This is a genomic window from Jeotgalibacillus proteolyticus, from assembly GCF_050107735.1.
Lineage (GTDB): Bacteria > Bacillota > Bacilli > Bacillales > Jeotgalibacillaceae > Jeotgalibacillus > Jeotgalibacillus proteolyticus_A.
Genome location: NZ_JBNILO010000001.1, coordinates 228287 through 285957, shown reverse-complemented (window position 1 = coordinate 285957; position 57671 = coordinate 228287). Strand labels below are relative to the sequence as shown.

The window sequence follows — 57671 nt, the reverse complement described above, 5'->3', positions numbered from 1 at the left end:
TTTAATCTGAGGTTCTCATTTTCAAACAACGATTGCGCATGGCGGACCGGCAAATTCTTGAGGGTTTTTTTCGTGTCAGAATAATAATGATCGAGAAAATCCACAACATTTTGTTTATACGTTAAGAAGTTCATGCAGATACACCCGCTTCCTGTGGTTTTTGAGTCAGATGAAGATAAAGCGCCTGGATTTCCTGTTCGCTTTTTTCCAGTCTTTCTATTTTTCCGATCATCTGCTGAATGTTTGTATTGATCTCTGTTTCATTTGAATGATATTGACTTTCCAATAAGGAGATCTGTTCTTCCCGCCATGTCTTGTAATCTGAAAGCTTTTGAGTTAAGAACTTTTCTTTAATAATAGATGAAGCAGCATCAGGCACAGCCTGATTCAATTGTTTACTCATTTCCCTCACGTCATCTTCAAGGTCCAGCCCAACCGTTTCAATAAAAGCTTCCACCAGCTGGTCGACTTTGTACTCGAATTCTGATTCATTAAATTCATTTTCGTATTCTGCTTTTCCAAAAAACGATTTAATAGTGTTGAAAAATCCTCTTTTTCTCGTTCTTGTCGTAGCCTGACCTTCGGCTTGTTTCACTTTGTCGCTTAAGTTGCTTCGCAGCATATGAACGGAGTTGCCGACAAATGATTTGTTTAGTTCTTCAATCACGTCTCTTAATAACTCATCAAAGTTTATAAAGGAAACGGTTTCTGATTCCTGAAGATCAAACACATCATTAAAGCTTGAATGAAAATCGGCTTCCAATACCCCAAATCTTTCTTCTCCATCCTTGATAAGATACTTAAGTTTTTTACCAGCTATCTCATATACCTGCTGGGAGATGGTTTGCTTTACATTTTCAGAAGAGAGATCAAGAAAATCGCTGAAGCCGTTTATTTTGTCCTGGGCATCATATTTAGTAATGGAAAATTTCTCTACCCTCCACGATTTACGGGCCTTTCTCTCCCAGTCGCTTGTCATGAGCGGTGCTTTTTGCATCGTATATTTTGTTACGTTATGCAGCAATGAATCACTTGTCGTACTGCTGCCGCCAAAAACCTGATCATTCAATTCCTTTTCGATTTGCTTAGAAGTTTTTCTGATTTTTTTATCAAAATCTCCTTTTAACAGATCGATTTTTTCCAAAATATCTTCTTTTTTACTGGTGTGCGACTGCTGCAGAATTAAGGATGTTTTTTCCGCTTCTTCTTTTTCAATTCGATACGTTCTGACCAGCGTGGAGATGACATCCTCTAATAGATAGGCATGTTTTTGTTCAAAATATTCTCCCATACTGTTTTTCACTGCATCAATATTGCTTTTCTTCCGAATAAGTGTCAGATCTTCAGGCATAATCCCACGGCCTGAAACAGTGTACCCTTCGTCATCCTTAAATTTGATGGTTTCATCTTTTCTAATGTCGTCAATCGTGATTTCTCCTCTGTTAAAGAGCGCGGAAATGACCCCAAAATAAGACGACACCTTGAAAATTTGCGGATTAGTAATGACTTCGCTTAGTACTTTTTCAAGCTCTGCTACAGCTCGGTCTACTTCTGCTTCAGGATGCTGGTCAATTTTATTCACGGCAAAAAAAATATGTTTGCCCTCGCCATCCATCGTGCTGTTTTTCGCTCTTTCCGCATACTCACGAATAATTCTCATGAAATTCTGCTCACCCACAGTAGTAGGGTCAATCAAAAAAATGATGGCATTCAAATCCAAAAGAAGTCTCTGCGTAATATTCTGATGTTCTGCATATTGGGCAAACAGACCAGGTGTATCCACAATTTCTACTCCATCCTTGCATAAATCAATCGGCCAGAAAAGTTCAACCTCTTTAATCGTTTTTTCCACTGAATGGTCTTCAGAGGTCCGGTTTACAGCCGTATACCTTTTCATCTCCCGCTTCAGGTCTTCCAGACTGTATACTTCGTCTTCTCTTTCAGGCAGCTCCTGTACCCCGCCTTCACGGTAATGAATAATAATTTTTGGTCTTTCTCCGTATTTAACAGTCGTAATCGTCGCTGTTTCAACCAGGATGCTGGTTGAAAGCAGATCATATTCCAATAAACTATTCATAAAGGTGGATTTCCCAACTGAAAAGGGTGCTACCACTCCGATTTTAAATGTTCCATGATCCAGTTTTTCAGACAATGTATGAAGTTTCATTGATTTTTTCGTATGAGTACTAATCAAGTCATCCTCAGTTACTCTCTGAATAACTTCATTTAACTCACTAATTTTTTTCTGCATTTGTTCAATCATGAAATCTCCTCCTCCACAGCAGTCAGAAATGCCCTATAACCGCTCATTTTTATCACTTCTTCTTTAAAATTTACAACACTGGTCTTCGGCACCGGGAAACCTTCGCGATCTGTGACTACAACATCAGGATCAGTCAGCAGAAGATGATGAGGGTGGTTTCTTTTTCGGTACAAGGAGGTGGAAAGAACAAAATGATGTGGTTTTTTAATCATGGGTTCTTCCTCCCCTTCCCTTATCACCCATTTTGCATGGAGCGCCGTGCCACCCATTCCACCTTCTTCTGGTATATAGGCCACCGAAAGTACATGACGGTCTTTTACAGCGGCAGCAAAGATTTCAGGGTCTTCTATTTTTAATAGTTCAATGCCTTTCAAGGAATTAAGCGCCTCGATTAACTCAGCAGGCAATTCGTTATAAATAAAAGGGGTAAGATCAGAAGAACTCCATAGGAAAGCAGGCTGAGCATCCCGCCAAAAACGCTGGTAAAAATCTATAAGTTCTTTAAAGCCGGTGTAGCGCTCGATCACATCCGTCTGATGAAGATGTTTCAGTTTTTTAAATGATTGGTATTCTGCTGTTTTGTGGTTCCATATTTCGAAGGGTTCATCATTCACATAGGCTTTTTGTCCGTTGATCGAAGCAGTCAGGATCACAGGGTCCACCAGATACGTCTGCAGGGATGTTTTCAGGTCATCAACCACAAGTTCTAGATTTTGTGAACTAATGCTTTCTTTATTTTTGATAACAAAAAGAAAATGGCGGTCATGCGCCCCTCTTTTTCTTAATTCATTCATTCGTTCATGCAGATACTCTGAATTGGCAAAACCGGCATCCAGTAAAAATAAATGATAGTCAGGTTCCCACTCACTCTCAATCGAACGATTCAGCGGTCTGAAGTTCAAGCTTAAACCTGAATCAAAATGGCTGATAAGCTCTCTAAAAATCTCATTTTCTGATTCATTCATCGTAAAAACATTCATCTCTGCGGTCCCATCCTTTCCCTACAATGTCAGATGTAAATAATCTTCTATTTCCCGTATGCCGCTTAATTTTTCAATGGATGGCAAATGCTTTTCTTTCAGGGCTCTTCCGCTAATGATTTCATCCTGCTCTTTGGCAAAAATGTACGGACTTTTTTTCAGCTCATCCAGTTCAATCAGTCCCTGTTTATAAAAACGGACTTTGCTGGCGAAATAAGAAGACATCATAAAGACAGGGGCTTCAATGCCTTCTTCAGCAAGATTTTTTATGATTTCATTTTTCACTAGATCCTGATCCGTTTTTTTAGGGATCAAGTCAATCTTATTAATAACAAATAAGCATTTTTTTTTGTATTTCTGCTGGAACTCCCTGATTTTTTTGGTATAAGGTTCGTACCCGGCTTTCGTTGCATCAATCAGATAGATAATAAAATCCAGATTTACCAGATAACGTTCGGTCATTTGGTCATGTTCCGGGTGAGGCCCAAAAAGACCCGGGGTGTCAATATAGACGATATTTTTTTTCTTCGTTTGAAAAGGCACTTCTACACTCGTTGGATAATCAGCGCCAGGTGTAAGCTCAGTGGTTAAGCGGTGCAGCTGGTACCGAAATTTAGCAAATTCTTTAAATTGCTCAAAAACAGGTGAGGCAGGATCGCTTTTTTTTATGTAATAGTTTTTGCCATAATGGATTTTTGTGATAGAGGCTGTTTTCACCAGAATATCTTCTGCCAGCAGCGGCTGTTGAATCATACTATTAATAAAAGTAGATTTCCCGTATGTGAAAGGGCTGATGACACCAACTTTTACTATTTGGCTGCTTGCTTCAAGAAAATCATCCATCACCTGCTGAACATGTACCTCCAGGTTTTCCCCCTTAAAAATAGAACCCAGCAGTCCATTTAGTTGAAGCAGCCTTTCCTGATTAAGCGTTCGTTTAATAGAAGAGAGCCGTTTCATCATCGCTTTTTGCCATGGCTTTTTGGCCATTCCTTTGAATGTTTGGAATTCATCCTCAGCTGAATAAGTAAACACGGTCACAGGAGAGACGGACACCTCTAAGGGATCCCTATCCATCGCAGGAAGAATAGCAGAGACATTAAGGCGCTTAACAGTAAGCCTTTCCCCCTGCTTTGTTTGTACACTGCCTTTGAGAGCTGACAGTGCTGGATCCTGCTTCACAAATTGTGACGTCATATAAAAGGTTTTATTCTCTTGATCGTTTAGCGATATGTAATAAAAACCGTCATTATTTATCTTGAGCTCAACCAGGTCAGCGTTTGAGAAATGACTTGGTTTGCTGGTTATATGTTGCGTAAGTACTTCTCCGATTCCTCTGAGTTTTTGAGGAAAATCCAACTCTTGAAACAGCGCAACTATATCATCCGGAAAATAGATTTCTTTTTTTTTGTTAAAATGAAGTACAGTATACTCATCCATCGATTGAAGAACTTTATGAAGACGCTCCGTATCCTTTTCTTCCCCAAGCTTGCGCAGCCAGTCATTCAGGGACTTTGTTTGCAAAAACGGAAAAATTCTTTTCAGCTGTTTTCCTTTTTTCCCAAGCATGAGCTCACCATCAATATTTTCTGTGAACTGCACCGGAATCGCCTGTTTCTTGGAAATCAAATGACCCTCTATCGATAATAGCCCCATTTTTACACCTGCTCTTTAGAAAAATAGTATGACGAAGAGTGCTGCACCGCTAAGCCCCACACTCCATTTTATTTTTTTGTTTTGTTTAACCAGTTCAACCCTTGCCCACGAGGATTCCTTATCTACTTTGTTTTCAAATGAGGAGACCTTATTTACTAGTTGATCTTGTGCTGCTAGGATAGCGGACAGCTTTGTTTGGATCATCTTGTGATCTTGATCTTGAGACTCTTTGATCGCTAAAGTGGAGCGATCAATTTTCCCATTCAGGTCTATTATTTTTTTCATCAACTTTTTCAAATCTTCAGAATTTCCCTTATTCAACTTCTCCATTTCTGTATTCGATGTAGTGAACTCGTTGAACAGATGGACAATCGAACGATTGAGTTGAGCAGCATCTTCACGGCGATTCTGATCCAACTGTTCCAGCTCTTTCAGCAATATGTTCAACTTGTCAGAGAGGTTCACCGAGTAATCCTTTATATGTTGATTAAACTCGCTTTCTGAGGCGCTTAAATCCAGAATCTCCTTAAAGAGAGAATCTATCGTTTGCTGAATTGATTCTGTTTCCACTAGAATTTCAGCACTCGCTTTGCCAAGACCGGCAAGATATTGTTGAGTACCAGGCTCTACCACTGCCATATTGCAGTCCCCTCTTTCTAAACAGTTAACTTTTCAAACAAATACCATGACTTTATTCACTCATTTATATAGTAATATATAACCATTATACTATTATAAACACGATTTGTATCCACTATATTTACAAAAAAGGGATATAAATTCGATTAGAAGTAAGGAGATAATTAAAATTCAGCAATCCTTATTTTAGAAAAAATTTTATAATTTATATCATTGTGATTTAAACTACTAGAAGATTTTTCATTGACTTAATTGGGAATTATTTATAAAGTTAAATAGATTAGTAGGTCTTAATGCTTATTTTTACTAATCCATCTAATTCGATATGAGGAGAGTGTTTGTATGAAGTGTGAGAAATGTGGCAATGAGCAAGATGGCGGGAAGTTTTGCGGGAAGTGCGGAACCAGTCTGATGGCTGATCAAAGTATAGCCAATCCTGCACAGGAAACGGTAATGCATCCTGCAGCTGAAGGACCTGTAAGCAGCACGCAGGTTCAGCAAAATGAGTACATAGAAAAAGCGAAAAAGACTGGAAAAGGATATTGGGCTTATCTGAAAACCTACATAAAATCTCCTTCTGCCATTTTTTCAAAAGGAGAAAATGAATTTGTAAACGGACTTATTTCCTTACTATTATTCAGCTTTATGCTTGCACTGGTGGCGTATGTCTTTATTCAAAGCATCTCCCGTTCGATGTTTGGCGGGTATGGAGATGCCTTTATGAATGAGTATGCAGGACCAACCTTTATTTCTGTGTTTGGCGGCTCGATGATTTACGCTGTGCTGAGCTTACTATTAGCAGCTGTTTCTTTATTTGTTGTAACGAAGTTATTTGGGGAAGGTCATTCGTTTAAGTCGATTATTTCGTATTATGGCAGTCATATGCTGCCGGGTCTTTTCTTAATGGCAGCAGCATTTATTTTTATTTTAATTCAGGCCTATGCATTTGGCACGATCATTCTTACGATTGCGATTTCCTTTACCGTCTTTATTCTTCCTTTATATTTGATTAGTTCTCTTTTAACGAAACAGTCCAAATCAGCAGATCCTCTATACGGATTCATCAGCTATGTTATTCTGTTCAGCATCGCTTTTAGCCTCTTCAGTTTCCTATTGGCTGATTCAGCGGTTGGCAGCTTTATCGATGATTTTGGGTCTTATCTTTAATGGAGAGGAGCTTTTAAGATGACACGATTTTGTAAGGAATGCGGATCTCCAGTCTCTGAAAATCACAGTATATGCACCGAATGCGGCCATCCACTTCCAAAGGTTGAAAAGATGGAGATCATCGAACCGAAACCGAAGCCTCCGAAATCAAAAAAACAAAAAGCATTTGTGGCAGCTGGAATGACCGCTGCGATTCTGCTTATAGGAGGAAGCTTTCTTGCAAGCCAGCAGGTTTCTGCTGAAACTACCATGAAAAAATTTGCCGAAGCCATCAATCAAAAGGATGCTAAAGCCCTCACTTCACTTGTCGTGCATGAAGACGGTTCGGCAATCGAGAAATTTGAAGCGGAGGCCATGCTGAATTTTTCTGAAGATGAACTTCAAGCGATCAAGGAATCCGTCAAAAATTCAAGCGCAAACCCCCATTTTGCCGATACGCTCTTTTATATTGAGCAAAACGGCAAATGGCTCGGCCTTTTCAACCGCTACTCGGTAAAAGCGGCCGATCAATACTCAGAGCTGTTTATTCCGGAGGATGAGGGAGAGATTGAACTTCTGTTAAATGGTACATCCGTTTCAAGTGATGAAGTAGAAACAGGGCCGTATGCACCAGGGATCTACACTCTGGCTTCAGCTTTTGAAAATGAGTACGGCACCATGACCTCTGAACAGGATTTGATGTTTGCAGGGACGAGCGGAAGCCTGCATTCAAATTCCGTTGAGTTTGACTTTGATTATGTAAGCTTTTATCTGAACCATAATCCTGAATACAATACATTCGTTAAACTTAATGATACAAAAATTCCGTTTGATTCCTGGGGAGAGACAGAAAACATCGGTCCTCTTCCTACAGACGGATCAATTACGGTTTCCATTGAAGCCGAATACCCGTGGGAAACGGTGACGGTTGAAGACATTGCCGTGGAAAGCTCACATCAGGAAGTGACAATCCCGCTGTTTACGAAGGAAACTGAAGAGAAATTCACAAAGGTAATAGCAGCCTACGGGGAAGAGTGGGTAAAAGCAAGAGCGAATCAGGACCTCTCCATTTTAACCTCTGCAACGGAGGAATGGAGAAACGATTCTCAGTATCTGATGGAGGACATGCAGGTGATGGAATTTGTTTATTCCGGACAGCTGGATGAAGTTCAAATTCAGCCATCCCAAGCGTTTATCACCAGTGTTGACGATTCCTCCAACCATCTTGCAGTACCTGTAAGCTTCACTACAACAGATTCCTACCGCTATACTGCAGATAAAGAAGATCTTGCGACACAAAATGCAGGGTGTGACCTCATCCTTGCTTACTTAGAAAAAGAGGACGAGTTTAAGGTAAAGGAATGCCATACAACTAATTACTACCCTTCTTTTTCAAGTGAAGTCATCATAGAAGGCTCACAGGAATATCATCAAGGCAAAAGTAATGGCAAGAAAGATACTAGTGAAGCCGACTTTGAATTTATAGAAGATGATACTGAATCACATGAAGCGCTTGAAGCATTTATGATCGAATACAATGACGCCAGTATTGCAGCGATAAACAATGTGGATTTCTCCATCGTTTCGTCTATGCTTGTCGATGGCAGCCCCCGCGTTCAGGAACAAAGTGATTTTATTGACCACCTTGGTTCCATTGGCGTTACAGAAGAACATGTCAGTACGACGCTTGAAGAGATGGAAGTCATATCTTCAACTGAGGCGCTAGCCCACACAACCGAAACATTTGTGATCTATAACGACCTTGGCACGCACACGAAGTCTTACAGCACCATTACTGAAGTGCATGCAGACGATGGGGAAATCAAGGTGTATGAATTGATTTCAACCGATGAGGTTGACTAAACCTGTACAAGTAGAGCCTGAGACAAAAAATCTGTCTCAGGCTCTTTGATCGACTCACTGCGCTTAAGTCAAACACACACCGCTCACCTACTGTTTCCATTTTCTAATCTTTCGCGGTAACCTCGGGAGCCTTTTTCGAGATATATTCGTCCTAAATACCCGACTGCCTTTCATAATTCCTTACTAGCATACTGTTTGATTTCAGCAACCCAAATTTCTCATAATAAGAAATTAAGTCATCATCGCAGCTTAAATCCACCATATACAGATCATCAAGCTCTTCTAACATGAGCTTTACTAGCTCTTTGCCTATCCCTTTATTTTTATACTCGGGCAACACTTCAAGGAACGGAATATAGGCGGATAGAACTCCATCGCTGATTGCTGTTATAAATCCAACTACTTGATTCGTATTTTCATCTACTGCAATGACTACCTTACTGCTATTTTTCAACAGTTTTAAGTGGGTTTGTGGGCTTGGAGGATTTGGCCAATCCACAAAAAAACCTGCCAACATTTCAGATGAAATCTCATTAAGACCATTTTTATAGATCATACTCGATCAACTCCTAATTTATTTTTTTATAATTAGGCAGTTGATCTCAATAATAAAGTAACAAAGAAGTGACCTCCAAACTATCTAATGGCATACGATAAGATCTTCGACTTAAAAACAAAAATCCCTTTTAATTAGTCCTTCTTTTTAATCATTCCAGAAATGTAAAATGTATAATAGTTTAGAAAATTCTTATATTAAAAGTATAACACTGGTATGATGAGAAATAGAAAAATCAGTTTAAGACTTGAATGTAAAGGTGGAACATTTATGCTGGATCTGAACAATCACCCTGCTTTTCAAACAATGAAACCGATTCATAAAGGATGGTCGAGCGACAAGAAATACTATGTGGAAACCCGAACGAATGAGAAATTGCTGCTTCGTATAGCCGATCGGAAAGAATACGACCAGAAGCAAATTGAATTCAACACGATGAAGGAATTAATCAATGAGGGTCTGCCTATTTCGCAGCCAGTTGATTTTGGTCTTTGTGACGAGGGCAGGAGTGTGTACTCGCTTTTCACGTGGTGTGAGGGAGAGGATGCAGAGACTGAGTTGCCTAAGCTGCCTCAAGCAAAACAATATGAACTTGGCGTAATGGCTGGGAGGATCCTGAAAAAGATTCACTCAATTCCTGCACCCCATGACCAGGAAAATTGGAGCACCCATTTTAACCGGAAGATTGATAAAAAAATGAAAAGCTATCTTGAATGCGGGATCCCATTTGAAGAGGACGACAAGGTGATGAGTTTTATTGAGGACCACCGTCATCTCCTTGAAGGAAGGCCGCAATCGTTTCAGCATGGTGATTATCACACAGGGAATATGATTATTTCTCCTGAAGAAAGCTTGAGCATTATTGATTTTAACCGGTGTGATTACGGCGATCCGTGGGAAGAGTTTAATCGTATTGTATTTAGCGCTGCAGTCAGTCCCCATTTTGCGACAGGACAGGTGAACGGCTATTTTGACGGTAAACCGCCTAAAGAATTTTTCTCCCTGCTGACTTTGTACATATACAGCAATATGATTTCCTCCATCCCCTGGGCGATTCCTTTTGGAGAAAAGCAGGTCGCGTTTATGAAAAGCCAGGCAAAAGAGGTACTGGGCTGGTTTGACGATCCGAGTCATCCTGTGCCGGCGTGGTATCAGGAGAGGAATTCACCTTCAAATTAAGTAAAAACAGAACCTCCTACTAATAGGAAGTTCTGTTTTTGGGGTAAACGATTTAATACGAAGTAACAAAATACCAATCTTCATCCATCTTTTCGATTTCTTTTATATCCCCGCCAAAAGCGTCGGTTTCCGGTTTCTCGTTGCTGTAAACAAATCCTGAAAAACCGTCCAATATCCCTCGAAAGGTGAAAAACAAAACAGAGTAGTCATCCCTATCTTTTTCGACTTTAATCTCTCCCCCGCCATTGGACAATGAGCTGTACTCTTCAGGCAGACGAATTAGTGAAGAATTATGTACGACATTCGGCTGAAAAGAACCGTCTTGAACTTGTGCGACCACCTCAAGACGCTCTGAATTATTCATGTTAAAATCCATTTCCAGGACAATCTGATTAAATGGAACAATAAACAACAAAACAATAGCTGCCGCCTGAACCCCAGTTGCCTTCCAGTTCCTTCTTCTGATCAAATCAATCAGCGCCATAATCAATACGACTAAGAAAAACCCGTAAACTGCCAGATACACGACTGGCATGACAAATGGAGTAAAGATCTCAACTAATTTCCATTGTACAAGCTGCAGAAGAAGTACGAGTAAGCTGCTTGTAATGGATAACCATAATAGAATAGTAGACTTAATTTTGGACACCCCTTTATATCTTCTTCCTTTTTTGGATTAAACTAAAGGATTATTTCAAAAATAGTAAGCTTCTCTAAAAAGGTAAGTTTGAATTGCGTATAGTTTTTGTTCTCATATACCTATGCTGTTTCTAATTAAATATTTCTTACTCATATTTAGTAGTCATAATAAAGTCAAAGGTATCTGTGGAAACAATTTCGTTATTATACCTAAAGTTATAAATTAGAATGACTGCATTATAAGATTTCTTCAATTCTATGTTACTTTTAACATTTGGTATGACAATCTCATCATATGAACAACCATCTAATAGTTTGGCTATATCACTACTACTGTGCTCATGGACCGCTTTTTCAATTGTATCCTCATCTGTTTCGTCCATATCAATATTAAAATCGATAAAAAATTTTGAAGGAATGGATTCGCCATCCTCATCATACGTTAAGTCTACATACTCTTCTAAAGAGTTTTCTTGATTGAAGTTTCCAAACCAAATAGAAACAAATCCTTTTTTCTCCACTTTGGTTCCCTCCTATTTTAATCTTAAAATGTGCTCGGTAACTTGGCTGAGTAATACTCAAAGCAAGACAAACTTAGTCTTGACCCTTCAGTATTAATTTGGATAGCCGGTTAGAATATACTTCCCTTCTCCATCTTTTTTTAAGACAATTCCAGCATTTGTCATATTCATTTTTCGGGGTGTTGGAGCCGACAGGTTGGTAGGCACTGTTGAACAGTTGGTAGAGATGGCTGGTACTCATCATGTTGACGAGAGGACCGTTTTGCCAGGATAGGAAGGATTGTGGGACGGTGCTGGCAGCCGCTGACATGCCCGCTGAACCCACGTCTTGTTCAGCAAAAAAACCTTGAAAGGTATTTAGCCAATCAAAGTATCCGTTTAATTATATTTTAATCACCTAGTAACTCCAAATAATATTTGTCATTTTCTTCTATTCCAAACTTCTTATTGTTGAACTTTCACAAGAAAATCTTCAAGTATTTTCTTTACTGCTACTCCTGATTTAGGGATTAGCTCATTTACACGATTTATTATGGAGTGATTGTCTAATATCATTTTTTTACTCTCTGGAGTTGTAAAACTTCTTAAAGTATCAATACATATCTCAAATAATTCCTCATCTTCAATGCTGAGTAATGATAACAGAATCTGAAGTTCATATATATTGCAGCTACTATCCATACAATATGCTAGTTTTTTTTGCCATTCTAAAGGTTTGATAAGTACTTTGCTTGCTAACTCTTCCCAGTCACTTGAGCTAAACTCTGATAGTATTTCACTCGCAATTATACAACCATCGTCGTACCAAGAATCTATTGTTGTTTCAGCTGATATTAGATTATCTAAATCTTTATACTTATTCATGATTATTCCCCTTCATTTTCTTGACCTTAAAATCCTGTTGGACGAGGTGCATTTACTGAACCTGTTGGATAAGAACTTGTTACGTTATCACCAACTTTAATGACATCAATTTCTACACCATTTACTGTCTTCCTATGCCAAGTTGCTCCATCTCTTAATCTTGTTGAAATTGCTGGTGTATCCCCAACCTCAATAACACTATTAATTATTTGCTTATCACTCCATGTATCTGGAAAGAGTGTGCTCTTTTTTAGCTTTGATATATTGCCATCAGTAAATTGTCTAGTAAGTACAACCTTCTTTGTACCATCAGCATTTGTTGATAATACTTCAACTGCAAAATTATTATTAGCATTATTGATACTTGGCGAATGTCCACCAATTAAATCATTCTTTGGAACTTTACGTTGACCTTCTAGTATCTTGACCTCCATATCTTTACTAATAACGGTCTTTGAATTAATTAAACTATTAGGATTACCCGCACTCTTACCCCCAACCTCCTCAACCTTCTTCCCCCCACCAGCCAAATCAAGCCCTTCATCAGCGGCTTTCAACGGTTTGAGGAAGGTAAACATGTAAGCCAGGGCGATTTCATCCGGGGTAGATTCCGGGTCCAGCAGCACGGCGACATCTTCGAACATAAATCTCATGCCGGCGACAAAATAGTGTCCGCCTTCTTCCAATCCTACATCCGAATTCGGGTTTCCGAGCACTTTTCTCATGTCGGCTAAGGTAGGGTCGGGATACTCCCAGTCTGCCGTATTGCCTGGAGTCGACGAAGCAGATGAATGTGCTGACGGGTCTTGCAGATACTCTCTTAGCGCTTCCGTCTCTTCTTCCGTTATGGGTTCTGGTTGAATTCCTTTTTCAGCCTGCAGTTGTTCCAGCTGTTTTTCCACCTCATTTTTAGGGGTGCTCGAGGCGACAGGTTGGTAGGCACTGTTGAACAGTTGGTCGAGATCGCTGGTGCTCATCATGTTGAAAAGAGGACCGTTTTGCCAGGATAGGAAGGATTGCGGGACGGTGCTAGCAGCAGCAGGGTCCGCTGTCATGCCCGCTGCACCCACGTCTTGTTCAGCAGACGACCGATGTGCTTCCCGTACCTTTTGTTCTTCCTGTTTTCTATCTATGTATTCAAGACTTTTTTCTCGTGTTCCTTCTATGCTGGTGTATGCTTCACTCTTTTCAAAAGCATGGACATTAAAGGCAATGGGTGTGATGGCACCGTTTTGAGTCGTTGATTTGACCAGGGAATCGAGTAAATGACGGACCAGCCGCTGGGAATCAAGAGACAGGTCGTACTCAGTAACCAACGTATGATCATATTCCTCTACCTTTTCTATTGTATCATTTCGTTTCGTTTTCGCGTCCTCTATGGATACTTCCATATCAGCAGTCGAGTATGCCTCAAGCGCAACCAGATCACGGACTCCATCCAGAATTCCCGCCAAATCCTTGTGCTGTTTTTGAATCATCTCTGCCGTCCTGACGTGAGCGGTTTCAAGCTCTTCCTCTAAAAAAGGCACATCCACAAACGATGATCCGCCAAGCTGCCAATCCTCAGCCATTGCCCCAACATCGCTCATAAAAACCATCTGCTGATCGACAAACCCAATCCACATTTCCACAATCAGGCTTTGTGCGTTGAAAAAAGACTTGATCGCATCCGCTGCATTTCCTTCAAACGCCTCACCAAGATCTGTAACAGCAATCATTTTCTCTTTCAATACGAATAATTGCTCTCTAAAGGTCTCATACTGACCCACCCGCTCCTCCATCGTCTCTCTAAGAGCGGCCGCATTATAACGAACGGTCTGAGACATCGCTTCACTCCCTTTTTCCATTTCTAGTATTTTCCTCTAGTGTAAAGATGGAAGGGAAAGTCTGCCAACCTAAAACATGTAAATATTGTAAAATGAGTATAAAGACCTAACTCCTATAGAAAAAATACACGTAATACTCTTTGAATGATAATGGAAATACAGTCTACTTGATTTCTTTAAATCACTTAAAAACCCACGTCATCCATATTTTAAAATCACTATATAAATGATATGATAAAAAACATGACGAAATTTGGGGGCATTTGTAATTAAATGAAAAAATTTTATACTATACTACTAGTTATTATTATAGTAATCAGTTCTGCATACGTTATTTTTACTAAGTCAGAATCATCTCAGCAATCCCATTCTTCTTTCCCCGAGTTGGCTTTAGATAACGGTGAGATTAAACAACTAGATACAAAGACAGATACCAACCACGGAATTAAGGACGTTACGTACCTTTACGATTTAACAAAAGAAAATAAGGCAATCGGTGAACTGACACTGGTTCAAAGAACTTTTTCTACTGGTGATAAAATGTATTTTGCTGAGATCGATGCCAGCGATGAGGTCTCGCTCAACATCACTCTTGAAGAAAATCCAGATGAATTGACGCATGAGACGTTAGATAAAACGGTGGAGGAAGTATACCCCTTTAGAAAAGATAGAACGTTAGCTGACCCATTAACGAATAAACTTACCTATCTTGAAAGCCGGGAACACTCCTTTTTATTTGGCAGTCAAATCAGTTTTCAGGATATTAGTGAAGAAGAGCCTTCGGATGGTTCTATGAGTCATGTTTTAGAATTACTGGCATCAGATCACTCCATTACGACTGATGACGAGGTATCTATCCAGTTAAAGACCAGTGAAAAAGCCCATACATGGTGGATGGAAAGTGATGAAAAATTATTCATGAACATGGATGATTTTGAAGAGGCATATGAGATCGGGATAGACGAATTCCGCTGGATCACCAAAGATATGCTATACTCACACGGATTAAGTTCAATATTTCCGTCAAGTGAAGACGCATTTGTAAATTCTCTCGTCAGACAAAGCGGAAGAGCTTCTTCAATAAAGCTGATGAACAAACCGGATCACAGGTTTTGGATCAATATTAACGAACACCAGTTTAAGTCTCTTGAACTAAGACGTCATGAGGATGGAATGTGGCATACCAACTATACAAGTACTTGGTTAAACAAAGCGTATGATTTTGGAGCAGATTATATTGACTCAAGGCATAATGATAATATTTTCAGAAGCCAGTTAAGACGGGCAAACTATTTGGGATATAATGAGTACGCTGACAACTGGAACGTTTACGCAGATTTCTTAGTAAAACGCGCTGATGAAGGGAGCATTTTACAGACCTCTACCGGATACTTTTTAATTGATTACTACGAAGATGATGCGGATCAATTAACGCATGTCTCGTTAAACCATGCATTAAGTTTAATGAATTACTTAATAGCAAGTTATCAGGAAACAGGAAACTCTGAGCTTTTACCAACGATCAAGGCTCATCAGAATGCATTGGAAGAAACGGCGGAAGAATGGATAAACGAAGATGGGTACTTAAATTATCAAGTAAATACGGATGGATCGTATAGCGGGGTTGATTATAATCTCGTTACCTATTACGACCTTTTATATTCAGTTGAGTTAATTGAAGAGGTATTCCCTGAGGATCAAACAGACCACCTCGAACAATTAATCCAAGCAAAAGAAGAGCAGCTGATCGATAACGGTCTATATAAATACACGGACCCTTCTAATATCGAAAAATATATGGGTCTGATTGAATAATCATAACCCGGATCTTCCTGATCTAAGTTACGACTATACTATTCACTCAACAGACTCCTTCTTTTGAAAAAGCGGCTTCAAACTATTAAAGTTTTGGGCTATTCACATATGCGTTTGCCCTGTTTCCCAAAATCAGAGATTCAAAAAATCTACCTGTTAAATAAAAGCCAGCCCTCTTTTCTGTTGAGAAAAAGAGAGCTGGCTTTTTTCAGTTGGATCCAATGTTGTAAAAATTTAAAAGGATAGTAGGATGATGTTTCCTAGCCTCTCCAACTCAAATACAGCAAACTATCTTATTGAACTTAATGTATGTTGGCGTACATCAATTATCCCTAACAAAATTATTGCCCGATTTCATACGTGTAAAGCAAACAAATAAAAAGAGCTTCATTAAGATTTTCATCAAAAAACTCAATCGTATATTCACGTGGAGGGATTCTACCTGTGTATGATAATCTAACCACTTTTTTATTGTCCAGGGAAACAATAGTTTCTTTATCCCCAAAGTTACTCTCAATAATATACTCTTTAGATTCAATGGAAATAACCGCTCTAGGGTGAGTTTTAACCATACTTTTATCTTGTAATGTATAGCTTAAACCATTAACTAAATCGCGTACTTCCCATCTGGGGCGACCAAAAAGCCTCACTGCATCAATCGTTTCAGCAACTTCTTCATTTCTGCGGAAAACCCGGACATTCGTGACGAACCCCGGCATGATTCCAGTTAAAATTCCTTGCCATTTAGCAGTAAAGAACTTTTTAATCGAATAAACTTCTACTCCTCCTCTATCTTTTACAGATAAAGGCGCCATAGAATTAGTTAATACAGGCATATCAAAATGATAAATACTCATTTTTTCACTCCATTTGGAAATATCGCATCCTGAGTTAACTTTTAACTTAATTTCAGGTGTCAGATACTTGGTATAGTTTAATCCAATATTTGATCGTTTCCCCAGTATTTAAATTTGAAACTTCTTCATTAAAGTCTTTACCATTTTTATAGAATGCTTGGTCGTTCGAATGGGAAATAGGGGAGGATAAGAAAAATCTAAGCTTCTCTTATTCCAGTATAGAATATGAACTGTTCGTCATCAGGCAGTTCTTCAATAAAAAAAACCTTGAAAGGCGTTAAGCCACTCAAGGTTATCTTTTGAGAAATAAACTCACCATCATCTAGTTACCGCACACGTTTTCTTCTCATCCATTGTGTCGCAACCCACTTTTCTCCTTTTACAACAGGCGCTCCACCATGAAGCGTTTTTTCGTTCAGTTCTTCATCGTTGTAAAAGTATTCGAAATAGACGGCCGAACCTTTTTTGGGGGTAACCGTAATATTTAAATCAGGAAAGTAGGTTTCTCCCCCCTCTTCCACGTCATTTAAATAAACAACCATAGTGCTAATACGATTATTTGAAGCTGCTTTACTGGTCGGCAAAAAGAAATCATGGTGTGCTTTGTACTCTTGTCCAGGCGTATAGTTTAATATTTGCAATCCCTCTGCGTGCTCGACTGGGATATTCATAATCTTGCTAAGACGTTTTTCAATCGTGCCTATCACATCATTTTCCGACTCCTCAAAGAACATGCCGCTGCTCGTTCTCATTTGATTGACCACACGCTCACTGCTAATCTTAGAACGTTTCATTCGATCACCCGATAATTCAATCAACTGATCACATTCTTCATGGCTCAACACATTTTCCAACAGCACAACTAAAGGCCACATATGCAGCTTCGTAAACGGGATGGTTGTATCCCCGACACTAATAGCAGATCCAACGGAATCAAACAGATGCTGTTCTGATGCTTTTTCAGGTTCGGTACTGTTTCCATTTGAAGAGGCTATTTTTCCCGTGTTTTCTTTTACCAGTGTTCCAACATATCTACAGGACTGTTCTTCCGTTTTGGTTGAATAATGGTTATACTTTCTTTTCATACGTCTTCCCCGTTCTTTTCTAATTTTTAGAATATTAACTTTATTATACCATTAATCTTCTTTATGAAGCTTAATTAGAAATAACATTATTTTTCAAAACATGTAAAATGAGCAAAAGGAACTAAAGTTTTTCTATAAAAAACTGCCATTGCTTTTTTATATGCAATGACAGTCCAAACTTTCACATATTTACTTCTCTCTCGTTTCGTGATTTTAACGCAATAAATTATTCCTGAATTAGATTAGCTCTTCATAAATCGTTTAACTCAGAACCTTTTCATAAAACGATAACACTCGTCCATTATAGTTCCGCTCTTCTATGAAATGAAATCCAAGGGAGGTTAAGGTCTTGATCGATTTTTCGTTCATTACTCTCACTCTGGCTGCTACTTGATTAACATTCAAAGTATGATTCGCAAAGTCAATGGCTGCTCGAGCTGCTTCACTCGCGTAACCCCTCCCCCAGTGGTTTTTACTTAAAAGGTACATGATTTCAATATCTTGTGTGTCTTCAATAAAACGGAGTCCACAGTGTCCGATGATTTCAACAGAAGATTGATTTACAACGACCCAGACGCCAAATTGATGCTGATTCCAGTGTTCAACTAATTTTCTTACATACTCTTCTGTTTCTTCAAAAGATAACCCCTTGGAAGCTGCAAGCCATTTTCCTACTTCATGTTCCTTGACGATTTTATAAATGTCAGCCGTGTCTTCGAAGGTTATTTTCCTCAAATAAAGTCGATCTGTATAGATTCTTTCATTTGAACTTTCATTCATCTACATCCCCTCCTTGTTGTAGTTGTTTAATTAAATCTTTTTAAAATTCCTGCTTCATCACTTCTTCACCCCCGCCGCAAAAAACGGCCCATTCACGGTCATGGTAAAGATAATCCGTGCAATTTCTTCCGGTGACTCCTCCCCATTTTTCAGCCATTCCTGAAGAACGCCGATATGCGCTGAAGCAATGTAGGTGACAAGATAATCGACGGGGACGAGGAGGTTTTCCTGTTTGAAAATGGTTGGGTTGCTTTTAAAGAGGGCCTCTCCCATGAAGCCTTTGATCTTTGTTTGAAAAGACAGGTCTCCATTTGGGCCAAGCAGGGCTTTCATTAAGCCTCTATTGCGGTTGATAAATTCGAAAAATGGGACAAGCATGGTAAAGGGAACGATGTTTTCCTTGTTTGAATCTAGATCAGCAATGACGTTTGGCAGGTTTTTGATGATTTTATTCTTCATTTCCTTCATCAATTCTTCCTGGCATTTGGTCAAAAGATCATACTTATCCTGATAATGGGCGTAAAAGGTTCCACGATTAATATTCGCTTTTGTCGTGAGGTCCTTGATCGTAATTCCCTCAAAGCCTTTTTCCTCTATTAATTCAATCATTGCTTGCTTAATGGACTCTCTTGTCCGAATGACGCGTAAATCCAAATGTAGATCACTCATATCCAATCCTCCTGAATTTTTTTCAACATATTGTGAGAAGCTGTTGGATAACCGACAGACCCTTCGTTTTTGATGATTGTAGAGCACTCGATAAGCGCATATAGTTGAGTTAAACAACACGTTGTTGATTATTTTATCATACTGGAGGGATTGAGATGGATATTCACGTGTCTCATGTTCATAAACGCTTTGATCAGCACCATGTTATAAAGGACGTCACGCTTACGATTCCGTCAGGGGAAATATGCGGGCTGCTTGGTCCTTCCGGCTCCGGAAAAACAACGCTGATTCGCTTGATGATCGGAGCAATCGCAGCAGATGAAGGGTCAGTTCATTTCGGGGACGTCAAAATCCCGAATATGAATATGTTAAAACAGGTAGGATTTATGCCGCAAAATGATGCTTTGTATGATGATCTTTCTGCAGAAGCGAATTTGCATTTCTTCGGAGGCCTGTATCACCTTGATTCCGCCACCCTAAACAAACGCATGGACGAAGTGCTCTCCATCGTGGATTTAACGGAACATCGAAAGAAATTGGTGAAGAAGTTTTCAGGAGGGATGAAAAAGAGACTTTCTCTTGCGGCAGCGATCTTGCATTCTCCAAAAATCCTGTTTTTAGATGAACCCACTGTTGGAATAGATCCAGTGCTGCGCCGGACGATCTGGCAGCAGTTTCAAACGATTAAACAATCCGGCACGACGATTATTGTGTCCACCCATGTGATGGACGAAGTAACAGAATGCGATCAGGCAGCCCTTTTATATAATGGTGTCTTGATTGACTATGATACCGTCCCGAACTTGATCCATAAGACGGACAATGGACGTGTGGAGGAATTGTTTTTGATGGCTTCTGCTCAAGCGAAGGCGGGTGAACGTCCATGATGCATTTAGCTCGGCGTGTCATCCGTCAAACGATCAATGACAAACGGAGCCTGATGATGATCTTAGTCGCTCCCCTCTTAATCCTGACGCTCGTTTATCTTTTACTCGGGGATTCTGATTATGTACCAACGGTCGGAATGGAAAAATCCACACTGCCCGACCCTCTTGTAACCGCTTTGGAAGAGCAGGATCTTAAGATTAAAAACCTATCGAATGAAGAAGTGGAGGAAGCAAAAAGCTATTTAAAGGATCACGAAAATGTAGACGCGATCTTTACCTTCTCACAGAATGAAGGCATGGACATCACCCTGTATGAACCCTCCACTAAAGGAGCGAGTGCAGCAAGTGAAATCCAGGAAGCGATGACGTCCTTAAACCCTTCAGCAAAAGTGGAAATGGCTTATGTCTACGGAGACCAGGAGCAATCCACCTTTGATTCTCTAGGCTATGTTTTCTTAGCTCTCTTTTCGTTCTTTTTAGTCTTCATCATTTCAGGAATGGCACTGGTCAGAGAACGGACCGGGGGAACACTGGAACGGCTGTTAATGACGCCGATTAAACGAGGCGAGGTTATTCTTGGCTATACGATTGGATACGGGGTATTTGCAATCGTTCAAGCGATCCTCATTGTCCTGTATACAATCTTTGTTCTTCAACTAAGCTCTGCCGGAAATATCGGATGGATTCTGCTGGCTATGGTCCTGTTAGCCGTCACAGCCGTGATGTTCGGCGCCACCATATCCGTCTTTGCCAGCTCAGAACTGCAGGTGGTTCAAATGATTCCATTTACAATCATCCCACAAGTCTTTTTTTCCGGACTGATTCCGCTCGACCTGATTCCGTTCGGGCTGGGAAATCTAAGCTACATCATGCCGATTTATTACGGAGCCGCTGCGATTAAAGGGGTGATGGTTTATGGAGATGGTTTTATGCAGATTTGGCCGTATCTTCTTGGGCTCCTTACCTTTGCAATTGTTCTGTACGTGATCAATACGCGGGCGTTGAGAAAGTTTAGGAAACTATAATTTTAAAAAAGAACCAGCCTTCTTTCTAAAAGATTGCTGGTTTTTATATGTTTGTAAAGAATAGATTACAAACATTAGATTGTTCTTAATAAAAATCAAATGCATGGAAATATATTAAAAATAGCACTTCATTAAGCTGAATCTTTCCGTTCTTTAATAAGAATAATTTATCATATTTAAGGATAAATAAAAATTTTAACAAGTTAAAAAGAACTATTATAAAGCCATTAAAAAGGATTTTAATAGGATTTATAAATATTTACAAAATATATATTGTGTTCGTTATAACGATCAATTATGATAGGAAATGTGGAAAACACACCACTATCAAATCTAATGGGGGCTAGAAAATGGCGATTGTCAGCACTAAGGTTGGAGCAGTACTATTGGCATCTGTAGTAACAATGGGAGCAACAGGTTTTTATTTTACAGAAGGAGAAACTGTTGATGATGTTAAGCTTCAGCTAGCAGAACTACGCGACAAAGTGGTTCAGTACGATTATTCTGAGAACGCTTTATTAGAGAAGATCGGCTTAATTAAAGCGGATGCTACTGAAATGTTGACAGATGCAAACGGTAAAATTATTGATGCAAAAACTGAGATTAATAATTTAAAAGCAGACAAAAGTTTCCTAGAAACACAGATTGATGGATTGAATACGGATGTAGCAAATTTAACTGCAGAAAGAGATCAACTAGTGGCTGATCTGGATGCTGCAAATGATACAATTGATGAGAAAAATGCTGCCATCGACGAATTGAACTCTACTATAGATAGTAAAAATGCTGAAATTGAAACGTTGCAAGGTCAAGTGGCTTCACTTGAAACTCAATTGGCAAATTTACAAGCAGAATATGATCAACTTGAAGAAGATTACAATGCTTTGGTAGCTGAGAACACTGACAATAAAGCTGAGGCTGAACGTGCAAATGCAGAGGTTCAAAAAGCAAACGAAAAAGTAGCTGAACTTGAGGGGATTTCTCAAGAAGTTGAAGAAGACACTGATAGTTTAGATGCTCTAACTCAAGAAGAATTGGATGCTATTGGAACGGAGAACACACCAGACGTGTTTGATGCAGAGTTAGTTGTAAAGAACCTAAACCTTACGTATATCCAAGATGGGCAGTCTGAAGAATTCAAAGCAGCTCATCCTGACCTCGATATCCAACCAGGTGAGAGAGTGTGGAGAATTACGAACGACAACGAATTTAAGGTTTACGTAGAATATGTTAAAGGTACAGAAGACGGCGAGCTTGTGGCAAATCCTTCTCAAACATTCTACATGACTGAATCCGGTGGTAGCATGATCATTAAATGGCAGGACGAAAATGGTGTTTGGAAACAAACCGTTAAAGCTGGTGCGTAAATAAATAAAAGTGAGAATGTCGCCCAAAGCGCATTCTCACTTTTTTGTTGATAATAAAAACAGATTAAATAAGGAAGAATAATAGACTGAGATATAATTCTACTAGTGCAAAACAGAACAAATTAGCCAATAAATAATGAGACGTTTCATCTACGTGTAAAAAGATTCATATGATCCAAGAACTCACGACTCCCATCCCATTAGTTGTCATTTTTAAGAATTCATTTTCCTTCATTGAAACAGTTGCCTTCAGCGAACACTGAACTATGCCTGTGCCTGTGCCTGTGCCTTAGTTTTGCAAAAGAGGATAGAGAGAGAACAATGAACAATTAATTATTATTTGATAACAAGATAAACACCAGCTACTCGTATAAATTATGTATAACTATGCGCCTATTTAGTAGCTTTAGCACTTATCTTATATTTTCATGTGAAATATTTCACAAACCATTCTCCCTTTATCCCCACCCGCCTGATATACTAAAAGAAAACGAACAAAATATTCCATTTTCATCTGCAATCATGCTTCTCATTCTAAGTAGTCAGGATGATGTGACGATGACAGCCTTGCAAATTATCACTGCATTGACTCCGGTTTTGTCTGTGTTCATTTTTCTTGTGATTTTACGTTTACCCGCGACCAAAGCCATGCCGATCAGTTTACTGGTGACGGCTTTGCTTGCTTATTTTGTGTGGGAGATGCCTTCCATACAGATTTTAGCAGCTTCAATTGAAGGGATAATCATTGCGGTTTCGATTCTTTGGATTGTCTTCGGTGCGGTGCTTCTACTTAATACACTTTCTAAAAGCGGGGCGCTTGATGCGATTCGTGAGGGATTTACGGTGATCTCAGCGGATCGAAGAGTTCAGTTGATTATTATTGCCTGGCTGTTTGGGTCGTTTATAGAAGGAGCCGCCGGTTTTGGAACGCCTGCTGCGATTGCGGCTCCGCTTTTAGTGGCGCTTGGCTTCCCTCCTCTTGCGGCTGTGTCACTGGCTTTGATTGCGGACAGTTCAGCGGTTTCATTTGGTGCGGTTGGTACACCGGTGATTGTAGGGGTTCAGCAGGGGTTAAATGAAGGAAGCGCGCTCGCTCCTGGTGTTGAAAGTGAATTAGGAGACTTGTCGATCACACAGTACCTCCAGGAAATTGCCAGTACAGCCGTTTTTGTGGACTTATTTATCGGAACGTTTATTCCAGTGTTATTAGTATGCATGCTGACACGTTTCTTCGGTGAAAACCGTTCATGGAAAGAAGGGCTCAACATTTTTCCGTTTGCTGTTTTTGCGGGATTAAGTTTTACTCTTCCAGCTTTTGTGGTTGCGACCTTTTTAGGTCCTGAATTTCCTTCAATTATTGGCGGACTAGTTGGACTTATGATTGTCGTTCCCGCTGTTAAAAAGGGATTTCTACTGCCAACCAAACCATGGGATTTCGGCACGAATACAGTTGAACCAAATTTAAAAGAAAACATCCCAACCAACGTAATGCCGCTTTGGCTGGCGTGGATTCCCTATTTGCTTGTTGCCGTCTTTCTCGTCCTGACGAGAATTGACGTTCTTCCTTTTAAAGACTGGCTGCGATCAGTCCAAGTTGGCTGGGGATCTATTTTAGGAACCGAAATCAGTACCTTTTTCGAACCGTTTTACTTACCAGGAACGATCTTCTTCGTTGTGATCATCATCACCATTTTTCTTCATAAAATGAGCGGAAGCTGCGTGAAGGAAACATTCATGATTTCAGCAAAAACGATGGCAGGAAGCACCATCGCACTCGGAGCAGCGGTGCCTATGGTTCGAATCTTTATTAATTCCGGCGTCAACCATGCAGAACTGTTGAGCATGCCAATGGAGCTGGCCGTAACGGTGTCCGCTGCAGTAGGTGAACAATGGCCCCTCGTCGCGCCGGTCATTGGAGCACTTGGATCGTTTATTTCAGGCAGTGCAACTTTCAGTAATATGATGTTCTCCCTCTTCCAATTCAGCATCGCGGATCAAATTGAAGCCGATCCAAAAGTCATACTCGCGCTGCAGGTCCTCGGAGCCAACGCCGGCAACATGATCTGTGTCCTAAACGTTGTTGCAGCCGCTTCTGTTGTAAACCTTGTTGGGAAAGAAGGCACCATCATTCGAATGACACTTGTGCCGATGATGCTTTACGTAGTGATGGCGGGGGTGATTGGATTTTTGTTATGGTGAAATACTAAATGCTGTGCTTAATACAATCTAAACTAGCGCCTCAGGATTTCCTACAGGCGCTAATATTTCTATTGCTATCTGGCGATTGGACATTTCTTTTTTCACTGATTCATCTTGTGAGAAGACGTAAGTTTTTTCATTCTTTACCACACCGTTTCCTCCAACAGAGATTAAAAATCTGCGTCTGAACTTCCTTCGATTAGTGCAAACAGGACACTATTTGCAATTAGCTCTTGTCCAGTTTCGTTAGGATGGAAGTGGTTAAAGTTTAATTGGTCAATACTGCTATTCTCTGCCTGATCTTTGTAATAAGAGTACAGGTCGATAAACCCTAAATCATTGTCTTTAGCTATTTCTTTAATTGCATCATTATATCCATTTTCAAGCTGCTCGTTAATTTCAGGACTCATTGTGTAATTCGACGTTCTTAGTATTATCTTCGCATCTGAACCATCTTTTATAGAGTCAATCAACGTCTGATAATTTTGTCTAAACTGGTTCAATGACACCTCATTAACCACATCATTTAATGAAGAGTTTACAACTACTAACTCAGGACTAAATCTTAGAACATCATTCCTTACCCTCTCCTGCATAGCCAATAAATCATTGCCAGATACCCCTGCATTTCTAACTTTTACATCGAAGCCAAATAACTCATGAAATTTAGAAGAAATGATTTCTACATGGCCGGGCAATCCGTTAGTGTAATCGTTCTGCTCAGTCGTAGAATCTCCCAAGAATACTATAGTGGCTCTCCCGCCTGAGAGTAAATCCTCAAAAACCGTATGCTCTGTCCCAAAAGTTTCGTAGCGTTTAAAATCCCCAGTATCAGTGGAATCTCTAAATTCATTGTACTTAGTGATTAATTCTTGTCTCTCTTTTTCTTTTTGCTCTTGTAATTTTTCAATGGCATTATCGACTGCTTGTGCATTTTCTGTGCTGTATGTTAAGTATCCACTTAGTGCTACAGCAACCAGAAGAAAGGTTGATAGAACAAGTAAAATTTTCATCTTCATGTAATTAATCCCCTTTTTTATATTTTACAGGGATAATTGTACCATTAAATTACTTTATATGTTTATTAAATTACATAGATGGGATCAATTTATTTTTTTACAACAATATCACTATCTACCAATATAGATAAATCAGGGAAGTTTTTAGTGTACTGAAGTTCGATAACATCTCCTGCTTGTAGTGATAAGAAATTTCTAAACACGATTGTTTCTTTTGCTCCGTTAGCAAGGTTTATGGAAAAGGTGTCATGAGATTGTCTGGTACCATTGATTAATGGTATAAATCTAATAACCCCACTTGAAGAAGTACCACCTTGAACCTGCATAACAGAACTTATTTCGTAGATGCCCGTTTTAGATACAGTGTAGCTTCCTGATGAAACGTTGTCGTACTCAACAACTTGACCAGGGAAAACGAATTTGAAGTAATCAGTATCCATTGCAATGGTTGTATTGAGCACGATCGTTCCGCCTGCCACACTTACATTTAAAGCAGGATGGTTGTTTTCTGGTGGGCTTTTAGGCGATAGAAACTCTAAATACGGATACTGCAGTTCGAACCTTACATTTTCAGCTTTTCTTTTTATAAAACGGAATTTCATTTCAACATGCGTATGTTTATACGAAGAAAGATACGGTAAGTTAAACTTGGATTCTACTTCGTATCCTGCTGTTGTCGGGTATAACTGTGTATCTTGCGAGAGTTCTCTGACAAGTGTACTTCCATTAAATAGTCTTAAAATAATCCTCAGATCAGCAGAGTCTACTGTGGTTGATGTATTAGACAGGATATTCGCTCTTACGCTAGCAACAACATTTTGTTTGAAATCTGTTTCTACTTTTTGAGAGACTTCCGCCCAATCAGCTAATGCTACATTGTCCAGTATGAAAACATATTTAGCATTAACTGCTTGTGGGAAAATTGTAGCTGCGTTATTAGATTTTGACTGAACCCATCCTTTTCCCGCACTATTGAACTTCGGATTAAACAACCGATTCTCGCTTGCCTTTAATACGACTGGATCAGATTTCATATCCAATGCAGACGATTCCTTAGCAAACATCGTAGAGTGATCTGTGTAAGCTTTTTTAAGTGTTTTCACTTCAAGTGTTCCTTGATCTACTTTACTTTTTATAAAGTCCATCAACGTTGTGAAATTGCTTACTGACACGTCAGAATCATTCACGTTGTGCGCCCATATCACAATGAAATCTTTGTTTGTGATTGCTTGGTTAATCCAGCCCTGAATAGAAGCATAATCACTTGCAAAGCTCATTCTAGGAATTGCGTGAGATACTTCTTTATTAACTGGTGTATAAGTTTGATACGCATAATTCATGAACGAGTAATCAAAATTGTTTACGATGTTTGGTATGTGCTTAGAAGCCACATTGCCTACAGGAGCGACAAATCCATTTGCATTAATACCTAATTTTTTGATTGCTTCCTTTGATTCTCTTAATTGGGATTCTGACCACTTCACATCGTAAGAATTTGTAAATTCTGTGTGCAGTGCCGAATGAGATAATATTTCTACACCCTCAGCATGTAATGTTTTTAATTGTTCAACTGTCATAAAACCGTTTGAAGGATTTTGTTGCATAAATACTTCGGTAGAAATGGCTAAATTCCATGGCAATCCTCTACTTGCTAATATCCCTCTAGCGTTTTGCCACAAGGAAGATTCTCCATCGTCAAACACGATAGAAACGATTGCTTTATCATTACCGAGCCACTTAAATTTATTTTGTGATAGCGAACTAATCTCTTCCCCTTTATGAGCCAACGACGCGGCAATTCTGGCTATCTCTATGAGCGTTTATAGACAAAAGCATATTTAGATGGTTTCCCATAGACACTAATTCTTAAATATTCTTTATCTATCCAAAAGATCGATCATTCATTTAATCAACCGTAAAGAAACTTCCCTCATCTTTCTTTGCTTCCTTACTCTTCTCCTCCACCGATAAACAATACAACATTCGCCTTTCCCCTCCAGTTCCATCGTAATGATCTAAGAGGATATCTGTATTCATATAATCTGGTTTAGGCATGGTTCAGTATTTATAGAAGGAGTAGCTGCTCCATAGGTATTGCTCACATTTTTTGACCATGTTTGCTGCGATGGGGTTTAGATGTATGTAGCGGCTCACTTTAAGCATACCTACTTTGCCTTCAGCTAACTGATCATAAAAGCGTTTTTCAAAGACATGACCTGTTAAACGATAGCGGGTGTTGTAGTAGTTCGCATATCGTTTGTCTACGAGCGACATGATTTTTGAAACGGAACAGTCTGGATCCAGTGATCGAAGGAGAAGGTAGAAATGGTTTGTCATAAGGCAGTAGGAGGCTATTTCAAAGGGGTACTTTTGGTGAAGGTGGGTTAAGATGTGGAAAAAGGCTTCAAAGTCCTGGGGTTAAGAAACAGGGGATCACGCCGATTACCTCTGCTAACTATATGATAGTAGCAATGCGGCAGCCACGTTCGTTTTTTCGTGCCATTAGTTTTTACCAACCAGCAGAATCACCATACATTCATATGAATCTTCTTTGATAGGTATTACCTCAATCTGCAGAATATAGTCTTCCAAACTACTTAATCTACTTTCTAAAATTTTGATCGTCAAAAGCAAAACCTCAGATTCAATCTGGGTAAGGTGAAATGAAGAAATACAGAGAAGAAATGGGAATCCTGATCAGACGGATGTGAAGGAAGAGATTGAACAGCTCGGCAGAAAGTGCTCTATTATTCCATGCGATCTTGAAAAGATAGATCTAGTGAAATCGGCGATTCCCAGTGTCGTCTCATTCGGAAAAGTTGATATCTTAGTCAATAATGCAGGCATACAGCGCCGGTCGCCATCTGTTGATTTCCTTGAATCCGATTGGGATGATGTTCTATCGATCAATCTAAAAGTCGTCTGGCTCCTATGCCAGGAAGCAGGACGCCATATGGTAGCAAGAGGAGAAGGCAAAATCATTAACACCGCTTCCCTCCTTTCTTACCAAGGAGGATTGACCTTACCAGCTTATGCAGCAGCAAAAGGCGGTGTGGCACAACTCACAAAAGCCCTCTCTAATGAATGGGCAAAAGAAGGTGTCAACGTAAACGCAATCGTCCCAGGCTATATCGCGACAGACATGAATACCGCCTTAATCGACGATCCCGTAAGAGGCAAACAAATTCTCGATCGTATTCCTGCGGACAGATGGGGAAACCCCGATGATTTTAAAGGAACCGTCATTTATTTAGCTTCGGAAGCTTCTAGTTATGTACATGGTCATTTAGCGGCTGTTGATGGGGGTTGGTTGGGGAGGTAGTTTACTCACTTCTCTCCTTATACTTCGTACAATAATTAATACTTATTTGAATAAATGAACCAAAGTAAAGCAGAGTGTGGCTGGGACATAACTAGCTAAAATTCATAACTCAAAAGGCACCGCACATCATTTTTGATGTGCGATGCCTTTTTCTTCTGTTATTTTGTTTTGCTGCTAGGTCATTTTGCGCTTATGGCGACGAATTTTCTTAAATTCACCGCCATAAACGCAAACCCCAACTCGTTTTTCACCCGATCTTTTCCACGGACAGATAATCGGGGGAAACCTAAATTAGCCTTCAGAAATCCAAAAACTGGTTCTACGTCAATCTTCCGTCTTCCGTAGATTTTCCCTGTTTTTTCTTCTGAAAGCAATGTTCTGATTCGTTCTTTTTGTTGTTCCCATTTTGGGTTCATAAAGATTTTTCGATTGTTTCCTTCTTTTGCTTTGGTACATTCCGAACGGAATGGACAACCTATACAGTTCTCACTTTCGTATACTTTGTACTCTCTGGTAAAGCCTTTGCGGTCGGTCTTCCGAGAATGATAACGGAAGGTAAGCTGCTGGTCATTTGGGCATTGGAAGGAATCCGTTTCATTATTGTAGTTCCAGTTGGCCGTATTATACGCATTTTTCTGATTGTGTTTCTTTTGTTCTTTCCGGTACGTATTAAAGGTAATCAATGGTGTACTCTCCCGATTGTCCAATACATCCTGATAATTATCTTCACTTCCATACCCGGCATCTGCGACTAGGTAAGTAGGAAGTTTAAAGAAGTGCCGTTCAATCGAATCAAGAAAAGGAATGAGCGTTCGTGTATCCGTTGGATTTGAAAAAATCTCGTAGGCAAGCGTATATTGACCTTCGGTCGCAATTTGAAAATTATAGCCAGCTTTCAGTTAGCCATTCTTCATATAATCATCTTTCATTCGCATAAACGTGGCATCATGATCCGTTTTGGAATAACTGTTTCTCTCGCCAAACAGCCTCATGTCCGCCTCATACTTCTGTTTCCGCGCCACAAAATCTTTGAACTTCTTGAAAAGCTGTTTCGGTCTTTTGCGTAAAGAGCGAAGCTTCTTTCGTTGCTGCACGTCTTCCGTTTTTTCGATTTCTTGTGTAAAGGTTTCAACGGTTTCTTCCAGTTTTTCAACGACTTCAACTAACTCTTCCGCTGAAAGTTCTTCCGGACTTTCTCGTTTAATTTCCGGTATAATTTGCTGATCAACCAATTCATCGTAGAGTTTTTTCGATTTCTCTACCAGGCTGGCGCTGTACTTCTCTACTGACTTCCGCCAGACAAAGGTAAACTTATTGGCATTCGCTTCAATCTTTGTTCCATCGATAAAAATCGCTTCTTCCTCGATCTGCTTTTCTTTAACGAGGTGACAACGAAACTGGACAAAGCAGTCACGAAGAAGAGCTTGAACTTCAGGGTAAACTCGGAATCGGTTTATGGTTCGATAGCTGGGTTGGTGCCCTTTAGCCAGCCACATCATCCGAACACTGTCTAAAAGGAGTCCTTCAATTTTTCTTCCGGAGAAAACGGATTGGGAGTAGGCGCATAAAATAATTTTCATCATCATACGTGGATGGTAGGCAGGGCAGCCGTTCTTTCGCAAGAAAGACTCGAATGCTTCATGAGGAATTTGTTCAACAAGATCATGTACCGCGTAAGCAAAATCATTTTTTTGAAGTTTGATTTCCAAGTCTAAGACTAGACGAAAAGAAAAAAACACAACGATGTTAGTTAGAATTATGAATACGACTTATACTAACCTTTTTTAAAAAATGACTTAAGTAAGAATTTAGTCAAACTAAAAAGCCTTACAGTGATCTCACACACCACAAGACTTTCCGATCAACCATCTACTTGTTACAAATTTTATTAATTTTCAGTGGTAAAGGGCTATACTATAACCCCAAACTCAACCCTCGCCTCCAAAACGTCTCTAGGACCAATCATCTTCAGTTCTTCCTTCCGATCCATTTCCCCTGTTTTAGCCATCCATGGTTCAAGACAGACAAAGTCTTTTCCAGATTCAGTCCAAAGCATGGTGTAGGAAAAAGAAGAATCTGTATTCATAACAATTTTTCTGGTTTGGTCTAGTTGCATGAAAAGTGAGGGATAACTCACATCCAATAGAACCACTGCTTCCTTTAATGACTCCATATCGATTTCTCCGGCAAAGTCTTTTACAAAATGGTCGTTGTAGTCATATAGCTCAGTGGCATTTGTTTTAAGCTTTACGAGTTCGGACTGTGCTTTAAAATGTGGATGAAAGCCCGCATAGATTGGCATCTCTTTTTTTTTGGTTGCAATAACTTTGTTGTATAGACAACTGGTTATCTTTTAGGATATAAGTAAAAATGCCTTCAAAATTAAAAGGATAGAATTTCTTAGTTTCTTCGCTGCTTTGAAAGCTTAATGCGATAGACGCTTGGTTCTCTTGAACTTCCGTATTAATTATCTTCCTTGCATTTAGTCTTGCAAGTCCATGATTGGGTATAGGGTAAATTACTCCCTCCCATTCATATTCTTTTTTTAAAACTTTCCTGAAATCGGCAATAGAACCGGGATTCCGCCTCTTATATTTTTCTCAAGGTTATAAAGAGTGTCTTCATTTAAATAAAGCTGCTCATCCCCACCTACACCCCATACTATAATAATGCCTCCTCTTTCAGAGCAAACGGTTAACCACGATGTAGAGATTTCATTCATTAACTTATAAAAAGACAGTCCGTTCTGAATATATTCCTGCATCTGAAACATTCTTTTCACCTTCTGCTCACTCTATGAATTGTAAAATCTGTGCAGCTATTTTTTCAGCATCGTTTTCTTTCTTTGTTACGTTGAGCTTTTGCTGCAAATTACGTACCTTATCATAACTTAAACTGAGATTCTGAATATCTTCCCATGAAAAACAGCTCAGCTTAATGATTGTTTAGTACGTAGCCAATCGTATTTTGATCCTCGTTCATCTGCGTTCGATTCAGTAGTATTAAAGGTTTCCCCTGAATAACCGCTTCACTCACCGTTCCCCGGCTTTGAAATGATCAGACCTGATGCTGTTATGTAATTTTGTGCTCCAGTGTAGTTTTTAGGTATTTAAAATACATTGGGGTGCTCGATATTCATATTGCTTGAGACTAAGAAGACGCAGCCTGGACTTTCCCATAACGGAAGGTTTTCCACGTTCACATCAAGTTTCATACCTAGTCCGAAAAATACAATCTTCTTATCTTCATGAGGATTAACGTCTTTCATAATTCTTCTTACTTCTAAATCCTCCAACTTTCTTGAAATCAAGTCATAATTAATCTGCTGAGTTTCTGTCCACATGGGCTCATTGCTACCAGTCAATGTTAGAAGTATATCCATTTCTTTATAGGCAGTTTTAAGTTCATGAAGATCCTCTTCTTTAATCAGATCTTCATAGGCGGTATACCAAGTAAGTTTGAAATTCCGACTGACAATATATCTAACTGTTTGGCTGCAATAAAGGGTAATGACGAAATATCAGATAGTACTAAATCCACTTTGTTTTCTATAAGAAAATCTTTTTCCTTTTCAACCTTTGAAGGAAAATCTTGCATATAGGATCTGAAAGTTTCTTTAAGTAATGTCTTATCGATATCCATTCCGTCTTTTTGCAGAACATACCCAACATCAGTAGAAATGGTTTTAAATTCAATTTCGTATCCCAATAACGATACTTTAAGTAATTCCACCCCGTAGGAGTGACACACTATCATTTTGATTGGCTCTATGGCCTGAGCGAATATTTCTCGTATAACGGCAATACTTCTTGTACAATGACCAAATCCGTAATCTGAAATATAGTAGACAATTGTTTTCATTCATATACTCCTTTACGATCTCTCAACCAATTCAATCGGCAGTCCATCCGGGTCAGGGGAAAAGGTAAAACGTTTTTTCGTAAAAGGATTTACCCGAATCTCCTCAACCTCAATCTGAAATGAAGTAAGATGTGCATTACAGGCATCAATATCTTCCACCTATAAAGCCAGATGTCTTAGACCTGCAGCTTCTGGTCTGGATGGACGCAGCGGTGGATCAGGAAATGAAAATAGCTCAATCTGAAATCCATTACCTTGTAAGTCTAATTTATACGAATCTCGTTCTTCCCGGTAAAACTCATGCACTGCTTCAAATCCAAGAACTTCTGCGTAGAACTTTTTGGAACGAGCATAGTCTGTCGCGATAATGGCGATATGATGAATAGATTGAAACATATTGACACCTCTTTCAACTAAAATAAACCTCCCTGCATTAGCAAGGAGGCTGTTTCTTATGAATGGATCTTTGTCACGTAACCTTCAGGGTGCTTCTCGTACCACGCCCAGGCTGATTCCACCATGCTTTCTAAAGAAGCATATTGTGGTTTCCAGCCTAGCACGGATTGCGCTTTTTCTGAAGATGCGACTAATTGCGCAGGATCTCCTGCTCGTCTAGCAGAAACAACAGCAGGTATATCTTTACCTGTAACCTCGGATACGATATCAATAACCTCTTTAACGCTATACCCATTACCATTTCCAAGATTAAAGGTCCCACTTTTATTAGTCTCATTCATATATTTCAAAGCAAGTATATGTGCATCTACTAAATCTTGAACATGAATGTAATCACGTATACATGTCCCATCTGGTGTTGGATAGTCGTCACCAAATACGTGAATAGCTTCGCGCTTACCAGCTGCAACCTGGAGGACAATCGGAATCAGATGGGTTTCCGGATGATGATCTTCTCCGATGGTTCCTTCTAGATCAGCCCCTGCAACATTAAAATATCGCAATACGACATAGTTAAGATCGTGAGCTTTCTTCGTCCAGTGAAGCATTCTTTCAATCGCAAGCTTTGTTTCTCCATAAGGATTAGTAGGAATCGTTCTGTCATTTTCCACAATCGGGACTGACTCAGGTTCGCCGTAAGTAGCTGCTGTTGAAGAGAAGACAATCTTATTGACATCATAATCCACCATCACCTTCAATAATGAATTTGCCCCACCAACATTATTGTTATAATAGCTTAATGGTTCTTGCATGCTGACACCTACAAGTGAATCTGCTGCAAAATGCATGACCGCATCAACCGATTCATTTTGAAATACATCAGTTAAAAACACTTCGTCACGAAGGTCACCGTAATAAAAAACTGCATCCTTATGAACCGCCTCAGCATGACCTGTGCTTAAATTATCTACAACTATAACCGATTCACCTTGTCTTACTAAGGTAGTGACAGCATGACTTCCGATATAGCCTGCTCCACCAACTACAAGTACGCTCATTTCCCAACCTCCAGTACACAAGATTATTTGTAAAATTTCACTTTCCTGTTATAAAATGAAGTTTAGCAATTACATTAAGTTAAGTTATATATATAATTGTTATTTTTATTAGTTTTTTTTACGTTATTGTATTGAGGAGAAAAATTATGAAAATCAAATTTTATTTATCTACATTTATTATACTATTTTTACTTTTAAGTTTTATTTACTTAAATAAAATGAGTGTTCCTTTAATCATTTCTAATTTCTCTTTAGATTTTGAAAGCGCAGAGATTGATGATAACGCGCTATATACTAATGATCAAACATTTCACATACATAATTTAACAAGTAATATTTGGATTGAATCCGAATTATCTAATGTAGCAAACAAGTATCTAGCTGTTCGATTAGAGAATAATCAAAGTAGACGAGAAGTTAAAATTATTGATATTCCAAATCATTCTAAAAAATATATAAGTTTTAGCGTGTATTTTGATGAAGAATTTAAAATCCCGATTGATTGGACTTTATTTGCCCAATGGTGGCAAGGAGCACCAGCCTCGCCACCGGTTGCTTTAGAAATTTCACCGAACACCGATACCTTTAAGTTTAGAGTACTAACACGGCACGGTCCATATCAAGATGCTCAACCAATCATTCGTTTTGAGGATTCTATTGCAAAAAATAAATGGCACGATTTTGTAATCGAAATATTTATTGATGAAAGTAAACAAAACAATGGGAAATTAAATATATGGTTAAATAATTATCAAATATTAAGTTACACAGGTCCTTTAGGCTATCCAGATTTAAAAGAAGAAACTAATTTCAGACTTGGACTTTATAGAGCACCAAGGAATAAAATTCCTGCAGTTCTTTATTTTGATAATATTAATATAGGAGATCGCACACATTAAAAGCACTATAGAAAAATAATTATTTTTTAATAAATTCAGTTATTAAATTAAATAATCCAAATATTTTTAAAAGGATTATATATACTAAACAACCAACTGCAATTAATAACATCACATGAAATAAATTGTTTTCAATGAATGATTTTCCTACAAAAACTATAATACCCATAGCCAGAGAACATATAATGATTTTCATAGAAGTAAAGTAGTCTATCTCTAATCTAATGATCTTCCTAGACCTTACATATGATATTATAAGGAAGAAAAAATATCCTAACAATGTACTTATAGCAGCACCTGTCCCACCAAAAAAAGGTACGAGTATAAAAGTCAACAATACATTAATTAAAGCAGCAAATATACTATTCAAAAATATTTCTCTAGTATTTTTTGTTAATTCCCATACCTTATTAATATAAAATAATGTACCAAATATTAACATACTTAGATTAGTAAGGATTAATATTACTGTCCCACTAGAATAGCTAGGCGAACTAATGATTAATATTGCTTCATCACTAAGAATAGATAGACCAAAAGTTATTGGCAATAAAATTAACAAGAAATAATTGAATTGCTCTTTAATAGATCTTGTAGCATTTAAGCTACTCTTTCCTTCTTCATAACTTCTTAGGATTATTGGATAAGATATTAATAAAAGAAACGTTATAAACACATTATAAATATTGGAGGAAATTGAATAGGCTAAAGAGTAGACGCCTAATTCAACATCTTTATTGAATAGTTTTAATATGTATCGATCCGATGAAGACATAATCCATTGCATGGATGATAATCCAACTAATGGTATACCATACCTATAAATTTCTTTAAATGCTGAAGAAGAAAACCACTTACTTTCTTTACTTTCGAATAATAGTATCGTCACCACTATTAAACCAATAAGAATATTGGGAACAGCAAGGGCAATCGTAATAATTAATATATCGTCAATGTTAAATTTAATAAAACTTACTATAAAGACTAATTTTAGGATCCAACTAGAACATACTATAATATTGTAAATCTTAGCTTTGTTTAGTGCTCGAAACAAAGAACTAGAATAAAGAAATAGACTTTCTCCAACAAATAATATTATAATAGGTATAATAAATCTTTGAGTTTCTATTATTAGATTCATAGTTATAATTATTATCAAGAAAAACATCCACATACAAAATAAGCTTATAAGAGAAGTGTTTAAAAGTATGTTTAATTCGGATTTATCTTTTTGATTATTGTACATCCTTATCAAGGATTGTGTAATCCAACTAATTAATACAGTATTTAATAAAGCAACTGTTGTAATTACAAGGGAATAATCACCGTAGCTAATAGGGTCAAATTCTTTAGTAAGTATAGATATTATTAGAAAACCAGCTACTCCAGATATAAGAGAAGAAATAATATAATGTATTGAGTTTTTTTTCATATTACTTATCTCTAAAGTTAATTTTATTAATATTATTCTTTATAAATATATTCTTGTCTTTCTCTGACATTTGCAAAGTATTAATGTATAAATGATTGTTTTTTTCTATATAAGAATTAATATCTGAAATTTTCTTCGCAGGATTTCCTCCTATAATAGAGTTTTTAGCAAAACTCTTAGTAACTACACTCCCTGCTGCAACTATAGAGTTTTCACCAATGTTAACTCCAGGTAATATAATTGAATCCATGCCTATAAATACATTATTACCTATTGTTATTTTACCAATGATGTTAGCATATTTATATTCATCTAACATCTTTCTTACAGTCCACATGCCGCCATCGTGTGTTATGAACCTAACTCCTACTGTTATAGTTACGTTATTCCCAATCTCAATTAAATATGGCTCAGAAGAAAAATTTGTTGAAAAAAACCTACAGCCTTCTCCTACTTTAACCCCCTTTTCTCTAGCATCTCTTATAGCATATTTATAATAATATTTGTTTTTATTTCCGAAGTATTTATGGTATTTTGATAAGATCCGATTGACTATCATACTTCAATCCACCTTTTTGCTATACTTTCCTTCTCAAATCTAGTTAGTAAGATACTATTAATTTCTTTATAATTACTTTGAATGTCATTCTTACTAAGTAAAACTTCCATAGCTTCTATTAAATCTTCATTAAACTTTTTTTGTTGATTATTTATCGGTGAAGAAATCAATATTCCATTCTTATTAATATAAGGATATTTCAGAATGTCATTAATAGATGTTTCAGGGGCTAAAATTTCTCTTGGTCCTGCCTCACAATCGGTAGAAATTATAGGAAGACCACAAGCAACCGCTTCAACAATCACATTACCGAAACCTTCATATTTTGAACTTAAAATGAAAATATCTGAGCTTTTCATTATATTAAATGGATTACGTTGAAATGGTAATAGGCTGACTTTCTCACTTAGTTCTAACTCTCTAGCTTTTTTTATAATACTCTCCTCTTCTGGCCCATCTCCAATTATTGTAAGGTGGACATTGCTATTAGAATGCTTATCGATATAAATTTTAAAAGCTTCTAACAACTCCACATGTGCTTTCTGTTCAACCAATCTGCCTATAGTTATAACATTAATTTTTCGATCATCAATACTAGTATTATCTATAGGTATATTTTTTTGATAATTGATTAAATCTACATCTATTGGATTGTGAATAACGATTATTTTCTTTTTACAGATATCGAAATTCTCTATTAAATCTTTTTTTACTCCGCTAGATATGGCTACTATAACATCCGCTTTACTGTATATATGTTTTACCAAAATCTTATGGAATACTTTCTTTATCCCTTTAAATTCCATGGATTGTTTGTTTCTTATAGAAACAATTGTTTTTTGGTTCTTTTTTTTTGTAAGTACATTTATAAGATTCGGATTATCTAAAAAAGAGATTATTTTCTTATAACCATTCTTTTTCTTTATTTTATTAATTTCTTTGTATTTATAAAATAAATTTATAATCTTTCCAAAAATTGAATTAGCTTTGGGTATATTAAGATTAACAATATTCTTATTACAGAGGTACTCATTTTCCACACGGTGATAAACTATAACATCAATTTCCTGGCTTAAAGAATTTGAAATTGTCGTGACAACTCTCTCGGCTCCACCTTTAGAAATCGTAGGTATTATAAAAGCAATTTCAGGCATTTTTTTTTCTCCTTATGTCATTACTTAGATTCATGAGTACCATGGCAAAGAAATTTAAGATTAGCAACAACCCTATATTTACAGCCAATCCATTAAATGAGTTAAAGAAAAGAAAAATAATACTATATAAAAAAAACAAATAGTATGTTCCATTCTTAATAAAAGTGGCGGCTGGAACTATGTATGATATACCTATGATTAATATTGAAATTACTATTCCATAATCAAACATATACATTACTAGCGGTATCTCAATATTATTAAAATTACTTACTGATCTTAATAATTCATCGGAATAGCCCATCCCACCACCTATAAAATAAAAAGGCTTAACTAAAATATCATTAAAAACATACTCTAGTGCAGCTAGTCTACCATTAGAAATATCTCCTCTTTCAATAGCGATAGAAAATCTTTTAATTATGTTTTCTTTAAAAAAAGAGGAATTAATAGCTATTAAAGAAGCTATTGACAGAACTATCAAGTTAAGAATTTTTCTTCTAGTAAAAAAGATTAATGATAAAAGAATTAGGGCTAGACAAATTAATCCAAATTTACTATTAATTAAAAAACCATTGCATATAGATATAAGTAATACAATTTTAAAAGAAATATATGCCTTTTGATCTTTGTAATGAACCAATATAATGTTAGAAACAATAAAAATTAAACTTAGTCCCATATTAACTAAGGGATGACCAAAAGGAGAGAACAATCTGTATACATTACTTTTAATATCATTATTTATACTATTTTCATAGTGAGAACCAGTTAATAAATCAGATAGTACTAGTTGAAGCGTTTTACCACTGACAAAATCAATAAACCCATAAAGTGTATTAACTATAACTATAACGTTAATTATCTTTACAAAAATTAAGTATTTATGCTCAATACTATGCAAACTAATATATAAAATCAATATAGGTAATAAGCTATTGTATAAAAATCTGTATAAGGACATAATATCGTTTTCATAGTAAATTGAACTAATAATACCTAAATACAAAAATAATACACTTATTAAAAACGGAGTTGCACTTAAAGTTTTTTTATTAATATATAAATAAAAAAAATAAATAATCCAGGGCATAAATGAATATGTGAAAGGGAGGTTAATATTTATTTCTAGAATTGTACGCATCACATTAGAATATCCATAAATATAAGCTACTACGATGCAAAATATAATTGGTTTCAATTTTATATTCCATTTATTACTAAATTGAAAATTAGTAGTTTCGATAATTAATCACCCTTGCTTATAAATCGATATCAAATCTTCAATATTTTTGTCCAAATTATACTTCTTAGTTATTTTTTGTAAATTCAAATAAGACATATCTTCCCTTTTTTCTTTGTCATTTATTAATTCTAAGATATACTCCTCCATCTTGTTCTTATCACCGGGTTCAATTATATATCCATTTACTTCGTGTTGGACTACAGACGGTATAGAGCCTACATTAGTAGAGATAACTGGTACACCATGACTCATAGCTTCTAAAATAGACATTGGCATCCCTTCATTATATGAGGGTAGTAAGAATATCAGCGACTTCTCATAAATATCAGCAATTTCCTTTTCATCACCTATCCATCCAGGTGTAAGTATTTTATCAGATAGCTTTTTTTGGTCAATGATTTTTCTAATTTGCTCTAAATCCCCATCACCACCAATTAGAACTTTAATGCCTTCAGGGATCTCGTCCTTAATTTTGTCAATTACTTCAATAATATCATATGTACCTTTTCTTTTAGACAATAGCCCCATAGAAGATATATAAATTTTTTCTTTAGTTTGTTTCACAATATTTTTCGGAAAAACTGCATTATCAAGTGAGATAACTTTTGTATTGGTTATAGACGAGTAGTATCGTTTCCATTCATCCCCCAGTGCTAGAATCACATCACATTCGTCAAAAAACTTAACAATTTTCTTCTTTTTAACTTTACTAGATTTATTAAAAAATTCTTTGAATTGAGAACCATGTAAATGGATAATGATTTTTGTCTTCGATTTATTTAAGATTTTTAATAGAATATATTTCCTTACAAAACTCCCTTTATAGGACATGTGAATATGGTATACATCATAATTATTCAACCTTGTATGGTACCATAAATATATTAATTTTATTAAAAAGTAAACTATATTCGAGAAATGACTTTTGCCTAAGTAGGTAGAAGAGTACTTAAGATCTACTTGGATAGGTAATTCTGATTTCAGGTAATTTTTTACGACTCTTGTGATTCCTCCATTAACTGACAATTTAGAACCTATCATTAAAACCTTCAACCTTTATTTCCTCCTTACAAACTCTTTATTTTATCTAATAAGAAATTAGTGAAGCACTTATTATTTGATTGAAAATTCGCATAATCTTTTTTTCTAACTTTATTTATTATTGAATGCAATTCTGATATATCTATACAAGTCTCAACATGATTTTTTTTAAAGAATAGAGACGCTATCTCAGATTGATGATCATCTACGTGTTCCCCGAATTTTTTGTATCTCGGAACTACAATTACTTTCTTCTTTTCATTCAAGGATTTGATTATTGATCCAGTGCCTGCATGAGTAATTATGATTTCCGCTTTATTAATCATTTGAGAAAAGTGCAGTCTGTCCATGAATTGAGTGTTATTTATACCTTTTAGAATTTTAGTACTATACCCTGTTTGTACAAAAAACTCTTCTTTAGAGAAATTATCAATTCTTTCTATTTCCGTTAAAAGTCTATTGAATTGAAACCTTTGCGACCCGACTGTGACAAATATCAATATATACTTCCTCCATATACCGCTTTTGGGTAAACTTTCAACATTTCTTCCCACTGTACTACAAATATATCGGAAATTTTATATGCTAGTTTTCCCGTTAGCGTTGGTGTTTCAATTTTGGAAAAAGATTCTATAAAGATAACCTTTCTCTTAAAAAGTTTCATGATTAACATTAAAGGAATTACAGAAAGTGCACCCGTACTAATAAAAACTTCTGGTTTTTCCTTTACAAAGATATAAAAAACTTTAATGAAATTTATAAATATTTTTGGTAACAAAAGAATTTCTTTTCTATTAATTTGAGTAACATAGTATGTTTTAATTTGATCACTATCACTACTGTAATTGGTTTTCTCTGTTAAAATAAAAGATTCATTAACTTGCATTATATTTTTTAACATCATTAATTGTTCAAAGTGACCTCCAGATGATGCAGCGAAACATATTTTCATTTTAATTCACTCTTCTCTTTAACTCATAATTAATAAGCATTCTTCGATCCAAAAAGAACTAATACAGTTAGGCAAATTAATTTTAAATCAATAAATAGATTTCGCTCCTGTATATATTTTAGATCTAATTCCACCCATTCAGAAAAACCAATATTACTTCTACCACTAACTTGCCAATAACATGTCAAACCAGGTACCACTTTTAATCTTTGCATCTCATAATTAGAGTATTGATTTACTTCATCAGGCAAAGGAGGTCTAGGTCCTACAAGACTCATTTCTCCCTTTAATACATTAAAGAGCTGGGGTAATTCATCAATGCTAGTTTTACGTATAAACTTTCCAATCTTTGTTATTCTAGGATCTGCTTTTATTTTAAATATTGGGCCACTAGCTTCATTTTGCATCATTAAAGACGCTTTAAGTTCTTCTGCATTGGACACCATTGAGCGAAATTTATACATATAAAATTCTTTTCCGTTTTCACCCATGCGTTTTTGCTTAAATATAATAGGACCATTAGAATCTTCTAATTTTATAATAACTGAAACCACTATGATCAAAGGTAGCAACATAACAATACCAATAATTGCACCCAATATATCTAATACTCTTTTTATAAAAAGGTAAGAGTTATTGTTATTAGTAGATATTTTTTCAAAAGATACACTCGATGCTTCACTGCCTATCGAATTTTCTTTCAAACTAGGATAAGACAATATATGTCACCACTCTCTGTGTTTTTTAAACATATGCTTTTTCATTTGTACTAACTACTGAAGGTCTTCCAACTGAATGGTATTCTATTCCACTATTTTTCATTTTATTTATATCAAAACAGTTTCTACCATCGATAATTAATGGATACTCCATGCTTTTAAATAAATCTAAATCAATATGTTTTATCTCATCCCACTCAGTAAGAATTAATGTAGCATCGCTCTCTGCAATTGCATCCTCAATTGAGGATGCATACTCAACCTTTTCATCTAAAATAGACTTTGCATTTTCCATCGAAATGGGATCGTATGCTATAACTCTTGCTCCACTCTTAATTAGTTCTTTACTTATTACTATGGAAGCAGCCTCTCTCATATCATCAGTATTTGGTTTAAATGCTAACCCTAAGATAGCAATTTTTTTCCCTTTTAATGAAGGTATTCTTTCTTCTAGTTTGTTTAATAAGATTTTTTGTTGCTTTCTATTAACATTCACTACTCCTTTTAGCAATTGAAAATCATAATCTACATTTCCGGCTATCTGGATTAAGGCCTTAGTGTCTTTCGGAAAACAGGAACCGCCATATCCAATCCCCGCCTTTAAAAATTGATTACCTATACGTTGGTCGAGCCCCATCCCTATTGCTACTTCTTCTACATTAGCTCCCAAGAGCTCACATATATTTGAAATCTCATTTATGAAACTAATTTTCGTAGCAAGGAATGCATTTGATGCATATTTTATCATTTCAGCACTCTTAATATCCGTTCTGTAAACCGGTACTCCAAAAGGTTTGTTGATTTCTTCTAATTTGTCCGCAGCTTCATCATTTTCTGATCCAATGACAATTCTGTCACCATTAAATGAATCATAGATAGCAGAACCTTCTTTTAAAAACTCAGGATTAGATATAACGTCAACTTTAACCTTGTTAATTAGATTTTTTTCAATAATTCGTTGAATATTATGGTTAGTTCCTACAGGTACAGTACTTTTTGTAACTACCACAGTATCTCTGTAAACATTAGAAGCTATATCTATTGCAACTTGTTCTACATATTTTAGATTCGCAGAACCATTTGCATTTTCCGGTGTACCTACCGCTATATAGATTACTTCTGTATCTTTGAATGCCTCTTTATGATCAGTTGTGAAAAATAATCTTTTTTGTTCAATATTACTTAGCATTAACTCACTTAGCCCTGGTTCATATATTGGAGATACACCTTTTTTCATTTTATTAACTTTGGCTAGATCAATATCAATACATGTAACATTATGACCGATTTCTGAAAGACTTACACCAGTCACTAATCCTACATAACCAGTCCCTACAACTGCTATTTTCATAACTTCCACCTCGGAATTTCATATTTTCAATTCTAATTAGAGTTTATACTTTTTGTTCTTGTCTTTTATTTTCTTTTATGATTTTCTCCATAAATTCAATAGTTTCATTACGAAGTTCAGGGTGTTTTAAAGCGAATTCAATCGTAGTCTTCACAAATCCTTGTTTTTCTCCTACATCGTATCTTGATCCTTCAAAATCATAGGCATATACTTCCTGCTTTTGATTTAGCGACTCAATTGCGTCAGTTAATTGAATTTCCCCACCAGCTCCTACTTTCTGATTTTCAAGAATCTCAAAAATCTCTGGAGTTAGTACGTATCGTCCCATAATCGCTAGGTTAGAAGGGGCAGTTCCTTGTTTTGGTTTTTCTACAAAATGTTCTACCATATGCAAGCGTCCCTCTTGTTCACCAGGAGCGATAATGCCGTAACGGTGAGTATCTTGATCAGGTACTGTTTGGACACCGATTACAGATGATCCGGTTTCATCATACTGATCCATCAATTGCTTAAGGCATGGCGTGTCTGCTTCAACGATATCGTCTCCAAGAAGAACAGCAAATGGCTCGTCACCAATAAATTGCTTTGCACATAAAACGGCATGTCCAAGACCAGCCGGGTTCTTCTGACGAATATAATGGATGTTTCCTAGATTTCCTGAAGCCTGGACTTTTTCAAGTAAATCTAGCTTTCCTTTTTCATATAAGTTCTTTTCAAGCTCAGGTGCGTTATCAAAGTGATCTTCAATCGCACGCTTCCCTTTCCCTGTTACGATGATAATATCTTCAATCCCTGAAGCGATAGCTTCTTCTACTATGTATTGAATCGTCGGTTTGTCAACGATTGGAAGCATCTCTTTTGGCATTGCTTTTGTTGCCGGTAAAAACCTTGTTCCTAAACCTGCTGCTGGTATAATTGCTTTTTTTATTTTCTTCAATTCATTTGTCCCCCTATGAGTGAATGATATTTTGCACAAAATAAATATCTAATGAAAACACACAAAATGTATGCCCTTTCATTAGATATTTATGGTTGAATTATTTAAAATAAATGGGCATTTAACCCACCCTCACACCACACCAATGACACTACATGTCTAAGGTTTTATCTTTTGAAAAACCCACAGTGCGGCCGAGTGCCCCCATTGATAAAGGAACTGGAGACAGTACCGACTTAAGATAAAACAATCTGCATAGATTTCTCTATTCCATTATCTCATCCATTTCCAACCACTCTTGGTATAATAGCACGAAATTTAGGTCTTTAGTAGATTTATTTATTAAAATTATGTAAATTATAGTGATACAAACCTTATTTTCCATAAATATGTGATTTTTGATAGATTTTCACGTAATCTACATACTTATAGAGTTTAACATGAAAGTGAAACAAAAAGGTAACTTGTTTGTTATATTCATTCGTCAAATTACGACAAATTGACTAAATAAAAAAAGAAACCCATCTGACAAAAGGTTCACTCCTTCTGTAGATGGGTTTCTTTTATTCTATTTCTTCATTAATTTAGTTTCACCAGCTTACGCTCAAACCCAATCTCCCTCAGCGCCGATTTCAATGTCGCATAAGAAGGAATGTCTTTAAAGTCTAACCCAAGCTGAACGATCGTTTGGGCCATTTCCGGTGAGATGCCGCTGATTTTTGGTTTGACGCCGATGAGTTTAAGTGAGTCCATGACCTGGAAAAGCTTTTGGGCGACGAACGTGTCGACCATGGCGACGCCTGAGAGGTCGATGACGAATTCTTCGATGTTAAGCTCGAGGCATTGGGTGAGTGATTCTTCAATGACGAGCTTGGCTCTGTGTGTGTCGATCGTTCCGACAAGCGGAAGGACGGCCACGCCGTTGTCTACCGGTACAACGGGAACGGACATTTCAAGCATCTGATCCTGTGAGGCCTTCAGGTTGTTGTGCTGCACTTCCACAAATGGCAGGCAGAAGTAGTAGACGATATCGTTCACTGCCTGATCAAGAATCGAGATAACCTCGTACAGTCTTTCAATAGAGAAATCGTGCTTGATCGCTTCCTGCTTAATGAGTTCCCCGATGGCGTTCCGGTAGTGCGGGACTTCTCTGAGCATGGAGTCAAGTGTGGTTCCAAGCTCTGCGCATTTCTTTCCTGCTTCAAGGCCCCATTTTTCGATCCGGTTCTGGCGTTCGATTGGATCAAGGGAAAGTGATTCCGCGTAGATCGTGACAAGCTCAATGCGCAATGGTACAAGCGTGCTGCTCAGGCTTTCCAGGCTTGAGTATGTATGATTTTGTCTTTCCGTGATGTCATGTGCGAGCTGTTCTTTTTCTTCCAGAACCCGTTCAGTCAGGTAACGGAGGGTTTCTTCTGTTTGTGTAGCCATGCGTTACATCCTTTCCTTGCGTGAAAGATTGATTCCGAGTCTAGTAAACTAATACATTGTTCCCTGTTCAAATCAACTTTAAACTCTTTTAGTGAAAATAATATCGAAAAAATGCGGAATTTGAAACAAAAATGTAAAAGTAATTCCTGGCAATTGGGTTTTTCCCTTTAATTACTTAGGTTTTCAGTGTGATTTGTTTATTCGTCAATTTTCCAAATTCCGCTTAATATGTTTTTTCTATGACAGAAAGATTAAAATCAGATGATTCTATTGAATGAGGATTTGTGTGAGCGTACGATAGAGTTAAAGGAGGCAGGTACGATGCGGAAAGAAATGTGCATCCGGCGTGCGGTCCATGAAGAATTTTATATGATCGCCTTCCGCCTGAAGCGAACCGTTCATGCAGCGAATTCTCCGTTCCTCCCGATTGGCCCGTCCAGTTCCCGGTGCAAAAAAAGAAAATCATAAATGATGCCCGGTCAGCCACGGTTTTTCCATCCGATAAATCCACGTTTAAAAAGGAGGTGCATCAGCAGTGAAGCTGTTGAATGGACTGTGTATTGTTTCAACAGGTATTTTTGTGCTGTATGTATCACTCAAGTTATTCACACCTAATTTTCCACCCGCACTGAATGAGAGCTTTCTGATTGAGCTTACACTAAGCCTTGCGCTCGTTGCTTTACATACCTTCCGCAATTGGAAGGTCGATGCAGAGGCTGAAGAACGCTACCGGTAAAAAAACACCGCCCGACACTCCGAACAAATCGGATCATCGAGCGGTGCTTTTTTTATTCTGTGACGGGAAGCTCCTGCAGCCTCGTTGGAAGAAGAACGATCGGAATGTCCTTTGTCTGGTCTCCGTACACTTCATCCATTTTATTGCTGAGCAACGTGAACAATTTATTCAGCCATGCCTGCACGTCATCATCGGCAAAAGGCTTATCAATAAAAAACTGAATAACGCTTTGATCTTTTTTCGTTTGGAATTCCTTGATTTCCCCAATCACTTCATCAAGCTCGAGTGCTTTTAATCGCTTCGTGAAGAAGGTCAGGGAGATTCCTTTTGTGTCATTTTGTTTAAATTGATCTTTCGTTCCTTCATATTTAAGGGTCGCTATTTTTTTCGCAAGCTCCGAGTCTTTTTCATTTTCTGTGAGCTGCTTTGGCAGATGGTAATCTGCTTCTGTGATCGTTTCTTCTTTATGAAAGTTCTGGTCATCGACCGTCCATTTTAAGTCGCGCATGCGCTTGCTGATTTCCATAAAGACGACTTGCCCTACTGGTTCAAGTAACATCCAGCATCCTCCTTTGCCCCTGTTTCTATTGTATGTATGTCCTTTCAGAAGCAAAATCAAACCTTTTAGTGTTCCCATTTGCTAGTAAATGGTATTCAGGGTTAGCGGCATTTTCACTTTTAAGGGTTTCTATTCGGAAGACTGACTGCCCTGATTGCGGAGTGGGGGCACACCTGATTTTGTCGATTAATTGCATGTAAACGTTCCACGTGAAACGCGTCCTCACAGGGCTGACTGGAAATAAAGTTCCTTCTTCTATTCACAAGTCCCCCGCGCATTCCGATGACTAGTATAGTAGAAGGATTTGCAGGAAATGTCCGTTACTCGTATAAAAGGGGACAGATTTAAACAAACTAGTCATAATTGTCTTCATTTTCCACAAAAATAGTTCTTTATAAAGAACATTTAGGATTGTGTAAACGGAATAAAAGAACTATAATAGGAGTACATACTTGTTTTAAACAAAGCATTTATTCATTTGGGAGGCGTTAAAAGATGTCCGAGCAAGATTTTCACTTTCGTGTTCGTTATAAAGATTTCGAATACTCTGTAACCGGAGATGAAGCGTTTGTTGCGCATCATGAGGAGGTTGCATCCACTTATTTAACGAAGCTGATGGAAGAAGAAAAGTCCACAGCGCTGCGTCCGTCCCTGCCTGCTGGGGTTCCGGCGCAGGAAACGAAGGAGCCGGGTGCAGAGCCCCGCAGTAAAGCCGAAATTAAAGCCTTTTTAGAAGGGCTTCCCTTGTATTCCGAATGGCAGTACACACTTGCGATGGCGTACTTTTTGTTTCATCATAAGCAGCAGCCAAGCTTTACAGCCAAATCCGTGCGCAAGCAGTTCCGCGAAGCCCGCCATACGGTGCCAAACAATATTCATTTAAGCATCCATACATGTGTAAAAAAAGGATACTTAAAGGAATCGGGTCTTGAGGACCTGCAGAAAAACTATGAAATCACCGAATCCGGCATGCAGTATATCACCGGGATCGCAAATGGTGATACACCTGAAGTGAGTGTATCAAGAGGCGGTTCATCGACTGAAATCCTGCCGAGCCGTCAGGAAAAGCTGCTTAATTTCACGCTGGAGGAGCTTCAGCTGAATCAAAATCCGAACCCGCAGCTTCTAGAACGCTTAGAGGATCAGGCGCTGAGCATTTTATACATTTACAAAAAAGAGCTTGATTTCACCCATCTTTCAGCCCTTGACGTTCATACCGTGCTGACTGAGCTGTTTGGATTTAATCACTCGCCAAAGGCAGTTCAAATCGCCCTCAGCCGCTCCCGCCCGCGCGTGGAGAAAATTAAATACGACGGCCAGATGCATTATCAGCTGACGCAGGGCGGCGAAGAGTATATGGAAAACGTAATGGAAAAGCAATTATTCAGTGAAGAATAAGAAAAGAAGGTACGAAGGGATCTCTCCTTTGTACCTTCTTTTTTTACGGAGTGAGCTCCAGCACCTGACCTTCCACTTTTTCAGGGTCCGTCACCGTTTCATGGTAGGTGCCGTCAATCCAGTCATCTATCTGATCATGGTACCAATCTGATTTTACGTGGCCGGATTGTCCTGGCCCCACTAGATGATAAGAGGTGGACAGGTCAGCTACGTCCGCCACAAAGCGCCAGGCGCCGCCGTGATCGGCAATGCCGTCCTTTCCGTAGGATTGTGCCTGCACGGTAATCTGACTGCCGCTTGTTTCAATCGGTCCTTCCCGGTTTAAAAGCCAGGCAAGCACGGGTGAAGCGGAGGAAAGCGGATGTTCAAAGTATACCTGGTGATAGTCGCCCCAGCGCCAGTCAGCCGGATCCTCTCCGAACTCTTCGCTCAAGTCACGCACGACACGGTCGAATGCATCGCCAAGCCATGCTTCCACGCTGCCATAGTCTTTTACCCAAAGAGGCTCATCGCCGCTGAAGCTGTCGCGCATCATTTGGTCGGTGATGTGATTGGTGCCGCGGAATAGCTCCATCGCGTCTTTCGGGATTTCTTCTTCAAACAGCACAAGCGGCAGCTCCTTCATCCACCGGTGAAACAGCAGCGGTCCTGCACTTTCTTTATCATCCATCCGGTCCCATTCCTCTAAAATCGTAAGCTCTTCTTCCCACTCTTTCGCATTGGGCGAGGAGCGGACGGTTTGAATCATATTATCTAAAAATTCCTCAGCGTACAGATTTTTAATGTCCATTTGAAGTGCCATCATGTCGTCCACTGTCATTTCATCGTTTTCTTCCAGCACTTCCACGATGCGCTTGTAGCGGTACGGCTGTGCCCAGAGATCCGTAATGTGGTTAGGATACGATTCATCGACAACTGCATTGTTCGCCGTTGCGATAAAGCCTTCTTCCGGGTTAACAAGTGTCGGCAGCTCGTCATAGGGCACATAGCCTGACCATTCGTAGTCAGTGGAATCTCCTGGCACCGGCAGCTGGCCGTCTCCTGATTTTCGGATCGGGATCCTTCCGTTTGCTTTATAGGCAATCGTGCCGTCCTTTGCGGCAAAGACAAAGTTTTGCGCAGGCGAGTGAAAGTCTTCGAGCGCTTTTTCAAACTCCTCCCAGTTTTCCGCTTTGTTCATATTGATCACTGCCTGCAGCTCAAGTGTGGGTTCAAGCGCAGTCCACTGCATGGAGAATAGCGTGTTGGCATCCTCCGGGTTTTCAATAACAGGCGAAATAATCGGACCGTGGCGGGTCGTGACAACGCGGTAGTCGACCGTCTCCCCATCTTTTACTTTAATCGGCTCATCACGCACGTCCGCTTCTTCCCATTTCCCGTCATACCAGAACTGTCTTTTGTTTTCCGGATTTTGTTTTTCAATATATAAATCCTGCACATCCGGGCCTACATTGGTTACCCCCCACGCCACGTCGTCATTATGACCGAGGATAATCCCCGGAATGCCGGCAAAGATGACACCGCTTACATTTTGTTCAGGTGAGGTTAAGTGCATTTGATACCAGATCGACGGGGTGCTTAAACCGAGATGGGGATCGTCTGCAAGTAAAGGTTCTCCGCTTTCTGTGCGGTCGCCTGATACGACCCAGTTATTGCTGCCGTTATGTTCAGGCGGCAGGGGCAGATCACCGAATGCAATGTCGACCGGATTGTTTTTATTGGCTTCAATCACAGCCGGCGCATTTTCGGGATAAGTGATAAAAAGTTCTCGTGCTTTATCTTCCGGAAACGCCCCGACCGCCCAGTGTCTAAAAGCGAGCGAGGACCAGTTTCCGCTTAAATCATAGGCCATGTATTTGCCGATCGTTAACGAATCCACTTCACTCCACGGCTCCGGCTCATAGCCTAAAATGCTGAATTCAAAGGGCAGCGTGCCTTCTTCTTTGGCCGTTTCCATATACGCATTCACCCCTTCAGCGTACCAGGCGAGCACCTGCTTAGCTTCTTCGCCGTAGCCGTCATAGGAAATTTCTGCAGCGTGGCGCAAGCTGAACGTACGGAAAAAGCGGTCTGTCTCAACCGCCGCTTCCCCCACTACTTCAGCCAGTCTGCCGCTTGCCTGGCGTCTGGCCAGATCCATTTGAAACATCCGGTCCTGCGCCTGGACAAAGCCTTGCGCACGGTAAAGATCCGCGTCGCTTTCCGCATTAATATGCGGCACCCCGTTGTCGTCTCTTGTTACGGTCACACCAGCATCAAGCGCGGAAACAGAAAGCTCGCCTTCTGTGACGGCTTCTGACTTGCCCATCCAGCTGTTGAGGACAAACAGCCCGATTAATAGAACAAGGCCGATCAACAGCATGACGCCGAGCACCCACCATTGCCATTTCCGGATCTTTTTTTCCTGCTTGGGTTCCACGATTTTCTGTTCTTCTACTTTTTTGACCACAGCCATCCCCCCTTTTGTAATCATTCTACAAAAAAGAAGGATTTTCCTTTTTCGCTCAACATACTGGCAAAAAAAAAAACTGCAGTTGATTCGCTGCAGAAAGTTCAGGATCTATTTTTTCATTTCCTCAGCGAGCCAGCTGACGAGTTTCGTTGTGGTGATGCCTTCTTCTGTTCCCTTTCGATACGCTCTCTCCATCAGATCTGTTAACCGTTCTTTTTCGATTTTGCGGGGAAGCACCTGTTCCATTTCCATTTTCACTCACTCCGTTTCGTTTTGATCTCATGGAGGTACTATTCCTGCTTAGAACACCCTTTAAACAAGGCGGACGAACTGTTTTTATGCATGCAAAAACCTCCTGCAAAAGTCTTTATGCAGGAGGTTTGCGTATTGCTTTCGTCAGCGTCAGGACCAAAGCGTGACGGGACAAGCTGCGTGGCTGGGTCACAAACGCAGGAAAATCAGGTAAGGGATTAACCTGAAGAATTAGACTGAAGGATCGAACGGAGGCATCTCCGACGTAAGCAGACCGACGATCCGGTTAAGACCGGTCCTTTCACTCGGCTGGCGCTCACTGCAAAAGACACGCAGGAGACGAAACGCTGCAGCGGCTTTCACATGTCTTTTGTCATTGTTCATAGAAGAATTACCCTAACGGAACAACCGACATTCTTTGAAATAAGGCAAAGGCATCGTACATCGATCCATCCTGATCCGATATCTTTTTAGCAAGCCAGCGTAAAAATTCAATTTCTTTTTGCTCTAAGCTGCGGTTCAGGTTTTCTTCGAATTCTCTTTTCAGCTCTTCGAACTTTGTCATCGATTCTTTCATACCACTTTCCCCCTTGATGTTGGCTGATTCTCTGAATTAATGAACTTCCATTCCTTCCTTTTTCCATAAAAATCCGTAACTTACAAAAATGATCGTTTAGTAATAAGACTATTTTATATTACTTCTCCCGTTTTGGCATAGCGTTTTTTATCTGAATTGTGTAAAAACGTTATATTTACCTATTGTCTTTTCAAGAGGATAAAAACGGAAGTTTCCTCTTTTGACCTTGTAGGACTTATGTTTGGCGGGCTTCTGCCGTGCATTGCCTCCTTTTCATTCCCTTTTATCTTTTTTTCGTGTTCTCCCATCCTATGAGTGAAATGCGTTAATATGACAAAATATATTTTTTTCCATTAAATTCAGTCCATTTTGAATGCGAAATTCCTTATTTATCAAGGGTTCACCGCATGTTATAACATCTTTCTTGAAAATAATTCTAGAAGTGACAACTTTCGCTTTTTTCATTACAATAGATGTAGTTAGTAGATTGGGAGGTTCAAGGTATGCGGTTTAGCTTGTTAAGAGGGTTTAAAGCGCCTTCTGTCTTTTTGGAAACGTGGAAAGAAACCGATTCATTTATACATACGAAAAGATACTTTATAGGTTTTTACATAATTAGCATTTTGTTATTTGGGTTATCTGCCTGGATCGGCATGGGGACGCAGCGTTGGTCGGGTCAATTTATGACGTCACTTGGCTTAACCCATGACCTTGAGCGATTTTACTTTTTGCTTGGACGTCTGGCGCTCAGCATTCTTTATGTCACGGTGTTGATTTTAGTACCGGCCTTGATTTATAAGATTGCTGCAAAGGGTCAGCCTTTTAAAAAAGTGACACTTTTGACGCTGTTTCCGCTTGCGATTTTGCTGCTTGAACAGGCAAGCTACATCGGGCTGATGCTGTGGCAGGGAATTAACTGGTATTCCTCTCCTTTTTCATGGGGCGTCATTGGCCAATTGTTTATCGAGCATCGCTGGACGATTTATTTTCTCGGCTGCATTTCCCTGTTTAAAATCTGGGTGATGTACTGGCAGTTTTTATCGCTGCGTGTGATTTCGACGTTAAAATGGTGGGCGGTTATCCTGATCATTTTAACGCTGAATCTTTCATTCTGGGCAATCACCGCGACGTTTGCCACACTTAATTTCTATCATCTATTGTTTCGCTGAAGGAGGCAGACAACATGGGTCACAAATCAAAATGGATTTCCGCGGGCATGCTTGGCGTGTTGTTTGTCGGCATCAACCTGTACTTAATTAAAGAAGACCTTCTTTTGGTCGACCGCACGTCCCTTGTGCACGATCAGAAGCAGGCGCAAACAGAGGATCTGCAGGAAATTCTCGTTAAAGACGGCGTCATTCACACCGCAACCGAGCAGCATGTTTACTTTTCAGAGCAGCTTGGCATATTCACCCGCTTTTTAGTGGAAGAAGGACAAGTCGTCACGTCCGGTACGCCGCTGTATGAATATGATGTGGTGGATTTAGAGGAGCAGCGCCTGCTGTTTGATTCAGAGGCTGAACAAATCCGCAGCGAAATCAATGCGGTTGAGTCCTACATTTCAGAGCTTGAAACGCTGGAGCGTCAATTAAGCGACGCCACGATTTCTTCTTCTTCAGCAGATGCGAATCCAACATCTTCCCTTGACGATCAAGAGCTGCTGCTGAATATTGAACTCGAAGTAGGCATCGATATTTCTGACGCCACGATTGACCAGACCCGTTCCCTCCTGAGTCAGCAAATCGGGGAGCAGGAAGCAGCAGTCGGACGATTGCAAGCCCAGGAAGACAAATTCACCCGCTTAAGCGAAGGACTTGAAGAAAGCCCGACGGTTCAGGTGGAAAGTGATTTTAACGGCAAAATCGCCTATCTTTCTGAAGGTGTGGAAAACCCGCTGATCACGATTTACTCAGACAATCTGACCTCCCAAATTCTTTTAACTGATGAAGAAGCGCTTTACGTGCTTGCAGGAATGCCTGCGAAAGTGTCGTCTCCTGTTGCGGGAAGCACAGTGGATGGCGCTGTAGTAGCCAACCCTCAGCTGCCTGAAGAAGAACCAAAGACCGATGAAAAAAGCTATTACTCGGTCGATGTGGATCTGCAGGAACCTGGGCCTGAATGGTTTATCGGCCAGAATGTCGTCAATGAAATTGTCACAGACGAAGCACTTGGCGCAACAACCGTTCCAACAATCAGCCTGGATGAAAAGCGTCTCTACACCCTGTCACCAACCGGCCTGATCGAGCCACGGATTGTGGACCTCGGTCTTCGTGTGGAGGATCGCCAGGAAGTGTATTCAAATGTTGAGCCCGCCGAATGGCTCGTGATCGACCCGCTACAAGTCGAGCGCTTCAATTCTGCCTACATCACCCCAATGAACGTCGACCGCCTGACCACCGATAATCTCGGCACACTCGGTCAACGCTCAAGCTGGAAGCATGTATTGCTTGGGGTTTTGCCGAATTAATAGAAGAAATGAGTAAAGCCCGGTTCCTTTGACCGGGCTTTTTACTATCGTAATGAGGAAATGGAGGATGAAACTATTTGAATGATATGAAGAAGAACTGTTATGCGTTTCTTGATTTCCTGTCAGTCCATGAAGAGGAAATGAACGAGTATTCTCCCCTTGCCGGCTCCTTTGCCGTGTTAATCTGTTCAGGTAAATACCTGATCTGCTACAACACCTGGCGTGAGCAATGGGAATTGCCGGCTGGGCAAAGGGAAGAACATGAAACGCCTAAGCAATGTGCGATCAGAGAGCTTTATGAAGAAACAGGGCAAACTGTACCAGATATGGAATTTAGGGGCTTACTTAAATTAAAGAATCGATCGAACGGGCATGTAAAGTTTAATCCTGTTTACGCTGCACACATCAAAAAACTGCAGGCTTTTCGGGAGAACGATGAAACGTCCGGTATCATGCTTTGGGATTTACACGAGACGATTGGAAGTTTTGATGCAGTAGATTTTCATTTGTTTACGTATGTAAAGTAGAACTCTTCACACATGAAAATGCCAGTACGACGGGAATTCGGAGCCTTCTTTCGTATTCCGTTTCATCAGTAAAGTTTTCCCGCACCGGTTTGCCTTCCCGAAGGTTTGTGACCGTAAATCCGGCACGGGTCAGTGCGCTGAAATAGTGTTCGACTGTGCGGTGGTATTTGACGACGGTTTCGTTTAACCAGGGTTCTTTTCTTTCCCCTTCTTTAAAATAGTCATCCACGATCCAGTTGCCCCGCCTGTCTCCCTCTTTTTTACTGAGGAATGAAGCAGTGGTGAGAGGATGCTGGACGCTGAAGACAAACCGCCCATCTTCTTTTAAGGATTGATGGATGTTTTGAAATAATTCTCCGAGGTCCTCAGCGTAATGAATGACAAAGCGTGACGTGATGATGTCGAATGTAGATTCCGGGTAGTCATACGCTTCCATTGTGTGATGGTGGACTTCTCCATTTAATTTCGTTAGATTTTGTTTTGCTGCTTCCACCATTTGCTTTGAGCCTTCAATGCCAGTGTAGGAAGAAACACCACGCTCGAGTAATTCTTTTCCGAAGGAAGCGTCGCCGCACCCAATGTCCAGGATGGTTTGATCCTGAAAATCCCCCAGCAGCTCATAGATAATCGGCGTTTCAATCGCCTGATTCGGGCTGTCCTTCCTCCCTTTTCGTTTCATCCAATTTACGAAAAATGCTTCCTGGTCATATGCACCTGGTCCTCTATATTCCATGTGAACCTCCTTGAAAATGATTTAGGTAAAGCTTTTCATATATTCCACTGCCGCATGTTGAATCCATAGGAATAGCAGCCACCCGCTCATGCCTAAGCCAATCGACACGAGTAGGTGAACAGAGTTTTGCAAGGAAAAATACACGATGACAAGCAAGACAGCAGTTGCCGGGAATCCCCAGAGCACACCTAATGCGAACTTGCTCAGAACGGCTGTTTGCTCCCCTTGCACGTACAGCCATATAATGCTCAGCAGACTGACGAGTGGGAGTGCTGCGATCACGCCGCCATACGACGGGAACCTTCTTGAGATCTCCGTCACGACTCCAATCACAATCGCTGAAGCGACAATTTTCATGATGAGAAACATTTTTTTGCCCGCTTACTTACTAGTTTAAATGCCTGTTCCACCATTTCTTTTTCACTAGTATCCAGTTCATCCCACACGCGTTCAAGCTTCTCTTCATCAAGGCTCGTATTTCTGTGCAGTACGTCACGGCCTGAATCCGTCAGTCGCAGCATCACTTTTCTTTCATCAATCGTATCTCTTTCTTTGGTCAAAAACTTCTTTTCAATGATGCGCTTCACATGCTCAGAGGCCGTATTTTGAGAAACTTGAATATGAGAAGCAATGTCATTCATGCCGACACCTTCTTTTTTATCAACCAACTGCAGAATCCGGACTACCTGATGAGAAATCTTTTCCTTGTGCGGGTAATGCAAGTGAAAGTAAATATCTGTCCAGTGACGGTTTAATTCGCTTACTTTACTCATGACTAAAAGCACTCCTTTATATCTTATGTTACGATTATATCGTAATATAAGATATAAGCACACTATTAATCGGTATAATATGACCTTACTCTAATAATCAAAGCTGCCTGATCGCCATGATACGAACCACTTAAGATGTTTTTCTGGAAATTTTCATGATTCGCAGTCGCTGTTTTCATTGCGCTGAAAATCTGGATAAATTCTGTTCTTCAGCATCCTTTTTATCATTCGAATCTGACCGCGATGACTGATTTCATCTTCCATGACGTGGTACCAGAGGTAATAATGATTGATCCAAATGCCATTGGGCGATTGCTTCTCTTTGAACAACCATTCATCCTGCAGCTTCTTGAATGTTGATAGCGTCTTCTCCCTGACTTCTGCCAATTCATTTATATACTCTTGAATCGTATGATTGTGAATCGTTTTTCTCGCACCTTCCCCAAGCTCCAGTGCCATCTTCCATCGATCCAATTCAGATTCATGTAAATCTCTGTCCTCAAAGGTGATGACCTGGTGGACATATTCAATTGCTGCGATGTGGCGCAAGAGAGCACCAACGGAATTTGACTCTTCAGCTACCAGGGCATCCAGCTCTTCTTCCCCCAAATCCATAACCTCTTTTAACGTAATCGTCCTTGTATGCTCAAGCATGGCCGCAAGCTCACCTATTTTCGCTGAAAACTCTCCGTTGTTTCGAATTCGATACTCAATCAATGGATCCCCTCCTATTCCCTTATAGTAAGATTACCAATATTAAAAGGAAAATATAGTCTGATATTAAAAGGAAATTATTGATATAATTGGATTAGGTAGTAGTTTGGCTGGAGTAGGATACTAGAAAATTGAGAAGGCCTCATCGTTTTGATTTGGCCTTTTAGTTAATTGTAAAACTTTATGGCGGAGGGATATTAATGTGGGAGAAAAAGCAAATAGAGACGGTAAGAGGCGAGTTTGAGATTTTCACTGCAGGCAGCGAAGAGCCGCTATGTGTGACGCATCTA

59 protein-coding genes and 3 pseudogenes (2 of these 62 running past the window's edge) are annotated in these 57671 nt (G+C 38.9%); 17 read left to right on the top strand and 45 right to left on the bottom strand.

All coding sequences use genetic code 11. The features are described 5' to 3' along the window. The 5 genes in view from ACQCT8_RS01595 to ACQCT8_RS01575 are tightly spaced (at most 21 nt apart) and all read right to left on the bottom strand, a layout consistent with a single transcriptional unit that may run on beyond the window. Nucleotides 1-134, bottom strand: the beginning of a protein-coding gene (locus ACQCT8_RS01595) for a hypothetical protein (protein WP_426867937.1). The gene continues 619 nt to the left of window position 1, outside the view; only the first 134 of its 753 coding nucleotides appear in the window; it begins with the start codon at nt 132-134; its stop codon lies off the left edge, out of view. Then, entirely contained in the window at nt 131-2263 is a 2133-nt protein-coding gene (locus tag ACQCT8_RS01590) for a dynamin family protein (RefSeq protein ID WP_426867936.1), read from the bottom strand. The genes ACQCT8_RS01595 and ACQCT8_RS01590 overlap by 4 nt, the downstream gene beginning before the upstream one ends. Continuing rightward, nucleotides 2260-3243, bottom strand: a complete 984-nt coding sequence (locus tag ACQCT8_RS01585; RefSeq protein WP_426867935.1) for a hypothetical protein — start codon at nt 3241-3243, stop codon at nt 2260-2262. The genes ACQCT8_RS01590 and ACQCT8_RS01585 overlap by 4 nt, the downstream gene beginning before the upstream one ends. A 21-nt stretch (nt 3244-3264) precedes the next feature. Then, complete coding sequence (locus ACQCT8_RS01580) at nt 3265-4899, bottom strand: dynamin family protein (protein WP_426867934.1); 1635 nt, start codon at nt 4897-4899, stop codon at nt 3265-3267. A 15-nt stretch (nt 4900-4914) separates the two neighbouring features. Continuing rightward, on the bottom strand, nt 4915-5538 hold the full coding sequence (locus ACQCT8_RS01575; RefSeq protein WP_426867933.1) for a hypothetical protein: 624 nt from the start codon (nt 5536-5538) through the stop codon (nt 4915-4917). A 342-nt stretch (nt 5539-5880) separates the two neighbouring features. On the opposite strand from ACQCT8_RS01575, the gene ACQCT8_RS01570 reads away from it, so the two are divergent. Together ACQCT8_RS01570 and ACQCT8_RS01565 are read left to right on the top strand one after the other, a co-directional pair. Beyond that, nucleotides 5881-6705 (top strand): hypothetical protein, encoded by an 825-nt coding sequence (locus tag ACQCT8_RS01570; protein WP_426867932.1) that lies wholly within the window; start codon nt 5881-5883, stop codon nt 6703-6705. A gap of 18 nt (nt 6706-6723) precedes the next feature. Next, the gene (locus ACQCT8_RS01565; RefSeq protein ID WP_426867931.1) at nt 6724-8547 is read left to right on the top strand and encodes a TcaA 3rd/4th domain-containing protein; all 1824 of its coding nucleotides are present in this window, start codon (nt 6724-6726) and stop codon (nt 8545-8547) included. A 151-nt stretch (nt 8548-8698) separates the two neighbouring features. On the opposite strand, the gene ACQCT8_RS01560 is transcribed toward ACQCT8_RS01565, so the two are convergent. Then, complete coding sequence (locus tag ACQCT8_RS01560; protein ID WP_426867930.1) at nt 8699-9103, bottom strand: GNAT family N-acetyltransferase; 405 nt, start codon at nt 9101-9103, stop codon at nt 8699-8701. A 270-nt stretch (nt 9104-9373) separates the two neighbouring features. On the opposite strand from ACQCT8_RS01560, the gene ACQCT8_RS01555 reads away from it, so the two are divergent. Continuing rightward, nucleotides 9374-10282, top strand: coding sequence for an aminoglycoside phosphotransferase family protein (locus tag ACQCT8_RS01555; RefSeq protein ID WP_426867929.1), 909 nt, complete (start codon nt 9374-9376; stop codon nt 10280-10282). Nucleotides 10283-10334: 52 nt separating this feature from the next. Here the strand turns inward: ACQCT8_RS01555 and ACQCT8_RS01550 are convergent, their stop codons facing one another. From ACQCT8_RS01550 to ACQCT8_RS01535, 4 genes are all read right to left on the bottom strand, one after another. Beyond that, nucleotides 10335-10931, bottom strand: coding sequence for a hypothetical protein (locus ACQCT8_RS01550; RefSeq protein WP_426867928.1), 597 nt, complete (start codon nt 10929-10931; stop codon nt 10335-10337). Between the two features lie 136 nt (nt 10932-11067). Continuing rightward, on the bottom strand, nt 11068-11442 hold the full coding sequence (locus tag ACQCT8_RS01545; RefSeq protein ID WP_426867927.1) for an immunity 22 family protein: 375 nt from the start codon (nt 11440-11442) through the stop codon (nt 11068-11070). A gap of 444 nt (nt 11443-11886) precedes the next feature. After that, nucleotides 11887-12306 (bottom strand): hypothetical protein, encoded by a 420-nt coding sequence (locus ACQCT8_RS01540; protein ID WP_426867926.1) that lies wholly within the window; start codon nt 12304-12306, stop codon nt 11887-11889. A 26-nt stretch (nt 12307-12332) separates the two neighbouring features. Further along, nucleotides 12333-14153 (bottom strand): T7SS effector LXG polymorphic toxin, encoded by a 1821-nt coding sequence (locus ACQCT8_RS01535; RefSeq protein WP_426867925.1) that lies wholly within the window; start codon nt 14151-14153, stop codon nt 12333-12335. 252 nt (nt 14154-14405) lie between these two features. Here ACQCT8_RS01535 and ACQCT8_RS01530 point away from each other — a divergent pair, with 252 nt between their 5' ends. Beyond that, nucleotides 14406-15947 carry a hypothetical protein gene (locus ACQCT8_RS01530; protein ID WP_426867924.1) on the top strand — a complete coding sequence of 514 codons (1542 nt, stop codon included), beginning with the start codon at nt 14406-14408 and terminating at the stop codon, nt 15945-15947. Nucleotides 15948-16288: 341 nt separating this feature from the next. Here ACQCT8_RS01530 and ACQCT8_RS01525 read toward each other — a convergent pair whose 3' ends face one another. The 4 genes from ACQCT8_RS01525 to ACQCT8_RS01510 all read right to left on the bottom strand — a co-directional run bounded on the left by ACQCT8_RS01525 (nt 16289) and on the right by ACQCT8_RS01510 (nt 19338). Then, complete coding sequence (locus tag ACQCT8_RS01525) at nt 16289-16804, bottom strand: tubby C-terminal domain-like protein (protein ID WP_426867923.1); 516 nt, start codon at nt 16802-16804, stop codon at nt 16289-16291. 326 nt (nt 16805-17130) lie between these two features. Beyond that, the gene (locus ACQCT8_RS01520) at nt 17131-17889 is read right to left on the bottom strand and encodes a prolyl hydroxylase family protein (protein ID WP_426867922.1); all 759 of its coding nucleotides are present in this window, start codon (nt 17887-17889) and stop codon (nt 17131-17133) included. A 261-nt stretch (nt 17890-18150) separates the two neighbouring features. Continuing rightward, nucleotides 18151-18669: a GNAT family N-acetyltransferase gene (locus ACQCT8_RS01515; RefSeq protein WP_426867921.1), complete on the bottom strand. Its 519-nt coding sequence runs from the start codon at nt 18667-18669 to the stop codon at nt 18151-18153. A gap of 57 nt (nt 18670-18726) precedes the next feature. Beyond that, nucleotides 18727-19338, bottom strand: coding sequence for a TetR/AcrR family transcriptional regulator (locus ACQCT8_RS01510; RefSeq protein ID WP_426867920.1), 612 nt, complete (start codon nt 19336-19338; stop codon nt 18727-18729). A gap of 155 nt (nt 19339-19493) precedes the next feature. Here ACQCT8_RS01510 and ACQCT8_RS01505 point away from each other — a divergent pair, with 155 nt between their 5' ends. The 4 genes from ACQCT8_RS01505 (at nt 19494) to ACQCT8_RS01490 (ending at nt 24816) form a co-directional block, all read left to right on the top strand. Further along, nucleotides 19494-20225 (top strand): ABC transporter ATP-binding protein, encoded by a 732-nt coding sequence (locus tag ACQCT8_RS01505; protein ID WP_426867919.1) that lies wholly within the window; start codon nt 19494-19496, stop codon nt 20223-20225. Then, complete coding sequence (locus ACQCT8_RS01500) at nt 20222-21250, top strand: ABC transporter permease (RefSeq protein WP_426867918.1); 1029 nt, start codon at nt 20222-20224, stop codon at nt 21248-21250. Before ACQCT8_RS01505 ends, ACQCT8_RS01500 begins: the two co-directional genes overlap by 4 nt. A gap of 350 nt (nt 21251-21600) precedes the next feature. Then, nucleotides 21601-22617, top strand: coding sequence for a hypothetical protein (locus ACQCT8_RS01495; protein WP_426867917.1), 1017 nt, complete (start codon nt 21601-21603; stop codon nt 22615-22617). 558 nt (nt 22618-23175) lie between these two features. Beyond that, the gene (locus ACQCT8_RS01490; protein ID WP_426867916.1) at nt 23176-24816 is read left to right on the top strand and encodes an L-lactate permease; all 1641 of its coding nucleotides are present in this window, start codon (nt 23176-23178) and stop codon (nt 24814-24816) included. Between the two features lie 27 nt (nt 24817-24843). Here ACQCT8_RS01490 and ACQCT8_RS01485 read toward each other — a convergent pair whose 3' ends face one another. The 4 genes and pseudogenes from ACQCT8_RS01485 to ACQCT8_RS01470 form a co-directional block, all read right to left on the bottom strand. Next, on the bottom strand, nt 24844-24966 hold the full coding sequence (locus ACQCT8_RS01485; RefSeq protein WP_426867915.1) for a hypothetical protein: 123 nt from the start codon (nt 24964-24966) through the stop codon (nt 24844-24846). 20 nt (nt 24967-24986) lie between these two features. Further along, a complete protein-coding gene (locus ACQCT8_RS01480; protein WP_426867914.1) occupies nt 24987-25835 on the bottom strand; it encodes an SGNH/GDSL hydrolase family protein in 849 nt (282 codons plus the stop codon). Between the two features lie 89 nt (nt 25836-25924). Beyond that, nucleotides 25925-27622 (bottom strand): polysaccharide deacetylase family protein, encoded by a 1698-nt coding sequence (locus ACQCT8_RS01475; protein ID WP_426867913.1) that lies wholly within the window; start codon nt 27620-27622, stop codon nt 25925-25927. Between the two features lie 118 nt (nt 27623-27740). Beyond that, a pseudogene (locus ACQCT8_RS01470) lies at nt 27741-28351 on the bottom strand (transposase). 155 nt (nt 28352-28506) lie between these two features. On the opposite strand from ACQCT8_RS01470, the gene ACQCT8_RS01465 reads away from it, so the two are divergent. Beyond that, nucleotides 28507-29157 carry an SDR family oxidoreductase gene (locus ACQCT8_RS01465; protein WP_426868300.1) on the top strand — a complete coding sequence of 217 codons (651 nt, stop codon included), beginning with the start codon at nt 28507-28509 and terminating at the stop codon, nt 29155-29157. A 109-nt stretch (nt 29158-29266) separates the two neighbouring features. Here the strand turns inward: ACQCT8_RS01465 and ACQCT8_RS01460 are convergent. The 7 genes and pseudogenes from ACQCT8_RS01460 to galE form a co-directional block, all read right to left on the bottom strand. Beyond that, nucleotides 29267-30902, bottom strand: a pseudogene (locus tag ACQCT8_RS01460) (IS1182 family transposase). 164 nt (nt 30903-31066) lie between these two features. Beyond that, on the bottom strand, nt 31067-31459 hold the full coding sequence (locus ACQCT8_RS01455) for a hypothetical protein (RefSeq protein WP_426867912.1): 393 nt from the start codon (nt 31457-31459) through the stop codon (nt 31067-31069). Between the two features lie 243 nt (nt 31460-31702). Beyond that, entirely contained in the window at nt 31703-31930 is a 228-nt protein-coding gene (locus tag ACQCT8_RS01450) for a hypothetical protein (protein WP_426867911.1), read from the bottom strand. A 336-nt stretch (nt 31931-32266) separates the two neighbouring features. Then, the gene (locus tag ACQCT8_RS01445; protein WP_426867910.1) at nt 32267-32500 is read right to left on the bottom strand and encodes a hypothetical protein; all 234 of its coding nucleotides are present in this window, start codon (nt 32498-32500) and stop codon (nt 32267-32269) included. A gap of 83 nt (nt 32501-32583) precedes the next feature. Then, the gene (locus ACQCT8_RS01440; RefSeq protein WP_426867909.1) at nt 32584-33018 is read right to left on the bottom strand and encodes a hypothetical protein; all 435 of its coding nucleotides are present in this window, start codon (nt 33016-33018) and stop codon (nt 32584-32586) included. A gap of 12 nt (nt 33019-33030) precedes the next feature. Beyond that, nucleotides 33031-33414: pseudogene (gloA2, locus tag ACQCT8_RS01435) on the bottom strand (SMU1112c/YaeR family gloxylase I-like metalloprotein). Nucleotides 33415-33470: 56 nt separating this feature from the next. Beyond that, a complete protein-coding gene (galE, locus tag ACQCT8_RS01430) occupies nt 33471-34472 on the bottom strand; it encodes a UDP-glucose 4-epimerase GalE (protein WP_426867908.1) in 1002 nt (333 codons plus the stop codon). Between the two features lie 146 nt (nt 34473-34618). On the opposite strand from galE, the gene ACQCT8_RS01425 reads away from it, so the two are divergent. Then, complete coding sequence (locus tag ACQCT8_RS01425) at nt 34619-35371, top strand: heparin lyase I family protein (protein ID WP_426867907.1); 753 nt, start codon at nt 34619-34621, stop codon at nt 35369-35371. 19 nt (nt 35372-35390) lie between these two features. On the opposite strand, the gene ACQCT8_RS01420 is transcribed toward ACQCT8_RS01425, so the two are convergent. From ACQCT8_RS01420 to ACQCT8_RS01370, 11 genes are all read right to left on the bottom strand, one after another. Beyond that, nucleotides 35391-36803, bottom strand: a complete 1413-nt coding sequence (locus ACQCT8_RS01420) for an oligosaccharide flippase family protein (protein ID WP_426867906.1) — start codon at nt 36801-36803, stop codon at nt 35391-35393. Between the two features lies 1 nt (nt 36804). Further along, nucleotides 36805-37362 (bottom strand): acyltransferase, encoded by a 558-nt coding sequence (locus ACQCT8_RS01415; RefSeq protein ID WP_426867905.1) that lies wholly within the window; start codon nt 37360-37362, stop codon nt 36805-36807. Next, entirely contained in the window at nt 37359-38516 is a 1158-nt protein-coding gene (locus ACQCT8_RS01410) for a glycosyltransferase (protein ID WP_426867904.1), read from the bottom strand. Before ACQCT8_RS01410 ends, ACQCT8_RS01415 begins: the two co-directional genes overlap by 4 nt. Next, nucleotides 38509-39663: a hypothetical protein gene (locus ACQCT8_RS01405; RefSeq protein WP_426867903.1), complete on the bottom strand. Its 1155-nt coding sequence runs from the start codon at nt 39661-39663 to the stop codon at nt 38509-38511. Before ACQCT8_RS01405 ends, ACQCT8_RS01410 begins: the two co-directional genes overlap by 8 nt. Before the next feature lie 105 nt (nt 39664-39768). Further along, nucleotides 39769-40815, bottom strand: coding sequence for a glycosyltransferase family 4 protein (locus ACQCT8_RS01400; RefSeq protein WP_426867902.1), 1047 nt, complete (start codon nt 40813-40815; stop codon nt 39769-39771). A 14-nt stretch (nt 40816-40829) separates the two neighbouring features. Beyond that, nucleotides 40830-41303, bottom strand: coding sequence for a PssE/Cps14G family polysaccharide biosynthesis glycosyltransferase (pssE, locus tag ACQCT8_RS01395; protein ID WP_426867901.1), 474 nt, complete (start codon nt 41301-41303; stop codon nt 40830-40832). Then, nucleotides 41300-41755 carry a PssD/Cps14F family polysaccharide biosynthesis glycosyltransferase gene (gene pssD, locus ACQCT8_RS01390; RefSeq protein ID WP_426867900.1) on the bottom strand — a complete coding sequence of 152 codons (456 nt, stop codon included), beginning with the start codon at nt 41753-41755 and terminating at the stop codon, nt 41300-41302. Before pssD ends, pssE begins: the two co-directional genes overlap by 4 nt. A gap of 29 nt (nt 41756-41784) precedes the next feature. Beyond that, nucleotides 41785-42444 (bottom strand): sugar transferase, encoded by a 660-nt coding sequence (locus ACQCT8_RS01385; protein ID WP_426868298.1) that lies wholly within the window; start codon nt 42442-42444, stop codon nt 41785-41787. A gap of 55 nt (nt 42445-42499) precedes the next feature. After that, nucleotides 42500-43825, bottom strand: coding sequence for a UDP-glucose dehydrogenase family protein (locus tag ACQCT8_RS01380; RefSeq protein ID WP_426867899.1), 1326 nt, complete (start codon nt 43823-43825; stop codon nt 42500-42502). Between the two features lie 43 nt (nt 43826-43868). Next, a complete protein-coding gene (galU, locus tag ACQCT8_RS01375) occupies nt 43869-44762 on the bottom strand; it encodes a UTP--glucose-1-phosphate uridylyltransferase GalU (protein WP_426867898.1) in 894 nt (297 codons plus the stop codon). 579 nt (nt 44763-45341) lie between these two features. Beyond that, on the bottom strand, nt 45342-46193 hold the full coding sequence (locus tag ACQCT8_RS01370; protein WP_426867897.1) for an STAS domain-containing protein: 852 nt from the start codon (nt 46191-46193) through the stop codon (nt 45342-45344). A gap of 321 nt (nt 46194-46514) precedes the next feature. On the opposite strand from ACQCT8_RS01370, the gene ACQCT8_RS01365 reads away from it, so the two are divergent. After that, entirely contained in the window at nt 46515-46661 is a 147-nt protein-coding gene (locus ACQCT8_RS01365) for a hypothetical protein (protein ID WP_426867896.1), read from the top strand. A gap of 67 nt (nt 46662-46728) precedes the next feature. After that, nucleotides 46729-46929 (top strand): hypothetical protein, encoded by a 201-nt coding sequence (locus ACQCT8_RS01360; protein ID WP_426867895.1) that lies wholly within the window; start codon nt 46729-46731, stop codon nt 46927-46929. Nucleotides 46930-46981: 52 nt separating this feature from the next. On the opposite strand, the gene ACQCT8_RS01355 is transcribed toward ACQCT8_RS01360, so the two are convergent. After that, nucleotides 46982-47488, bottom strand: a complete 507-nt coding sequence (locus ACQCT8_RS01355; RefSeq protein ID WP_426867894.1) for a hypothetical protein — start codon at nt 47486-47488, stop codon at nt 46982-46984. A 495-nt stretch (nt 47489-47983) separates the two neighbouring features. Between ACQCT8_RS01355 and ACQCT8_RS01350 the strand changes: the two genes are divergently transcribed. Further along, complete coding sequence (locus ACQCT8_RS01350; protein WP_426867893.1) at nt 47984-48886, top strand: hypothetical protein; 903 nt, start codon at nt 47984-47986, stop codon at nt 48884-48886. 43 nt (nt 48887-48929) lie between these two features. Here the strand turns inward: ACQCT8_RS01350 and ACQCT8_RS01345 are convergent, their stop codons facing one another. From ACQCT8_RS01345 to ACQCT8_RS01330, 4 genes are all read right to left on the bottom strand, one after another. Then, nucleotides 48930-51341 (bottom strand): penicillin acylase family protein, encoded by a 2412-nt coding sequence (locus ACQCT8_RS01345; RefSeq protein ID WP_426867892.1) that lies wholly within the window; start codon nt 51339-51341, stop codon nt 48930-48932. Between the two features lie 105 nt (nt 51342-51446). Beyond that, nucleotides 51447-51590: a hypothetical protein gene (locus tag ACQCT8_RS01340; RefSeq protein WP_426867891.1), complete on the bottom strand. Its 144-nt coding sequence runs from the start codon at nt 51588-51590 to the stop codon at nt 51447-51449. Nucleotides 51591-51821: 231 nt separating this feature from the next. Beyond that, nucleotides 51822-51974, bottom strand: a complete 153-nt coding sequence (locus ACQCT8_RS01335; protein ID WP_426867890.1) for a hypothetical protein — start codon at nt 51972-51974, stop codon at nt 51822-51824. Nucleotides 51975-51981: 7 nt separating this feature from the next. Then, nucleotides 51982-52167: a hypothetical protein gene (locus tag ACQCT8_RS01330; protein ID WP_426867889.1), complete on the bottom strand. Its 186-nt coding sequence runs from the start codon at nt 52165-52167 to the stop codon at nt 51982-51984. A gap of 503 nt (nt 52168-52670) precedes the next feature. Here ACQCT8_RS01330 and ACQCT8_RS01325 point away from each other — a divergent pair. The 3 genes from ACQCT8_RS01325 (at nt 52671) to ACQCT8_RS01315 (ending at nt 55161) form a co-directional block, all read left to right on the top strand. Then, nucleotides 52671-53336, top strand: coding sequence for a hypothetical protein (locus tag ACQCT8_RS01325; RefSeq protein WP_426867888.1), 666 nt, complete (start codon nt 52671-52673; stop codon nt 53334-53336). 14 nt (nt 53337-53350) lie between these two features. Then, nucleotides 53351-54634: an efflux RND transporter periplasmic adaptor subunit gene (locus ACQCT8_RS01320; RefSeq protein WP_426867887.1), complete on the top strand. Its 1284-nt coding sequence runs from the start codon at nt 53351-53353 to the stop codon at nt 54632-54634. Nucleotides 54635-54720: 86 nt separating this feature from the next. After that, on the top strand, nt 54721-55161 hold the full coding sequence (locus ACQCT8_RS01315; protein WP_426868296.1) for an NUDIX hydrolase: 441 nt from the start codon (nt 54721-54723) through the stop codon (nt 55159-55161). Here the strand turns inward: ACQCT8_RS01315 and ACQCT8_RS01310 are convergent. The 4 genes from ACQCT8_RS01310 to ACQCT8_RS01295 all read right to left on the bottom strand — a co-directional run bounded on the left by ACQCT8_RS01310 (nt 55145) and on the right by ACQCT8_RS01295 (nt 57384). Further along, nucleotides 55145-55894, bottom strand: coding sequence for a class I SAM-dependent methyltransferase (locus ACQCT8_RS01310; protein ID WP_426867886.1), 750 nt, complete (start codon nt 55892-55894; stop codon nt 55145-55147). The two genes, ACQCT8_RS01315 and ACQCT8_RS01310, sit on opposite strands and share 17 nt — an antisense overlap. Before the next feature lie 21 nt (nt 55895-55915). Then, nucleotides 55916-56263: a DUF3147 family protein gene (locus tag ACQCT8_RS01305; protein WP_426867885.1), complete on the bottom strand. Its 348-nt coding sequence runs from the start codon at nt 56261-56263 to the stop codon at nt 55916-55918. After that, nucleotides 56248-56667 (bottom strand): MarR family winged helix-turn-helix transcriptional regulator, encoded by a 420-nt coding sequence (locus tag ACQCT8_RS01300; RefSeq protein ID WP_426867884.1) that lies wholly within the window; start codon nt 56665-56667, stop codon nt 56248-56250. The genes ACQCT8_RS01305 and ACQCT8_RS01300 overlap by 16 nt, the downstream gene beginning before the upstream one ends. A 153-nt stretch (nt 56668-56820) precedes the next feature. Further along, complete coding sequence (locus ACQCT8_RS01295) at nt 56821-57384, bottom strand: DinB family protein (RefSeq protein WP_426867883.1); 564 nt, start codon at nt 57382-57384, stop codon at nt 56821-56823. Nucleotides 57385-57581: 197 nt separating this feature from the next. On the opposite strand from ACQCT8_RS01295, the gene ACQCT8_RS01290 reads away from it, so the two are divergent. Beyond that, on the top strand, nt 57582-57671 hold the start of the coding sequence (locus ACQCT8_RS01290; protein ID WP_426867882.1) for an alpha/beta fold hydrolase. 759 nt of this gene lie beyond the right edge of the window; the window shows 90 of its 849 coding nt (coding positions 1-90); it begins with the start codon at nt 57582-57584; its stop codon lies beyond the right edge, outside the window.

Coding starts and splice junctions, on each gene's coding strand:
- ACQCT8_RS01590 (WP_426867936.1), bottom strand. CDS start 2,263: ATGATTGAACAAATGCAGAAAAAAATTAGTGAGTTAAATGAAGTTATT.
- ACQCT8_RS01350 (WP_426867893.1), top strand. CDS start 47,984: ATGTCCGAGCAAGATTTTCACTTTCGTGTTCGTTATAAAGATTTCGAA.
- ACQCT8_RS01315 (WP_426868296.1), top strand. CDS start 54,721: ATGAAGAAGAACTGTTATGCGTTTCTTGATTTCCTGTCAGTCCATGAA.
- ACQCT8_RS01510 (WP_426867920.1), bottom strand. CDS start 19,338: ATGAGTGATCTACATTTGGATTTACGCGTCATTCGGACAAGAGAGTCC.
- ACQCT8_RS01525 (WP_426867923.1), bottom strand. CDS start 16,804: ATGAGTATTTATCATTTTGATATGCCTGTATTAACTAATTCTATGGCG.
- ACQCT8_RS01425 (WP_426867907.1), top strand. CDS start 34,619: ATGAAAATCAAATTTTATTTATCTACATTTATTATACTATTTTTACTT.
- ACQCT8_RS01330 (WP_426867889.1), bottom strand. CDS start 52,167: ATGAAAGAATCGATGACAAAGTTCGAAGAGCTGAAAAGAGAATTCGAA.
- ACQCT8_RS01410 (WP_426867904.1), bottom strand. CDS start 38,516: ATGCCTGAAATTGCTTTTATAATACCTACGATTTCTAAAGGTGGAGCC.
- ACQCT8_RS01480 (WP_426867914.1), bottom strand. CDS start 25,835: ATGAAGATGAAAATTTTACTTGTTCTATCAACCTTTCTTCTGGTTGCT.
- ACQCT8_RS01345 (WP_426867892.1), bottom strand. CDS start 51,341: ATGGCTGTGGTCAAAAAAGTAGAAGAACAGAAAATCGTGGAACCCAAG.
- ACQCT8_RS01490 (WP_426867916.1), top strand. CDS start 23,176: ATGACAGCCTTGCAAATTATCACTGCATTGACTCCGGTTTTGTCTGTG.
- pssD (WP_426867900.1), bottom strand. CDS start 41,755: ATGAAAATATGTTTCGCTGCATCATCTGGAGGTCACTTTGAACAATTA.
- ACQCT8_RS01420 (WP_426867906.1), bottom strand. CDS start 36,803: ATGAAAAAAAACTCAATACATTATATTATTTCTTCTCTTATATCTGGA.
- ACQCT8_RS01415 (WP_426867905.1), bottom strand. CDS start 37,362: ATGATAGTCAATCGGATCTTATCAAAATACCATAAATACTTCGGAAAT.
- ACQCT8_RS01335 (WP_426867890.1), bottom strand. CDS start 51,974: ATGAACAATGACAAAAGACATGTGAAAGCCGCTGCAGCGTTTCGTCTC.
- ACQCT8_RS01575 (WP_426867933.1), bottom strand. CDS start 5,538: ATGGCAGTGGTAGAGCCTGGTACTCAACAATATCTTGCCGGTCTTGGC.
- ACQCT8_RS01505 (WP_426867919.1), top strand. CDS start 19,494: ATGGATATTCACGTGTCTCATGTTCATAAACGCTTTGATCAGCACCAT.
- ACQCT8_RS01380 (WP_426867899.1), bottom strand. CDS start 43,825: ATGAAAATAGCAGTTGTAGGGACTGGTTATGTAGGATTAGTGACTGGT.
- ACQCT8_RS01580 (WP_426867934.1), bottom strand. CDS start 4,899: ATGGGGCTATTATCGATAGAGGGTCATTTGATTTCCAAGAAACAGGCG.
- ACQCT8_RS01305 (WP_426867885.1), bottom strand. CDS start 56,263: ATGTTTCTCATCATGAAAATTGTCGCTTCAGCGATTGTGATTGGAGTC.
- ACQCT8_RS01520 (WP_426867922.1), bottom strand. CDS start 17,889: ATGAAAAGAAAGTATAACCATTATTCAACCAAAACGGAAGAACAGTCC.
- ACQCT8_RS01495 (WP_426867917.1), top strand. CDS start 21,601: ATGGCGATTGTCAGCACTAAGGTTGGAGCAGTACTATTGGCATCTGTA.
- galE (WP_426867908.1), bottom strand. CDS start 34,472: ATGAGCGTACTTGTAGTTGGTGGAGCAGGCTATATCGGAAGTCATGCT.
- ACQCT8_RS01370 (WP_426867897.1), bottom strand. CDS start 46,193: ATGGCTACACAAACAGAAGAAACCCTCCGTTACCTGACTGAACGGGTT.
- ACQCT8_RS01500 (WP_426867918.1), top strand. CDS start 20,222: ATGATGCATTTAGCTCGGCGTGTCATCCGTCAAACGATCAATGACAAA.
- ACQCT8_RS01365 (WP_426867896.1), top strand. CDS start 46,515: ATGCGGAAAGAAATGTGCATCCGGCGTGCGGTCCATGAAGAATTTTAT.
- ACQCT8_RS01530 (WP_426867924.1), top strand. CDS start 14,406: ATGAAAAAATTTTATACTATACTACTAGTTATTATTATAGTAATCAGT.
- ACQCT8_RS01450 (WP_426867911.1), bottom strand. CDS start 31,930: ATGTTTCAGATGCAGGAATATATTCAGAACGGACTGTCTTTTTATAAG.
- ACQCT8_RS01535 (WP_426867925.1), bottom strand. CDS start 14,153: ATGGAAAAAGGGAGTGAAGCGATGTCTCAGACCGTTCGTTATAATGCG.
- ACQCT8_RS01565 (WP_426867931.1), top strand. CDS start 6,724: ATGACACGATTTTGTAAGGAATGCGGATCTCCAGTCTCTGAAAATCAC.
- ACQCT8_RS01540 (WP_426867926.1), bottom strand. CDS start 12,306: ATGAATAAGTATAAAGATTTAGATAATCTAATATCAGCTGAAACAACA.
- ACQCT8_RS01310 (WP_426867886.1), bottom strand. CDS start 55,894: ATGGAATATAGAGGACCAGGTGCATATGACCAGGAAGCATTTTTCGTA.
- ACQCT8_RS01440 (WP_426867909.1), bottom strand. CDS start 33,018: ATGAAAACAATTGTCTACTATATTTCAGATTACGGATTTGGTCATTGT.
- ACQCT8_RS01445 (WP_426867910.1), bottom strand. CDS start 32,500: ATGTGGACAGAAACTCAGCAGATTAATTATGACTTGATTTCAAGAAAG.
- ACQCT8_RS01585 (WP_426867935.1), bottom strand. CDS start 3,243: ATGAATGTTTTTACGATGAATGAATCAGAAAATGAGATTTTTAGAGAG.
- ACQCT8_RS01320 (WP_426867887.1), top strand. CDS start 53,351: ATGGGTCACAAATCAAAATGGATTTCCGCGGGCATGCTTGGCGTGTTG.
- ACQCT8_RS01325 (WP_426867888.1), top strand. CDS start 52,671: ATGCGGTTTAGCTTGTTAAGAGGGTTTAAAGCGCCTTCTGTCTTTTTG.
- ACQCT8_RS01455 (WP_426867912.1), bottom strand. CDS start 31,459: ATGCCAATCTATGCGGGCTTTCATCCACATTTTAAAGCACAGTCCGAA.
- ACQCT8_RS01300 (WP_426867884.1), bottom strand. CDS start 56,667: ATGAGTAAAGTAAGCGAATTAAACCGTCACTGGACAGATATTTACTTT.
- ACQCT8_RS01570 (WP_426867932.1), top strand. CDS start 5,881: ATGAAGTGTGAGAAATGTGGCAATGAGCAAGATGGCGGGAAGTTTTGC.
- ACQCT8_RS01340 (WP_426867891.1), bottom strand. CDS start 51,590: ATGGAAATGGAACAGGTGCTTCCCCGCAAAATCGAAAAAGAACGGTTA.
- ACQCT8_RS01555 (WP_426867929.1), top strand. CDS start 9,374: ATGCTGGATCTGAACAATCACCCTGCTTTTCAAACAATGAAACCGATT.
- ACQCT8_RS01355 (WP_426867894.1), bottom strand. CDS start 47,488: ATGTTACTTGAACCAGTAGGGCAAGTCGTCTTTATGGAAATCAGCAAG.
- ACQCT8_RS01560 (WP_426867930.1), bottom strand. CDS start 9,103: ATGATCTATAAAAATGGTCTTAATGAGATTTCATCTGAAATGTTGGCA.
- ACQCT8_RS01515 (WP_426867921.1), bottom strand. CDS start 18,669: ATGAATGAAAGTTCAAATGAAAGAATCTATACAGATCGACTTTATTTG.